This is a genomic window from Staphylococcus sp. ZWU0021 (assembly GCF_000798895.1).
Taxonomy (GTDB): Bacteria; Bacillota; Bacilli; order Staphylococcales; family Staphylococcaceae; genus Staphylococcus; species Staphylococcus saprophyticus.
On the sequence record NZ_JTLN01000030.1, the window covers coordinates 291,569 to 349,239 of the forward strand.

At 33.3% G+C, this 57,671-nt stretch carries 49 protein-coding genes and 5 pseudogenes (1 of these 54 cut by a window edge); 19 read left to right on the forward strand and 35 right to left on the reverse strand.

Going from position 1 to position 57,671, the window contains the following annotated elements; translation table 11 throughout:
• Nucleotides 1-420 precede the first annotated feature (420 nt).
• From L987_RS10515 to L987_RS10540, 7 genes are all read right to left on the reverse strand, one after another.
• Complete coding sequence (locus L987_RS10515) at nt 421-1,779, reverse strand: gluconate:H+ symporter (RefSeq protein ID WP_047504548.1); 1,359 nt, start codon at nt 1,777-1,779, stop codon at nt 421-423.
• A gap of 189 nt (nt 1,780-1,968) precedes the next feature.
• Nucleotides 1,969-3,516 carry a gluconokinase gene (gene gntK, locus L987_RS10520; protein ID WP_011302383.1) on the reverse strand — a complete coding sequence of 516 codons (1,548 nt, stop codon included), beginning with the start codon at nt 3,514-3,516 and terminating at the stop codon, nt 1,969-1,971.
• A 36-nt stretch (nt 3,517-3,552) separates the two neighbouring features.
• Nucleotides 3,553-4,233, reverse strand: a complete 681-nt coding sequence (locus tag L987_RS10525; protein ID WP_047504551.1) for a GntR family transcriptional regulator — start codon at nt 4,231-4,233, stop codon at nt 3,553-3,555.
• Nucleotides 4,234-4,413: 180 nt separating this feature from the next.
• The gene (locus tag L987_RS10530) at nt 4,414-4,887 is read right to left on the reverse strand and encodes a hypothetical protein (RefSeq protein ID WP_225791772.1); all 474 of its coding nucleotides are present in this window, start codon (nt 4,885-4,887) and stop codon (nt 4,414-4,416) included.
• 108 nt (nt 4,888-4,995) lie between these two features.
• Nucleotides 4,996-5,130 carry a MerR family DNA-binding transcriptional regulator gene (locus L987_RS14200; protein WP_011302380.1) on the reverse strand — a complete coding sequence of 45 codons (135 nt, stop codon included), beginning with the start codon at nt 5,128-5,130 and terminating at the stop codon, nt 4,996-4,998.
• A 79-nt stretch (nt 5,131-5,209) separates the two neighbouring features.
• Nucleotides 5,210-5,905, reverse strand: coding sequence for a GTP pyrophosphokinase (locus L987_RS10535; RefSeq protein ID WP_047504553.1), 696 nt, complete (start codon nt 5,903-5,905; stop codon nt 5,210-5,212).
• A 205-nt stretch (nt 5,906-6,110) separates the two neighbouring features.
• Nucleotides 6,111-6,524 carry a DUF2188 domain-containing protein gene (locus L987_RS10540; RefSeq protein WP_047504556.1) on the reverse strand — a complete coding sequence of 138 codons (414 nt, stop codon included), beginning with the start codon at nt 6,522-6,524 and terminating at the stop codon, nt 6,111-6,113.
• Nucleotides 6,525-6,705: 181 nt separating this feature from the next.
• On the opposite strand from L987_RS10540, the gene L987_RS10545 reads away from it, so the two are divergent.
• Complete coding sequence (locus L987_RS10545; protein ID WP_047504559.1) at nt 6,706-7,869, forward strand: hypothetical protein; 1,164 nt, start codon at nt 6,706-6,708, stop codon at nt 7,867-7,869.
• Entirely contained in the window at nt 7,869-9,080 is a 1,212-nt protein-coding gene (locus L987_RS10550) for a cell envelope integrity protein TolA (RefSeq protein ID WP_047504561.1), read from the forward strand. The genes L987_RS10545 and L987_RS10550 overlap by 1 nt, the downstream gene beginning before the upstream one ends.
• A 127-nt stretch (nt 9,081-9,207) precedes the next feature.
• Here L987_RS10550 and L987_RS10555 read toward each other — a convergent pair whose 3' ends face one another.
• The 3 genes from L987_RS10555 to L987_RS10565 all read right to left on the reverse strand — a co-directional run bounded on the left by L987_RS10555 (nt 9,208) and on the right by L987_RS10565 (nt 13,268).
• Nucleotides 9,208-11,133, reverse strand: a complete 1,926-nt coding sequence (locus tag L987_RS10555; protein ID WP_047504564.1) for an FUSC family protein — start codon at nt 11,131-11,133, stop codon at nt 9,208-9,210.
• A gap of 511 nt (nt 11,134-11,644) precedes the next feature.
• A complete protein-coding gene (locus L987_RS10560; protein ID WP_011302374.1) occupies nt 11,645-11,929 on the reverse strand; it encodes a putative quinol monooxygenase in 285 nt (94 codons plus the stop codon).
• A gap of 61 nt (nt 11,930-11,990) precedes the next feature.
• Nucleotides 11,991-13,268: an MFS transporter gene (locus L987_RS10565; protein ID WP_011302373.1), complete on the reverse strand. Its 1,278-nt coding sequence runs from the start codon at nt 13,266-13,268 to the stop codon at nt 11,991-11,993.
• 267 nt (nt 13,269-13,535) lie between these two features.
• Here L987_RS10565 and L987_RS10570 point away from each other — a divergent pair, with 267 nt between their 5' ends.
• Entirely contained in the window at nt 13,536-14,144 is a 609-nt protein-coding gene (locus tag L987_RS10570) for a DedA family protein (protein ID WP_002482360.1), read from the forward strand.
• Nucleotides 14,145-14,343: 199 nt separating this feature from the next.
• Here L987_RS10570 and putP read toward each other — a convergent pair whose 3' ends face one another.
• The gene (putP, locus tag L987_RS10575) at nt 14,344-15,888 is read right to left on the reverse strand and encodes a sodium/proline symporter PutP (protein WP_047504567.1); all 1,545 of its coding nucleotides are present in this window, start codon (nt 15,886-15,888) and stop codon (nt 14,344-14,346) included.
• Between the two features lie 501 nt (nt 15,889-16,389).
• Between putP and L987_RS10580 the strand changes: the two genes are divergently transcribed.
• On the forward strand, nt 16,390-18,342 hold the full coding sequence (locus L987_RS10580) for a fructose-1,6-bisphosphatase (protein ID WP_011302371.1): 1,953 nt from the start codon (nt 16,390-16,392) through the stop codon (nt 18,340-18,342).
• 60 nt (nt 18,343-18,402) lie between these two features.
• On the opposite strand, the gene L987_RS10585 is transcribed toward L987_RS10580, so the two are convergent.
• The gene (locus L987_RS10585; RefSeq protein WP_047504572.1) at nt 18,403-20,202 is read right to left on the reverse strand and encodes a cation:proton antiporter; all 1,800 of its coding nucleotides are present in this window, start codon (nt 20,200-20,202) and stop codon (nt 18,403-18,405) included.
• Between the two features lie 323 nt (nt 20,203-20,525).
• Here L987_RS10585 and L987_RS10590 point away from each other — a divergent pair, with 323 nt between their 5' ends.
• Both L987_RS10590 and L987_RS10595 read left to right on the forward strand, forming a co-directional pair.
• Nucleotides 20,526-21,575: a YkvI family membrane protein gene (locus tag L987_RS10590; RefSeq protein ID WP_011302370.1), complete on the forward strand. Its 1,050-nt coding sequence runs from the start codon at nt 20,526-20,528 to the stop codon at nt 21,573-21,575.
• A gap of 319 nt (nt 21,576-21,894) precedes the next feature.
• Nucleotides 21,895-23,310 carry an anion permease gene (locus L987_RS10595; protein WP_047504574.1) on the forward strand — a complete coding sequence of 472 codons (1,416 nt, stop codon included), beginning with the start codon at nt 21,895-21,897 and terminating at the stop codon, nt 23,308-23,310.
• A gap of 90 nt (nt 23,311-23,400) precedes the next feature.
• On the opposite strand, the gene L987_RS10600 is transcribed toward L987_RS10595, so the two are convergent.
• The 5 genes from L987_RS10600 to L987_RS10620 form a co-directional block, all read right to left on the reverse strand.
• Nucleotides 23,401-23,955: a cysteine hydrolase family protein gene (locus L987_RS10600; protein ID WP_011302368.1), complete on the reverse strand. Its 555-nt coding sequence runs from the start codon at nt 23,953-23,955 to the stop codon at nt 23,401-23,403.
• 128 nt (nt 23,956-24,083) lie between these two features.
• Complete coding sequence (gene mhqD / locus L987_RS10605) at nt 24,084-24,686, reverse strand: methylhydroquinone degradation carboxylesterase MhqD (RefSeq protein WP_011302367.1); 603 nt, start codon at nt 24,684-24,686, stop codon at nt 24,084-24,086.
• Between the two features lie 30 nt (nt 24,687-24,716).
• Entirely contained in the window at nt 24,717-25,622 is a 906-nt protein-coding gene (locus L987_RS10610; protein ID WP_011302366.1) for a VOC family protein, read from the reverse strand.
• Between the two features lie 81 nt (nt 25,623-25,703).
• On the reverse strand, nt 25,704-26,660 hold the full coding sequence (mhqE, locus tag L987_RS10615) for a ring-cleaving dioxygenase MhqE (protein WP_047504577.1): 957 nt from the start codon (nt 26,658-26,660) through the stop codon (nt 25,704-25,706).
• Nucleotides 26,661-26,729: 69 nt separating this feature from the next.
• Nucleotides 26,730-27,161 (reverse strand): MarR family winged helix-turn-helix transcriptional regulator, encoded by a 432-nt coding sequence (locus L987_RS10620; protein WP_011302364.1) that lies wholly within the window; start codon nt 27,159-27,161, stop codon nt 26,730-26,732.
• Between the two features lie 240 nt (nt 27,162-27,401).
• On the opposite strand from L987_RS10620, the pseudogene aldA reads away from it, so the two are divergent.
• Nucleotides 27,402-28,826 (forward strand): annotated as a pseudogene (aldA, locus tag L987_RS10625) (aldehyde dehydrogenase).
• A gap of 152 nt (nt 28,827-28,978) precedes the next feature.
• On the opposite strand, the gene L987_RS10630 reads toward aldA, so the two are convergent.
• A complete protein-coding gene (locus L987_RS10630) occupies nt 28,979-29,974 on the reverse strand; it encodes a metal ABC transporter solute-binding protein, Zn/Mn family (protein WP_011302362.1) in 996 nt (331 codons plus the stop codon).
• A gap of 174 nt (nt 29,975-30,148) precedes the next feature.
• Between L987_RS10630 and L987_RS10635 the strand changes: the two genes are divergently transcribed.
• The gene (locus L987_RS10635; protein ID WP_172439371.1) at nt 30,149-30,430 is read left to right on the forward strand and encodes a GNAT family N-acetyltransferase; all 282 of its coding nucleotides are present in this window, start codon (nt 30,149-30,151) and stop codon (nt 30,428-30,430) included.
• Nucleotides 30,431-30,527: 97 nt separating this feature from the next.
• Here L987_RS10635 and L987_RS10640 read toward each other — a convergent pair whose 3' ends face one another.
• From L987_RS10640 to L987_RS10650, 3 genes are all read right to left on the reverse strand, one after another.
• A complete protein-coding gene (locus tag L987_RS10640) occupies nt 30,528-32,291 on the reverse strand; it encodes an ABC transporter ATP-binding protein (protein ID WP_041079312.1) in 1,764 nt (587 codons plus the stop codon).
• Entirely contained in the window at nt 32,284-34,065 is a 1,782-nt protein-coding gene (locus L987_RS10645) for an ABC transporter ATP-binding protein (protein ID WP_047504580.1), read from the reverse strand. The genes L987_RS10640 and L987_RS10645 overlap by 8 nt, the downstream gene beginning before the upstream one ends.
• A gap of 234 nt (nt 34,066-34,299) precedes the next feature.
• Nucleotides 34,300-34,839 carry a tubby C-terminal domain-like protein gene (locus L987_RS10650; RefSeq protein WP_047504582.1) on the reverse strand — a complete coding sequence of 180 codons (540 nt, stop codon included), beginning with the start codon at nt 34,837-34,839 and terminating at the stop codon, nt 34,300-34,302.
• Nucleotides 34,840-35,026: 187 nt separating this feature from the next.
• On the opposite strand from L987_RS10650, the gene L987_RS10655 reads away from it, so the two are divergent.
• From L987_RS10655 to L987_RS10670, 5 genes and pseudogenes are all read left to right on the forward strand, one after another.
• On the forward strand, nt 35,027-35,836 hold the full coding sequence (locus L987_RS10655) for a VOC family protein (protein WP_047504584.1): 810 nt from the start codon (nt 35,027-35,029) through the stop codon (nt 35,834-35,836).
• Nucleotides 35,837-36,026: 190 nt separating this feature from the next.
• The gene (locus tag L987_RS10660; RefSeq protein ID WP_011302357.1) at nt 36,027-36,290 is read left to right on the forward strand and encodes a CAT RNA binding domain-containing protein; all 264 of its coding nucleotides are present in this window, start codon (nt 36,027-36,029) and stop codon (nt 36,288-36,290) included.
• 41 nt (nt 36,291-36,331) lie between these two features.
• Nucleotides 36,332-36,448 (forward strand): annotated as a pseudogene (locus tag L987_RS14415) (PRD domain-containing protein); the annotation flags it as partial.
• Between the two features lie 42 nt (nt 36,449-36,490).
• Nucleotides 36,491-36,829 (forward strand): PRD domain-containing protein, encoded by a 339-nt coding sequence (locus L987_RS13945; RefSeq protein WP_011302356.1) that lies wholly within the window; start codon nt 36,491-36,493, stop codon nt 36,827-36,829.
• Nucleotides 36,753-37,172: pseudogene (locus L987_RS10670) on the forward strand (family 1 glycosylhydrolase); the annotation flags it as partial. The gene L987_RS13945 and the pseudogene L987_RS10670, both read left to right, overlap by 77 nt.
• A gap of 40 nt (nt 37,173-37,212) precedes the next feature.
• On the opposite strand, the gene L987_RS10675 reads toward L987_RS10670, so the two are convergent.
• From L987_RS10675 to L987_RS10695, 6 genes and pseudogenes are all read right to left on the reverse strand, one after another.
• Entirely contained in the window at nt 37,213-37,872 is a 660-nt protein-coding gene (locus tag L987_RS10675) for an NAD(P)H-dependent oxidoreductase (protein WP_037537761.1), read from the reverse strand.
• 92 nt (nt 37,873-37,964) lie between these two features.
• Nucleotides 37,965-38,771, reverse strand: a complete 807-nt coding sequence (locus L987_RS10680; protein WP_002482337.1) for a Cof-type HAD-IIB family hydrolase — start codon at nt 38,769-38,771, stop codon at nt 37,965-37,967.
• Between the two features lie 257 nt (nt 38,772-39,028).
• Nucleotides 39,029-39,559 carry an NAD(P)H-dependent oxidoreductase gene (locus L987_RS10685; protein ID WP_011302353.1) on the reverse strand — a complete coding sequence of 177 codons (531 nt, stop codon included), beginning with the start codon at nt 39,557-39,559 and terminating at the stop codon, nt 39,029-39,031.
• Between the two features lie 118 nt (nt 39,560-39,677).
• Nucleotides 39,678-39,806 (reverse strand): annotated as a pseudogene (locus L987_RS13540) (helix-turn-helix transcriptional regulator); the annotation flags it as partial.
• A 119-nt stretch (nt 39,807-39,925) separates the two neighbouring features.
• Nucleotides 39,926-41,455: pseudogene (locus tag L987_RS10690) on the reverse strand (sodium:solute symporter).
• 25 nt (nt 41,456-41,480) lie between these two features.
• Nucleotides 41,481-42,362 carry an N-acetylneuraminate lyase gene (locus L987_RS10695; protein WP_047504589.1) on the reverse strand — a complete coding sequence of 294 codons (882 nt, stop codon included), beginning with the start codon at nt 42,360-42,362 and terminating at the stop codon, nt 41,481-41,483.
• Nucleotides 42,363-42,622: 260 nt separating this feature from the next.
• On the opposite strand from L987_RS10695, the gene L987_RS10700 reads away from it, so the two are divergent.
• Nucleotides 42,623-43,495 carry an ROK family protein gene (locus L987_RS10700; RefSeq protein WP_047504592.1) on the forward strand — a complete coding sequence of 291 codons (873 nt, stop codon included), beginning with the start codon at nt 42,623-42,625 and terminating at the stop codon, nt 43,493-43,495.
• A gap of 84 nt (nt 43,496-43,579) precedes the next feature.
• On the opposite strand, the gene L987_RS10705 is transcribed toward L987_RS10700, so the two are convergent.
• A complete protein-coding gene (locus tag L987_RS10705; RefSeq protein WP_047504595.1) occupies nt 43,580-44,377 on the reverse strand; it encodes a MurR/RpiR family transcriptional regulator in 798 nt (265 codons plus the stop codon).
• Nucleotides 44,378-44,542: 165 nt separating this feature from the next.
• Here L987_RS10705 and L987_RS10710 point away from each other — a divergent pair, with 165 nt between their 5' ends.
• Nucleotides 44,543-45,211 (forward strand): N-acetylmannosamine-6-phosphate 2-epimerase, encoded by a 669-nt coding sequence (locus L987_RS10710; RefSeq protein WP_047504598.1) that lies wholly within the window; start codon nt 44,543-44,545, stop codon nt 45,209-45,211.
• A gap of 76 nt (nt 45,212-45,287) precedes the next feature.
• Here the strand turns inward: L987_RS10710 and srtA are convergent, their stop codons facing one another.
• Nucleotides 45,288-45,887: a class A sortase SrtA gene (gene srtA, locus L987_RS10715; RefSeq protein ID WP_011302347.1), complete on the reverse strand. Its 600-nt coding sequence runs from the start codon at nt 45,885-45,887 to the stop codon at nt 45,288-45,290.
• A 222-nt stretch (nt 45,888-46,109) separates the two neighbouring features.
• On the opposite strand from srtA, the gene L987_RS10720 reads away from it, so the two are divergent.
• Complete coding sequence (locus L987_RS10720) at nt 46,110-46,601, forward strand: GNAT family N-acetyltransferase (RefSeq protein WP_011302346.1); 492 nt, start codon at nt 46,110-46,112, stop codon at nt 46,599-46,601.
• Nucleotides 46,602-46,701: 100 nt separating this feature from the next.
• Complete coding sequence (locus tag L987_RS10725; protein ID WP_047504601.1) at nt 46,702-47,871, forward strand: ArgE/DapE family deacylase; 1,170 nt, start codon at nt 46,702-46,704, stop codon at nt 47,869-47,871.
• Nucleotides 47,872-48,060: 189 nt separating this feature from the next.
• Here the strand turns inward: L987_RS10725 and L987_RS10730 are convergent, their stop codons facing one another.
• From L987_RS10730 to L987_RS10755, 5 genes are all read right to left on the reverse strand, one after another.
• Nucleotides 48,061-48,735 (reverse strand): haloacid dehalogenase type II, encoded by a 675-nt coding sequence (locus L987_RS10730; protein ID WP_011302343.1) that lies wholly within the window; start codon nt 48,733-48,735, stop codon nt 48,061-48,063.
• An 874-nt stretch (nt 48,736-49,609) separates the two neighbouring features.
• The gene (locus L987_RS10740; RefSeq protein WP_011302342.1) at nt 49,610-50,680 is read right to left on the reverse strand and encodes an NAD(P)-dependent alcohol dehydrogenase; all 1,071 of its coding nucleotides are present in this window, start codon (nt 50,678-50,680) and stop codon (nt 49,610-49,612) included.
• 18 nt (nt 50,681-50,698) lie between these two features.
• Nucleotides 50,699-52,192, reverse strand: a complete 1,494-nt coding sequence (xylB, locus tag L987_RS10745) for a xylulokinase (protein ID WP_156676063.1) — start codon at nt 52,190-52,192, stop codon at nt 50,699-50,701.
• Nucleotides 52,193-52,199: 7 nt separating this feature from the next.
• Nucleotides 52,200-53,492 carry an MFS transporter gene (locus L987_RS10750; protein ID WP_047504604.1) on the reverse strand — a complete coding sequence of 431 codons (1,293 nt, stop codon included), beginning with the start codon at nt 53,490-53,492 and terminating at the stop codon, nt 52,200-52,202.
• Between the two features lie 84 nt (nt 53,493-53,576).
• Complete coding sequence (locus L987_RS10755; RefSeq protein WP_047504607.1) at nt 53,577-54,593, reverse strand: substrate-binding domain-containing protein; 1,017 nt, start codon at nt 54,591-54,593, stop codon at nt 53,577-53,579.
• A 337-nt stretch (nt 54,594-54,930) separates the two neighbouring features.
• On the opposite strand from L987_RS10755, the gene L987_RS10760 reads away from it, so the two are divergent.
• Nucleotides 54,931-56,298: a helix-turn-helix domain-containing protein gene (locus tag L987_RS10760; protein WP_231558590.1), complete on the forward strand. Its 1,368-nt coding sequence runs from the start codon at nt 54,931-54,933 to the stop codon at nt 56,296-56,298.
• A gap of 93 nt (nt 56,299-56,391) precedes the next feature.
• Entirely contained in the window at nt 56,392-57,003 is a 612-nt protein-coding gene (locus tag L987_RS14205; RefSeq protein ID WP_231558591.1) for a hypothetical protein, read from the forward strand.
• A gap of 122 nt (nt 57,004-57,125) precedes the next feature.
• Here L987_RS14205 and L987_RS10765 read toward each other — a convergent pair whose 3' ends face one another.
• Nucleotides 57,126-57,671: the 3' portion of an ABC transporter ATP-binding protein gene (locus L987_RS10765; RefSeq protein ID WP_047504610.1), read on the reverse strand. The gene runs 909 nt beyond the window's last position; the window shows 546 of its 1,455 coding nt (coding positions 910-1,455); the start codon falls outside the window, past its right edge; its stop codon occupies nt 57,126-57,128.

Here is a 57,671-nt window from a genome sequence, read left to right on the forward strand (position 1 = left end):
ACCCTCATGCTGTTTCACATATGCTTTCATTTCATCCCAGGCATTGGTTGAAGAACTAACTACAGTTACATTTGCCCATACATTGTTAAAGCAATGGTATAATATTTGCCTAATCCGCGTGCACCGCCTGTTACTATCGCATTTTTACCTTTTAAAGAAAAACTTTCTAAACTAAATTTTGTCATTTTCAAACTCCTTCACTGACCCTTTTACGTTATAACATTGTCCAAGTATTCATTTAGTAAGCCTTTGTACCATGCTATAAAATAAACCAAACTCAATAATTAACTTAATTTAAAATAAGCTTAATCTAAGCCTTTAAAAATTGAAGTTATGTTAGTGAGTCTGGTCAAAAAACATCTACAATGTAAACCGTGATCCTATTCAATCTTCTATCGTTTTCACTGCTATGATTTCGTTTTATACAAATATACTTAAAATCAAGATAAAGACAAGACCTGAAACTGAGATAACTGTTTCTAGTAATGACCATGTTAGGAAGGTTTCTTTAACTGTTAAACCGAAATATTCTTTGAACATCCAGAACCCAGCATCATTAACATGAGATAAAATAACACTCCCTGCACCAATTGCTAATACCACTAATGCAACGTTAACGTCTGATGCTTGTAATAACGGTAAAACGATACCTGTGGATGAAATAGCAGCTACGGTTGATGACCCAAGTGCAATACGAAGCACTGCAGCTACAATCCACGCAAGTAATATCGGAGACATTTCTGTACCTTCAAATAATTTAGCGATTGTATCACCGACACCGCCATCAATTAATACTTGTTTGAAAGTACCGCCACCACCAATAATTAAAATCATCATTCCGATTGGATAAATCGCATTTGAAACTGAATCCATAATATCGGCATTTTTACGTCCTTGTTTGATACCCATTGTAAAAATCGCAAATAAGACAGCGATCAACATTGCAGTTGCTGCAGTACCAATAAAGTAAATAAATGATTCAAAACCATTCGTCGCTGATTCATGTCCTGTTACTAACTGTACAATTGTTGATAATAACATTAAGATAACTGGAGACACAGCTGTCAAAAAGCTGATGCCAAATCCTGGCATTTCTTCTTCAGTAAATTCTTTTTGTGCACCTAAAGCTGATATGTCCCCTTCACGACCATAAGCTGATGGTGTGATTTTTTGTGCAATTTTATTGAATAATGGTCCAGCAATTAATGTCACTGGTATTGCAATAATAATACCGTATAGTAATACATGTCCTAAGTTTGCTTGTAATTCTTTTGCAATTACAACTGGGCCAGGGTGTGGTGGTAAAAATCCGTGTGTTACAGATAGCGCCACTACCATTGGTAAGCCTAATTTTAATTGTGAAACATTAGCTCGTTTGGCAATCGTAAATACCAATGGAATTAATAAGACAAGACCTACTTCAAAGAATAACGCAATACCTACAATAAATGCGGCAACTAACATTGCCCATTGTACGTGCTTATGACCGAATTTCTTTATAAGCGTATCAGCTATTCGCGTAGCACCGCCACCGTCCGCAAGTAATTTACCGAGAATGGCACCTAGACCAAATATTAAAGCAATGTGACCTAGTGTACTGCCCATGCCATTTTCGATTGTTTCTATGATTTTATCTAAAGGCATTCCTAGTAATATAGCAGTTACAACTGATGTAATAATAAGTGAAATAAACGTGTTTAATTTCAAGAATATGATGAGCGACAATAATACAATGATACCGATTACCACAGTGATCAGTGGCCAAATTGTTTCAAACATTTCCGTTCTCCCCTTTCAATATCAAGATTGAATTTCAGCTAATTGAAATCGCCATTCAATCTTGGTAACGCTTTCTTAATTACGTAAAATTTTTATCCCTAATAATATGACACAGGTAAGGTAACGTCATGATTAAAAATACATTGTTTGTTTAACCATGACATCCATTATACCTGCTCTAATATTTCATCATTCGTCTTCTGTCATATGTTCGCGTTGGAATGCTGCTATTTCTGTATAACGTGCTTCCAATGAACGACTTAAATTAATAAATATAGATATTAACTGTTGATACGTTCTTACATTATCCTCATTAGGATGATGTTTGTTTGTTGTTCCAACCATATCTTCTATAATTGAAAAATCATCAATTTCACCTAATGCCTTCATACCTAATACGCAAGCGCCTAAGCAAGAACTTTCGTAACTTTCTGGCACAATTAAATCTGTATCAAATATATCTGCCATCATTTGACGCCAGACTTCACTTTTAGCAAAACCACCAGTCGCCTTGATTGTTTTAGGCGTTTCATTCATCACTTCAATAAGCGCAAGATACACAGTGTATAGATTATAAAGTACACCTTCTAAAGCGGCTCTTATCATATGTTCTTTCTTATGTGATAGTGTTAAACCAAAGAATGAACCTCTTGCATCAGCATTCCATAAAGGCGCACGCTCTCCCGCTAAATAAGGGTGGAAGATTAGTCCATCTGCACCGGGTTTGACATTATTAGCAATCTTGGTTAAGACATCATAAGAATCAACGCCTAAACGTTTAGCTGTCTCTACTTCACTAGCTAGTAATTCATCGCGTAACCATCTCAGTACAACACCACCATTATTAACTGGACCACCAATAACATAATGATCTTCTGTCAGAACATAGCAAAATATTCTACCTTTATAGTCTGTACGTGGTTTGTCAATCACGGTTCTGATGGCACCAGAAGTTCCAATGGTCACTGCAACTTCACCTTTTTTAAATGCGTTCACACCTAAATTTGAAAGTACGCCATCGCTTGCACCCACTACAACTGGCGTATTTTCATCGATACCCATTAATGCTGCATATCTACGTTTCATACCTTTTAAGATGTGTGTCGTTGGTACAATCTCAGGCAATTGAGATTCAGTTATACCTAAAAGCGACAAGGCTTCTTTATCCCATTCCAACGATTCCAAATTAAGCATCCCTGTCGAAGAAGCCATTGATTGATCAATCACAAACGTTTCAAAAAGTTGATAAAAGATATAGGTCTTAATATCCGCAAACGTTGCAGTTTGATTGAATATTTCTTGTTGTTCATGTTTCATCCAGAATATCTTAGACAATGGCGACATTGGATGGATAGGTGTCCCTGTTCTTTGATAAATCGCATCGCCATTATGCTTGGTTTTAATTGCTTCTGCATATCGACTCGCACGATTATCAGCCCAAGTTAAATTCTCTGTTAAACGTTGATGACTTGCGTCCATTGCAATTAAACTGTGCATTTGTGCACTAAATGAAATTAATTTGAGGTCTTCTTTAGCTATGTCTGCCTCTCTCATAATATATTTTATGGTCATTAACACGGCATCAAATAATTCATCTGGATTCTCTTCTGAAACTTCAACATTTGGCGTGTGCAATGGATAACCAATATTATGTTTCATTATAAACTGACCTTTTTCGTCATAAAGTACTGACTTTGTACTTGTTGTACCAATATCAACACCAATCATGTATTTCATGATTTCGCCTCCTACAATCTTTACTGCATTAAATTGCTAAGTTAACCAAAAACTATCGATGTCTTCACCAACATCATCAAAGTTTAAATGGAATGCTTTATTTAATTTCTTAGCATCTTGTTGTTCTATCGCTTCTATAAATATCTCATGGTTATGATGAATACGTTCAAAATCTTCCGGATTCTCATTCATTCTTTTACGCATAGATAATAATATGAGTGATTCCATCACTGGTCTCAAATTATTCCAGAATGTTTTTAAATATTGGTGCTTTGAAGCCATAATCGTTACTTCATGAAATTTCATATCATGTTCAGTGAAGGCTTCTGCATCTTCAAATTGCACTGCAACTTTCATCATTTCAAGCTGCTTTCTCATTTCTTTTATAATTTGCTCATGATTTAAGTTTTTAATTCTACTAAAAGCAAAGGACTCTAGCATAACTCTCAAATCATAGAGTTCCTTTTTCTCTTTATCTTCAAACGGTAAAACTTCTGCTCCCATTCGTTCAAGATGAATGAGTTGATCTTGCTTTAATAATTTAAATGCATCTCTCACTGGTGATCGACTTACATTATATTCTTTAGCAATTTGGTTCTCCGTTAATAATGTATCTGGTGCTATTTTTCCATCTACAATTCTCAGTCGAATTTCTGCCGCAATCATTTCGCCCTTTGAAACACCTTCTAACCATTGTTCTGGGTAATCGTATTTCACTAAAACATCACCTCGATAACTTTACTATATACTTGTATACAAGTATATTAAAACACAAGTACCTAATTTGCAAGCGCTTGCAATTATAAATATCGTTTTCTTAAAGTAAAAAAAACGATATGTCAGGTTTCATCCCTCACACATCAGTTTCAAAAATTTTTTTATTCATATGAAATTTGATTAAGATTGGACAATTGCTACACAGTGATGATCTTGGTCACAATGTGGACATTGTAATTTTCTCGTTTTAGGTGTATGTGCCGAAAACATCCATTGCTTTAAATTGGGTTTAAATGTTGCTTGGCAATTTGGACAAACATAGCTTAGTGCCGTATAAGTAAATATTGTAAAATTTACAGCATAGGTAAACAATATAGGTGAGGTAGATAACAATGGCCACCATTTTTTAGTGACCATACTTGCTATTAAAGCAGTATATTGAAATATACCTATAGGTATGATGCGATACAATACAGATTGTTTAAATTGTTTCATTTTTGGTTTTTGATTTACGTATGTTTTTGTTACTAATAGTTTTTCTAAAGGCACTTCAGAACGTCGACCAATATATTGTTTAAATTGTCGTATCTCTGCAAGCAAAGTCTTATGGCTCTGCATTTCCTTTTCTATCTCTAATTCCTTTTGTTCTAACATAACACGAACCGTTTTCAACTTATTTTTTTCATTCAAGATTGTTTTAATATCTTTCAAGGAGAAATTAAAAGCTTTTAAAATTAGAATGATTTCTAAATCTTGTTTGCTTTATTCATCAAATATACGCCGCCCATTTTTTGCTGTTTGTACCGTTTTTAATAAACCTTTTCTATCATAATATTGAATGGTCCGAACAGAAACATTTTTTAGTTTCGCTAATTCACCTGTTTGATATTGACTCATGTAATCACCTCCTGAGTCTAATCATAGTTGATGACGCGACGTCATGAGCAAGCAAATTGTTATATTGCATTGTTATTATTTAATTATCAAATACTTCAGAATGTATTTCCTGCATTTTACTTTCTACTGATGTAATGTCTGTTGCACATTGTTTCAATATCGCTTTATATTTTTCCGTATTTTCTGTGTTTTTATAACGTATTTTATGCTCTAAGCTCGCCCACATATCCATTCCAATCGTTCTTATTTGTATTTCTACGGGAACTATTTCAGCAGAATGCGCTAAATAAACTGGAATGGTTACAACAATATGTAAACTTCTATAACCATTTTCTTTCGGATGTTCGATATAATCTTTACGTTTAATCAATTTCACGTCTTCTTGTTTTAATAATAATTTTTCAATAACATATATATCATCAAAGTAATTACAAACTACTCTAATACCGGCAATATCTAATATGTTTTCTTTTGCTGACTCAGTACTAATAGGGTAACGCTTTCTGTCTAATTTTTTAATTAAGCTTCTCATCTCTTTCACACGACGTTCCATGTGATGAATGGGATTATGTTTATACATCTGTTGAAATTGATCATCTAAAATATCTAACTTTGTACTAATTTCTTTAAGAGCCGACGTATAAAGTTGTTCTAAAGCAACAAAGCCTACAACCATATCTAATGCTTCTTCTGACGCGTTTATATGATCAATACTTTCCTTAAATTCAGCTTTCAAATCGTCAATGTTTACCGAGGGTTTACGTTCTATATACATTTTGTCTTACCTCCAATAAAAAACTTCTTTAAAATTCATTATAGCTTATTATAATTGACTTATTAAATTTAAAAGCTATTCAAATTTTACGCTTCTAAAAGATTCAATTTGTGTTTTAAGTGGTTATTTTCAATACAGAAAAGCAACCCAATGCCTTCAATTTATGCATTGGATTGCCCTTTTAATTATTCTAGCATGCTTAATTTTATTCATCTTTTTTATGTTCGATAATTTCAGTTCTACGGTTATCAGCGATATTACGTGCACGTTTCATTGCATCTTCTTTTTTATCGAAACTATCAGATGCCTGTTTCGCACCATCTGATTTAATCTTCCATTCATCATCTTCATAATAAACATGTACATCTTTCTTGTTTAATGAAGGATCTGCTGAATCATCTTTTTCATGTTTAGTAATTTTTTTGTTTTTTAAGGATTCCAATTCTTTTTCGGATGCATCTTTATACCAAGATTCTGCTTGCTTTGTAGCAATAGGTATCACGTTACTCTCCTCATAACCATCTTTTAACAGGGCATTGCCAATATCAATGGCTTTTTTTCGTTCAAGTTTATCCATATTTTTCCAACTTTGAGGGTAATCTTCCATTGTCCAAGGCATTATGAGCACTTCCAATCTGTTTTCTTCTTGTTATCTATTTACCACTAAAATTGAATAATAAACGCGCGCTAACGCTTGATATTTTGTACTCTTATAATATGGTTCATGATTAATACTGGTCATAAAGGGAATTATAAAACAGTTGAAATTTAATCATATACATAGATTGGTGGTGTTGTTTATGGCTAATATCACCGTTGGTTTGATCCCTTCACCCGATATGCCACATAAAATTATAAATAAAATATATACTGATTTACCGAATGAAATCCGTCATCATACAGGGGGAAATGATGAATGGCATATTGAAAAACATATTGCTTCAATTGTAGGCACTGCTGAGCACATGGATAAAGCAATGGATATCACTACGAATATGAAAAAACAAAAAGCATGGGACTATGCTATTTGTATTACAGATTTACCTAATCTTTCTAACAATAAAACCGTCGTATGTGACATAGACTTAACAAATAATATTGCCTTGATTTCATTACCAGCATTAGGTGCAATAAATTTAAAACAAAAATTACGAAATTTTATTTCATTTGTCATTCAATATATGCATAGTAATGGTTCAGATAATAATCTCTTGAATAGTCAACACTTTAAATTAACGAAATTTACCACAGTTACTCCAAATGAAGAAGATAAAAATAAAAATCATTTACGTATCATTTCAACATCTACCTTCATAGGTTGGTTACACCTCATATCTGGTATGACTTTTGCTAATGAGCCATGGTCAACAATTTTTGATTTCAAAAAAATCATTTCTGTCTCCTTTGCGACAGGTACTTATATTTCAATTTTCTCTACTCCTTGGGATATAAGCTTAGATTATGATTATTGGCGCTTCATTTTACTTATGTTTATGTCCATTTTCGGCATGGTTGGTTGGCTTATTTATTCTTATAATTTATGGGAACGTAAAAACCCAAAAACACAAAAGTTATATAGATATATCTATAATTTTACAACGTTGACCACATTAACTGTAATTACGCTTTTTAATTTTATAACCCTATTTCTATTACTAACCATTAGCACATTATTATTTGTACCTCCGGAATTGTTTTCCAACTGGACTTCGCTTGGTAGTAAACAACCCACTTTAATCAATTATATTAATTTGATATGGTTTATCACTTCTTTAGGAATCTTAGCAGGTGCAATGGGATCAACCGTAGAAAATGCTGACAAGATTAAACGTGCTACTTATTCATTCAGACAATATTATAGAAACAAGCAATTAGAACAAGAAAATGATGCGGATTATAATAACGATGAAGAATCAAATGATTATGCAGGTCGAAAACAAACGCACAGAGAGGAGGAAGAATAATGTGCAATCACATTATCAAGATAGGTTTAGTAGCTGCACCTGGTGTGACTGAAACAATAGCCAACCATTTGCAACAAGAGCTACCTTCATTGTTATCATCTGCTATAAATTCAGAAGTTGAATGGCAAATTGATACAATGATTGACCCACTTACTGGTTCTGCTGAAACGGTGCAAAAGATATACACTAAAATTTCTGATTATCAAAATGATAATGAATGGCAATATACGATTGGTTTAACGGATTTACCAATTATTAAGAACAAGCATGTTGTCGCATTTGATATCAATAGTAAAAATGGCGCAAGCTTAATTTCATTACCTGCATATGGTTGGCGCCCCATAAAAAAAAGAATTAAGCATTCCATATCGGGCATTATTAAAGCAATTGACGAAAATATGAATCCAAACCAATCGTCTACTCAACATCATAGTGAAGAACAATTAAATTCACAGTTCCCCTTTTCAACTTTAGAAACACATACTGAGTACTTTGAAGATACAGACTCTCAACATACTTTATATTATGTATCTTCGAATACGAGAGGCATGATACGTTTAATTAGTGGGATGACTTTTGCTAACAACCCTTTTAATATGCTCAAAAGCCTCAGTAATGTAGTTACTATTGCCTTTACAACTGGTGCCTTTGGTATTGTCTTTACAACAATGTGGAATTTAAGTTTTGTTTATTCTGGATGGCGCATGTTATTAATTATGTTGGTCGCTATTTTAGGTATGATGTTGTGGGTTATTGTTGCACATGGTTTATGGGAATCTACTTCTGAAAGTAAAGATAGACAAATAACAATATTATACAATTTAACTACAACTTTAACGTTAACTGTATCCATTGCTTTTTATTATGTCATATTGTTTTGTCTTTTCTTGTTAGCCACACTCGTTGTATTACCACCAGGATATTTAGGGCAAGCACTACAGTTACAGGGCTCGGCTAACTTTATGACTTATATTAATCTCGCTTGGTTTGCAACATCCATTTCTACTGTTGCAGGTGCAATTGGTGCTGGATTAAATAATGAATCACAAATACTAGAAAGTACATACGGTTATCGCCAAAAACAACGTTATCAAAAAATGAATGAAGATAAACAAAATGAAGCAGAAAAAGAACAACATGCGCAAGCTGCCGTTGAAAAGAAAAAACAAGAAAGTGAAGCAAAGGCTAGACAAGAACGCAGCGATGATTGACACTTTCAAGTGGCGGCAGTCTGACCTAAGACAACCCGCACACTACCTATCTCAATATACTCAAATATTTTTAATAAAAAGGCCAAGACATTAATAAATGTCTTGGCCTTTTTTCAAATCACCATATTTAATTAAGAGATAATTTAACTTCTTTTCGAGCATTGACACAGTTGTTTTGTATACTCATTAAAGCTGTTTTTATATGTGTATATTGCGGTAATGCAGCCATTTCTTGAACTTGAATATTCGTGCCTCTTTCAAAATGTTTGGCTATATTTTCAAAGACAAGTAAATACTGTCCCATCGTTTCATCATCAATATGATATCGTTTTTCATTACTTAGTGCTCTTGTTAACATAAAGCTGATTTCTTCTAATGCGTAAATGCTTGGATAATAATACTGTATAACCATTTTATTACTGAATAGTTCACCGTTTGCACTGTTATACACTTGGGTCATATTATTCAATTTCACACTTAGTTTTAACATTTCTTTTTTATCTTGTTCTCTAGATGCATATTTGTTACTTGAGAATAAGTAATGAAATAATATGGATTCGTCTCTCGCTACGGCTGCTAATGTACTTGGCAACATAGAAGATGCTGTTTTTCTACCAATCACTAGCAAGCAAATCACTGCGATGATAATTCCTACAATTACATCAATAATTCTTGGTAATGCAATGAGTATGGTTAGATGATTTGACGCTAATCCATTTAACAAGATAACTTGTATCGTGATAAATATAACTGCAAATGAGTAATTTGCACCTACAAACATTTCTGTCACACCGGCAGCTAAAGCCAATAAAACAATGGCTACTGGTACAGGCGGTGTTGTTAATAAGATGAGTGATAACATCAACACCCCGAAGATCGTGCCAACGCCCCTTGACCCAGCTCTTTCAAAGCTATGCAGTGTTGTAGAGCCTAGTAAGACTGTATGTGTACTCAAAGGTATCCAGTAGGCTTTTTCAAAATCAAACATTAAAGCAATAAAAATAGAAATTGCCATAATGACTGTGTAGCGTATTGTATTTCTAAATATAAAAGAATCTAACGTCAAGTTTTTCAACATGCGATGTCCATAAATTGGTACACGAATATCTATTTCATGTTCGACTCTATCATTATTTGCATTCATAATTGCGTCAACTTTAATGATACTATCTACTAAACTTTGATACTCTTTATCGAAATCTACTTTTTTAGTCCACTGTTGGGTTGACTTACCAAGTGAATAAACACGTTTAATGACAAAATCCGTCATTTCTTTTATTTCCGTTGGTAACGGACGTGCATTACGTTCATTGAGTTCCAATAGTTCGGAATGAATACCTTGCGCCGTATTATGCAATAATAATAAGCGTTGAAATTCAGGTGAGGTTTTCGATTTTGGTGTACTTGACGTAATCAATTGATTATCCGAATTTCTGAAAGCTGTTACTGCAAATTGTGATGCTTTCGCAAACGCTTTGGGATCATCAAAGTTATAGACCAATTGTTTAATAATATTATAATCATTTTTAATGGCTTTGATTTCTGTAGATTCTTTAGATAGTAGGATTACAACGATTACAATCAGTGTTGCTAATAATCCACCTACAAACATTGCTAGACCTCTAGTTAATGCTTCTTCTGGCGCTACTGGTAAATTAATTGGCAAACTGAAGGCAACGATAAAGAAGGTTGAAGATGGCCCTGGGATATTTAACGAACTAAAGATGTAATATGGAATAACAGTTACTAATAGTAGTAACACACCAAATATAAGTGGTTGATTAACTGTGAGTGTCCCTAAAATCATCGCAATGGATAAACCTAACGATGAAAATAAGACAATGCGTAACTTAGATCTCTTAGGACCGCCAAATACATAAATATGCGCTAGCGTCCCTGTTGAAATGAGTAATCCCGTAGAAAAGTGACCTGTCAAATAGCCAACAAGTAACGGAATGAGCATGAGAATACATTGTCTTATACCTTTAGCAACATCGATTTTCATCGAATTGAAACGTATTAATGACTTTAAATATTTAATCAATGTTGTCATGCATCTCCTTTAATTTTTAATATTTCGTATTTTATTTCATTTATTGTCACCATATCAAATGACATTTAAAAATACGTTACTCATAAATAACGTATTTTTCAGAAAAACATATAGGTAAAGTAAACATCAACTTACTTTTCATTTTATAAAATCTATATCTTCATTCTAAAATATCCGCGCATAAATTCGTAACAACACCTTACTATTTTAACACTTTTTTTAAATTCTTCTAGTGGCGATGTCTTTAAAATAAATTCACCTCCATATCATTGTCTTTATATTCACATACATACGTGCTCATTTAATTCTTCTCAAATCGCTGTGTAAATCATGGCAAGTGCTATATAGACAGAGTTCATGACTAAATATTCAAATTTAGCTATTTATCCATCTAATACGTTATGTAATGACATTATATTTACACAATAACAAGCCCATTTTTTTCTCTCTTATCACACTATTCAAAAAAACCCTGAACTCACAGTTATTTGTAAGATCAGGGTTTAAAATATTAATTTGAACTTAGCACTTTAATTTCAGGTTCTTCAACTAAGTATTGTTTAACTTCGCTAAAGAATTGTTGAAAGTGTTCTGACTGATTATGCGCTTCCAAAGCTTGTTCATCTTTATATCGTTCAATAAAAGCAAACGTATTCGGTTCATCTGTATTTTCAAAATGTTCATAGTATAATGCACCTGCTTCTTGATTTGAAGCGCGCTTTAATGGTTCTATTAAAGCTAAGTAATTATTACGTTGAGCAGCATCCACTTTCATAATCGCATTGATAGTAATCATATCATTTCCTCCATTATAAGCATGATGTTTAATAATTACCTAAAAGTTAATAAATTAAACATTACAAGTCTTCTTTTTCTACGATAAGTGGTTGGTCTGGTTTTACAAAGAACCACATAATAATTGCGAAAACAACTGGGATAATAACAAGTTCTAACGTTACTGTCCAACCTACAATATCAACCATCATACCAGCTAATAGTGGACTTAATAACGCACCAATGTTCCCCCATAAATTCATCCAACCTGATACAGAACCTGAGAAGTTACGTCCTAAATCTGTTGCTGCTGCCCAGCTCATTCCAGTCGCAATACCAATACCACCTAAACAAAGCGATAACCAAATAACATTTGTTACTAAATTATCCGTTTGTATAGACATGAAGAGTGAAATACAGAATACAACAAATCCTGTGATAGCGATAGAAGCACGTGCTATGAAACGTGACATACCACTTTGTAATAATTTATCTGAAATAGCACCACCACATAAAATCAATAAGAACATTGCAATCCATGGTGCACCGGCTGCCCAAGCCATGTCTGGATCTGTTAATTTAACGTTATACTGTTCCGTTAAATAGGTTGGTAACCAAATCAAGAATAATGAAACGACGAATTGTACTACAAAATATTGAGCTGCTAATGCATAGAAACTAAAGCGTTTTAAAAATATATTCCATGGCGCATTAGATTTTTCAGTTTTAATAATGTCTCGATTTTCCATAATATAGCTTTTTTCTGCTTCATTAACCATTTTATGTTGTTCTGGCAAGTCTTTGGCAATAACCATCCATAATATAGCAATAATAAAACCAATAGCACCAAAAATATAGAAAACGGCTTGCCAACCAAACATATTTACGATTGCAATGGTTACTACTGGCGCGATGACTGGGCCAAAATAGGATCCAGCTAATAACGCACTAGATGCGCGTCCTTTCTCACCTTTCGCAAACCAGTTCGTATTAAAAACTGCGTTAGAAGGATACATTGGCGCTTCACCAATACCAAATAAGAAACGCACTGCATATAACATCCCGTGATTCTTCACAACACCTGTCAATATTGTAAAGGCACTCCACCATACAAGTGCAATAGTTAACATTTTTTTAGAACCAAATTTCTCAGCTAAAAATCCAGAAGGCACTTGCATCAGTGCATACCCCAGTGAGAAGAATGACGCTAATAACCCAAATTGTGTCTTATTCAAATGTAAATCTTCCATCATCGGACCGGCTATAATCGATATGTTCGAGCGGTCCATATATGCAATAACCCCTATAATGAAAAACGCTATGGCAAAATACCATCTAATATTTGTTCTTTTTTGATCCATGTTTTCTCCAACTTTCTCCCAATCTTTTATAGTCATCATATGACCTATTGTTTATAGATAGTACCACAATATGAAATCGCTTACAACGACTTTTTTCAAAATTTACTTATTTAAAATGTAATATACTTCCTATAATTTGATTTCCACAAAAATCATCCTGTAGACCTATAACATAACAATGCATATTTATTGTTTTTGGACTATAATAAAAAGACATGTTTTAATTAACTACTAAGTTACATTTTAAAAGGAGCACATTGCAGAATTATGGAACAGATACTCACTGATTTTATTAGTACATGGGGCTACGCCGCAATCACTATATTAATATTACTTGAAAATATATTACCTTTTATCCCTTCAGAAATTATATTAACCTTTGCCGGACTGATGTCCGTCAAATCTGACTTATCCATTCCTGTACTCTTTACAATTTCAACCATTGCCTCATTAATTGGTTTACTTGTGCTTTACTATATTAGTAGGCTTGTTTCTGAAGAACGTTTGTATCGTTTTGTAGATAAATATGGCAAATGGATTAAACTTAAAGGTAAAGATGTTGCACGGGCAAACGATTGGTTTAAAAAATATGGCGCAATTGCTGTTTTTATTTGTCGCTTTATACCTGTCTTACGTGTACTGATTACGATTCCAGCGGGTATTAATCGCATGAACGTGATGCTATTCGCGATCTTGTCTTTAATCGGGACTACGATATGGAATTTTGCACTGATCTACCTGGGTAAAATGTTGAGCGGCAGTTGGGATATGCTAATGAATGGTCTCCATACATATTCATATATTATGTATGTCATCATCATTCTTGCAGTAATTTTCATTGTATATAGATTATTCAAAAAGAATCGCGCTCAATAAATAGATTCAATTCCAAACAAACAGGGTCTGACATCAATAAGTGTCAGACCCTGTTTTATCATAATATAAAAAGACTAACTCCCCCTTGAAGTTAGCCTTTTCTCTATTTAAAAATTTCTCCCTTTTGATAACAGACATAGCCAATTATCATTTTCTACATTAAATCATAATTTAAACCCCTTTTAAATTATGATTCTTTTTAATCTTCACCAGTTTTAACCAGACGGCGAACATCTGTTAAATCTGCTTCAACATCAATTTGTGGTTTCTTCGTGAATTTACTTACTACAACCGTAACGATTAAACTAGTTAAAAATCCAGGTATAATTTCATATAAATTAAAGAAATCATTCACATCACCTAATGGCTTAACAAATGCAATCCATATGATGACTACAATGGCACCTGATAACATACCACTTACAGCACCTGTTCTACTTAACCCCTTCCAATATAAGGATAAGAGTACAAGTGGTCCGAATGCGGCACCGAAACCAGCCCATGCATTACCTACTAGACCCAAAATGGTATCGTTAGGTGACCAAGCAATCCAAATCGAAACAATCGCTACGATGATGACTGATAATCGACCTACTAAAACAAATTCTTTTTCATGTTCCTTTGCAGCTTCCTCACCACGAATTAATTTATAAAAGTCTTCTGTTAATGAACTTGACGTTACTAACAATTGTGAAGAAATTGTACTCATAATCGCAGCTAAAATAGCAGCAAGCAAGAATCCACCAACTAACGGATGGAATAAAATTTGTCCCATTAAAATGAATAGTGTTTCAGGATTTTCTATATCTGTACCACTTTGATTAATAAACGCAATACCTGTCAATCCGACACCCACTGCGCCTAATAAGCTGATTGCCATCCAACCGATACCAAAACGTCTTGCCGTTGGTAATTGTTTGACAGATTTAATTGACATAAAACGTACAATAATATGTGGTTGACCAAAGTAACCTAATCCCCACGCAAAGAATGAAATAATACCTATAACTGTCGTTCCTTTAAACAAGTCTAAGTTTGTCGGTTTTAATTCTGCTGTTTGCGTAAAAGTATCAAGTCCGCTTAATTGCAACATAGCAACTATTGGTACCATAACCATAGCAATAATCATCACTACACCTTGGAAAAAGTCTGTTAATGATACTGCTAAATAACCTCCGAAAAATGTATAAGCAATGACAATCACAGCGACAAGTAACATACCAATGTGATAGTTAACGCCAAACGCACTTTCGAATAATACACCGCCTGATACCATTCCAGAATGCGTATAAAGTGTGAAAAATACAACGATAATGGCACCTGAAATAATTTTAATCGAATTAGATTTATCATCTAATCTATTTTTAAAGAAATCAGGTAGTGTAATTGCATCTCCGGCTTTTTCTGTATATACACGAAGTCGAGGTGCAACAACAATATAGTTTATGTATGCGCCAAGTGTTAATCCAATCGCTAACCAGGCTGCTGATAAACCGGTAGTATATACTTCACCAGGTAATCCCATAATCATCCAACCACTCATGTCAGATGCGCCTGCAGATAATGCAGTTACATATGGACCAATGTTTCTACCGCCCAGCATATATTCACTGACGTTACCGGTAGATTGTTTAAAGCCATAGTACCCAATCACTAGCAATACCACAAAATAAACGACAAGCATGATATATGTTTGCCAGTTTGGATCGACTTGACTCGATAATGATGTCCCCAATGTAAACATGAAACAAAACGCCCCCTTATAATTTTGTTACATGCATATATTATACAAAAATAAATTATAAATTAAACAGTAAATCAATAATTTTTTTCAAATAAAACCAATAAAATACAGCTTTATAGCGATTAATCATTGATTTAACAGTATTTTCAAGCTCCAAAATTATAATGGTAAAATTACTAAACAATGTTAATTATACAATAAATAACATTCATGAAAATGTATGTTTCCCACAACTTTTATATAAATCTCCACTTTATTATATTTGAGTAACATCATTTCCTTTTTCTACTTTTCTAACATATGCGCTTACTAATAAACCTTAAATTTTTCAGTTAGTAATATACACTCAATCCATTTTTTAGAATTTAATTTAACTTCATAATATAATAAGAAATAGACAAAGGCGTGCCAATTAATGCTACAATAAGAAACATAAATTGGAAGCGTTTTATAAAATGCATTTCATAATTACGATATTTTTACAACTGGAGTGACATAACCATGCAGAAATCAGCAGATAAGAGCCTAAAAGATAGATATTTAGATTTACTTTCACAACAATTTAATACTAAAGAAGAACTTGCAACAGAAATTATTAATTTAGAGTCTATTTTGGAACTCCCTAAAGGTACTGAACATTTTGTAAGTGATTTACACGGTGAATTTCATGCCTTTCAACACGTATTGCGTAATGGTTCAGGCAACGTTCGTTCAAAAATTAATGATATCTTCCAAGATACTTTGACACGCAAAGAAATTAATGAATTTTCTGCGCTTGTATACTATCCTGAAGAAAAACTTAAAATAATTAAAAACAGCTTTAGCTCAAAATCCGAGCTCAATGAGTGGTACATTACAACGATTAATCGTCTGATAAAACTAATCACCTATGCTTCATCCAAATACACGCGCACAAAGTTACGCAAATCTTTACCAAAAAATTACGTCTTTATTATAGAAGAACTGTTATATAAAAGTAATAAATATAATAATAAACATTCTTATTATGAAACATTAATTAATCAAATCATAGAGCTAGAACAATCAGATGATTTGATCATTGGCTTATCTTTCACAGTTCAGCACCTTGTAGTGGATCACCTTCATGTTGTTGGCGATATCTACGACAGAGGACCAGAACCTGATAAAATTATGGAAACACTGATTGATTATCCTTCAGTAGATATTCAATGGGGAAATCATGATGTCCTTTGGATTGGTGCCTATGCAGGTTCCAAAGTTTGCCTTGCAAACCTACTTCGCATTTGTGCACGTTATGATAACTTAGACATTATCGAGGATGCTTATGGTATCAATTTAAGACCCTTATTAACCCTTGCAGAAAAACATTATGATGGAAAAAACAAAGCATTCAGACCTAAAAATGCTGAAGGCTTAACTGAATTAGAACTTGAACAAATCACAAAAATTCATCAAGCCATCGCCATCATACAATTTAAATTAGAGGCACCAATCATTAAACGTCGCCCTACTTTTGAAATGGAAGAACGATTGGTATTAGAAAGTATTAATTATGAAAAAAATGAAGCAACACTCTATGGAAAAACATATCCATTAGAAAATACTTGTTTCCAAACGATTGACCCAAATGGTCCAAACAAACTCACAGACGAAGAGTCAGAAGTGATGGATAAACTATTATTATCTGTCCAACAATCAGAAAAATTGAAACGACATATGACCTTCCTTATGCAAAAAGGCACGCTTTACCTACCTTATAACGGTAATTTATTGATTCACGGCTGTATTCCAGTAGATGAAAATGGTGAAATGGAATCAATGGTTATCAACGATGTGAAATGCTATGGCAGAGATTTATTAGACCATTTTGAAGATTACGTCAGAGAAGCTTTTGATCACAAAGATATTCAAGACGATTTAGCCACAGATTTAGTATGGTATCTTTGGACTGGTAAATACTCTTCACTATTTGGCAAACGCGCTATGACGACTTTCGAGCGTTACTTTATTAAAGACAAAACAGCGCATAAAGAAACTAAAAACCCTTACTACCATTTGCGTGAGGATGTTAATATGTGTAAAAAAATGCTCAAAGATTTTGGCTTAGACCCTGAACAAGGGCACATTATCAATGGGCATACACCTGTCAAAGAAATAGATGGTGAAGATCCAATTAAAGCTGAAGGAAAAATGATTGTGATTGATGGAGGCTTTTCGAAAGCTTATCAGTCAACAACAGGTATCGCAGGTTATACATTACTTTATAATTCATTTGGTATGCAACTAGTCGCACACCAACATTTTAATTCCAAAAAACATGTTTTACTGAATGGCGCTGATGAACTTTCTATACGTCGTGTCGTCGATAAGGAATTACAACGACAAAAAATAAGACATACAAACACCGGACAAGATATTCAAGAAAAAATCGATATTTTAAAAGAACTTATGCATGATCGTTATGTTAACTAATCAGTATTCATAAAAAACCCCGTTCACACATGATTTTCAATCTGTATGGACGGGGATTTTTTATATATTCGAATGTAAATAAGCATCTTTTAAATAGCCAATCACACCTTCTTCTGAATTTGTAATATTTTGATTATCACGTTTAAATGTGACTTCGTTATTATCATCAATATGATAGAGGACCATGTCATAAGCCGTTAAATTATCCTTACTCGAAACTGGCATTTCTAAAATATTATGTTCGACGATATAGCGATTAAACCAATGCGACGTAAAATCAGAATCAAATAGTATGTGATTTCTAATTGGTCCATCTAAGTTACTTCGCGCATGTTCATCACTAAAAGAAACTGGCATCATGTTGACATTTTTCAAACCAAACTCAGGCACTAATTCATTAAACGCCAAACTATTGAACACAAAAGATTGAGTCATTAATAAGCATTTATTGTAACGTGTCATATCTGCATATATACGATCATTACTAGATAATAAATTGCCTTCAAATACTTCAAAATCTAATTCCTGTGCTCGTTTTGATGTGTTATTAAATAAATTAAAAGTCATAACTGGAATGTGATGTTCCCTCAATTTCGCACCTAAATGAAATGAAAATTCACTTTCTCCAACAATAATGACGCCCGGTGGTTCCGTACTTGAAAGGTGCATCATTTTGCTTAACGGTAGAAAACTAAAGCCATAAATGACCACAGTTATAAATACTAATCCAAATGTAACAGGCGTGATGTATTCTGCCATGGGTGTTCCTTTTTCTACAAATAAGCCTCCAAAGAACTGTGCAACAGTAAGTACGACAATACCTCGTGGTGCCATCATTGAAACCATAGCTCTTTCCCGTTTAGAAATCTCAGTATTCATCGTAGATAACAATATAGAAATAGGTCTGACTAATATAATCATGACTGCACAGAATATAAATAGTTTCCACGATATAATACTTTCTAACACATTTAAAGTTAACGAAGACGTAATTAATATAAAGACGGTAGAAACCATAATAGAAGATGCATTTTCAATAAAATGATCTGATTCTTTAAAGATCAAATCATGACGCTTCATACGTGCCATCATTAACCCAAATATGGTTACCGCAAGTAGCCCTGATTCATGCAATATTTCATCACATATTGCAAAAATAAGTAAAATAAAAACCAATTGGATGGGTGGCATTAAATTTTGTGGAATGAGATCTCTTTTAATGAGCATCATAAATAAATAAGAAGCACCAAAACCTATAACAATGGCAATAACAAAACGTAAAGCAAAACTTAAAATAATTTGAATCTCAAAACCTTGCTCTACGATTTGAAAAACATAAAATGCACCTAACGCTAACATTGGTCCAATAGGATCAAGAATAATACTTTCCCACCTTAAGATGGAATCTACACTTTTCCTAACTTTTGCTTGTTTTAATAATGGCTGAATCACGGTAGGACCCGTAATTAAAAATAAACCACCTAATACAAGTGATATCGTTACTGAGAAACCTAATACAAAATGTAAAGCCATGGATCCTAAAATCCAAGCAATCACTGCCCCCACAGTAATGATTCTTATAACTGCTTTAGAGATACCTTTTAACTCACGAAAATCTAAGTTACTGCTACCTTCAAACAAGATGATTGCAACTGCCAACGAAACGAGTGGGCTAAACACCTCTTGACCCAGACTTTCTTGAGGGTTAATCAATCCAAAAATAGGGCCCACAAGCAACCCTACAATAGCCATAACAACGATGGATGGCCATTTTATTTTATCGGCGAACCATTGGCTAAAAATACCCAACGCTAAAAAGATAACAATGAGTAATGTTAGTGGTAAGTTTAATAAAGTCACTTTGTTCCCTCTCTCTTATACAGATTAAATTTCGTTATCTTCCAAATCACTTTAAACATTTATCACATAATAAATAAACATACTATCAAATTTTTAAATTTAACGCATCCAAAGAACCTTCATCATTTACCCACTTTGATAAACCATTAATCTAAATACGTTTATGTGCGCACTTTTAAGTTCTCTCTAAAAATACAATTGTTCTTATCAAAAATACTTTTTCTTTTCAATTTATTTTATTTTAAGCTAAAATAATAAATTGTGAGTATATATATATGAATGACATTTATATTATCTACACCATTGAAAGGATTTATATGACTATGACAAGTTTAAAAGAAATTATTATTGTGGCATTTGCTTTTGTTGGTGTGGTTGTAGGCGCTGGATTTGCTACAGGTCAAGAAATATTCCAATTCTTTACCAGTAATGGCAATTACAGTATCTGGGGCGTGATTATAACGGGTTGTATTGTCACTCTAGGTGGCATTTTTGTACTCCAAACTGGCTATAAATTAAATGCACATAATCACACTGGACCTATAAAGTATTATTTACCCAAGCGTATTGCCACTTTATTTGATATCATCTTAACTTTATTTCTACTTGCACTCGCTATGATTATGACGGCAGGTGGGGTTTCAACGATTCATGAAAGTTTTAATATACCATATGCATTGAGTTCTGTACTTTTAATTTCAATTATTTTAATAACATTATTCTTAAAATTTGAACGCCTCATCGCAATTCTAGGTATGGTCACACCTTTTTTAGTTATTATCGTTACTATTATTGCTATGTATTATTTAATGACCGGTTCACTCAGCTTTAGTGATCCCAATCAATACGCGAATACCGGGACTCGTTCTGATCAATGGTGGTGGTTCGATGCAATTAACTATGGGAGCTTACAAATTGCAGCAGCGTTCAGCTTTTTATCTGTAATGGGAGGTCGTTTAAAATTTAAATCTTCCTCTGTTTACGGAGGCATGATAGGTGGCTTAATCATTACTTTCCTATTGCTTATGTTAAACTTAGGCATGGTATCGCAATTCTCTCACATAAAAGATGTCGCACTGCCATCACTATTATTAGCAAAAGAAATTTCTCCTATGATTGGTTTATTTATGTCTATCGTTATGATATTAGTTATTTATAATACTGTCGTGGGTCTTATGTATGCATTTGCTTCTAGATTTACAAGACCTTATAGCAAACATTATTATATTATGATTATTTGTATGGCAGTCCTTACCTTTGCTACGACCTTCATTGGGTTTATTGATTTAATAGGAAAAGTATTTCCTGTTATGGGGATCTTTGGTTTTATATTATTATTTCCAATTTTGATAAAAGGTATTTCACGTAAATAACGCCCATTTAAAAATGCTAAACTATTGCTTATTACAATAAAATATCTCTGTAAATGGCAACATCATTAACTTATACGCTATAAGTTAATGATGTTGCCATTATTTTTCTAAAAGCTAGCTTTACATAAGGTTTTGACAGAACTATAATTATTATGAAAAATCTTATAATAAATTAATAGGATATGATGTTAAATTTAGTGTGGTAAGCGCTCTAGTTGCCTATTCTACGCTAGTTTGCTTAAATACGATTTTAATATCATATACTTGTACTATATTTAGTTTTTTATCAAATAAAAGGACAAGAAAGGTGCATCATAATATGAATAGTGACATCCACTACAGAAAATTTATCTTTCCCATATTGATTGGTATCATTATCTGGCTACTTACCCCAATTAGACCAGAAGGCTTAGATGTTGGCGCATGGCATATGTTTGCAATTTTTGTAGCAACAATTATTGGTTGTATTACACAACCTCTTCCAATAGGCGCCGTTGCAATGATTGGTTTTACACTCGCGGTATTAACGCAAACCGTTAAGATAGACACTGCAGTTTCTGGATTTGGAAATAGTAGTATTTGGCTTATAGCAATGGCATTTTTTATTTCAAGAGGATTTGTAAAAACAGGTCTAGGCCGACGCATCGCCTTACAATTTGTTAAATTATTCGGTAAGAAAACTTTAGGCTTGGGCTATTCATTGATTGGTGTAGATTTAATCTTAGCACCTGCCACACCAAGTAATACAGCACGTGCTGGTGGTATTATGTTTCCAATCATTAATGCACTTTCCCGTTCATTTGGATCAAAACCTGAAGATGGTACCCAACGTAAAATGGGTGGATTCCTTATCTTTACAGAATTCCACGGCAACCTTATTACAGCTGCCATGTTTCTTACTGCCATGGCAGGCAACCCTTTGGCTCAATCTTTAGCGAAACATCAAGGCGTAGATATTACCTGGATGCAATGGTTTATTGCAGCACTCATCCCTGGCATCATATCGTTAATCCTTGTGCCATTAATAATTTATAAAATGTATCCTCCAGAAATTAAAGAAACTGCTAATGCGAAATCTTGGGCTCAAAACGAGCTTAAAGATATGGGTAAAATGGCGACCAGTGAAAAATTTATGGTTAGCATCTTTCTCGTTGCACTTGCACTTTGGGTATTAGGTAGTACGTTAAATATCAATGCGACATTAACCGCTTTTATCGCACTATCCTTATTACTCATTACCGGTGTCCTTACTTGGAGTGACGTACTCAAAGAAACTGGTGCTTGGAATACATTAGTATGGTTCTCAATATTAGTAATGATGGCTAACCAACTTAATGAACTGGGCTTTATTCCTTGGCTAAGTAAGTCTATCTCAGGTAGTTTAGGAGGTCTTAGTTGGCCAATCGTGTTAGTACTATTAATCTTATTCTACTTCTATTCTCATTATTTATTTGCTAGTTCAACCGCGCATGTAAGTGCTATGTACTCAGCATTATTAGGCGTCGCTATCGCTACTGGTGCACCACCACTTTTCAGTGCGTTAATGTTAGGTTTCTTCGGTAATTTAATGGCATCTACTACACATTATAGTAGTGGTCCTGCACCTATTTTATATTCAGCAGGCTATGTTTCTCAAAATCGATGGTGGACGATGAATGCCGTACTTGCGATATTTTACTTTATTGTATGGTTAGGTATCGGCTCTTTATGGATGAAACTCATCGGCCTTATGTAACTATAAAGCCCTATGTTATGATTTCAACGACATGATTAATGCTATAGTCATGTAAATGTTTGAAATATACATAGGGCCTTTATTTTTATTTTAACTGTTACACCATGCTTCTACTGTTGTCACATCTGCATAACGCGTTAATATTTTATTGATTAAAAATTGATGTTTTTCTACATCTTGATCGGCCATTGCATCTGATAATAGCGTTAGCTTATAATCTTTGTCTGCCGCTTCAACTGCTGTAGATAATACGACACCGCTCGTACTCACACCTGTAAGTACAAGATGATCAACTTGCAAACCGCGTAATAACACCTCTAAATTACTACCAGTAAACGCACTTAATCGATGCTTCGTTACAAGGGGTTCCTTTGCTTGGCGATTCAATGCTTCAACAATTTGAGTTGATTCATCTTGTTTATTCATAGGCACGCCTTTTGCTTTCATTTGCGAAAACATTTTATTATTTGGTGAAACTTCCATATATTCACCTGTAAACGCAACACGTACAAAAATGACTGCCACACTATTACGACGCGCGTGTTCAATTGCTTTTTGATTATTAGCTATTACATTTTCTTTTTGCTGCAAACCATTTACAATACCATTTTGCATATCCATCACTATCAACGCTTGATGATTCATTATGATCGCCACCTTTTCTATTATCCATATATTATAGTCTAGATTGACTTCATTTTCTAAAATTGAAATCGCCACAAGCCATCTACACTTTGTATCATGTATAACAAATGGTGACTTATATTGGGAAATTATTTAAAAATATTGTTTAATAAGTCTCGACCCGCTACCACACCTGCTTGAGTCAGTTCGTGACTATTCACCCAAACTTGCGTGACATTTGCACCACGGTTTTCGAATAAATCAATGACATTTTGACTATCTTTGCTTGTAACAATTGGGTCATGTTCACCCATTGAAAGTAATACATGCATACCACTTAAATCTTTATCATTCGCATCATTCACCGGATAAAGTGGTGCATATAACAGTGCTGTTTGAAATGAAATGTCCTGATGTAAAATCATGCTGATTGCAATATTAGAACCGTTTGAAAAACCTACAGGAATTGCTAGCGATAAATCAAAACCATAGCGTTCAGCAGCTTCTTTTAAAAATGCAATGAGTCTATCTGTTCGAAAGTTTAAATCCTCTATATCGTATTGTCCTTCACCGTGACGTTTGAAGAAACGGTTCATTCCATTCTCAGATACTTCACCTCTTATACTTAACACATTATACTTAGGGTTAAGTAGCTGACTTAATGGTAATAAATCACTTTCATCTCCACCTGTCCCGTGTAGTAAAATCAATGTAGGTGCATTTGCTTCACCTTCTCTAAAAATATGTTCCATATCAAGTGTGCCTCCTCTTATACCTATTTTCTATATACGAATAGGTGGTAGCAATTGAAGTATCGTTTCTCTTCTGTCTTCAAATTGAGGTGGTAATACTAAATGCGTACCTAATGTTTCAAATCGTTCATCCACTGTAAAACCAGGGCCTTCTGTCGCAAATTCAAAGATAATGCCACCCTGCTCTTTCATATAAATAGCTTTGAAATAGTTGCGATCTTTAACGTCAGTCACATGATAACCTTTACCAGTCATTTTAACTAACCATTCTCGTTGTACTTTATCAGTTGGAACTGACCAAGCAATGTGATGAACAACACCAACACCCCAACGAACATTCATTTGAGCGCTTTCTTTTTTGATAATCACATGATGTTGCCAATGGCCTTTTGTTTCAACATGTACCACATTGTCATCTTCGTTCACTTTATGAAGACCCATATCGTTTACTAGTGTATTCAACGTTGCCTTAGGATGACTAGATAATAAAGTCACCCCATGAAATCCAATGATACTCTGTGCGTCAGTTTGGTCGTTATCGTCATCTGCTTCAACTAATGCTAAAGGTAAGTCATGTGTATCGTTAAATTCTAATGTTTCACGATCAAACAATCTAGTTTCTACTACTTCAATTTGATGTGCTTGTAAATGTGCTTTCCAAATATCCCTTGAGTTTTTAGGTATTCTAAAAGCAATGCGTTCGACTTGCCCATTTCCTTTACGACCTTTATGTGCATTTGGCCAATTGAAAAACGTTAAAATCGTACCATTTTCAATATTTCCATTTGAGAAGTAAAGATGATAAGTGGATGGATCATCATAATTAACCGTTTTTTTAATTAACTTTAGATTTAATACATCTCTGTAAAATCGAATATTTTCTTCTGGATTACCTACAATTGCTGAAATATGATGAATATGTTGAATTGCTTCCATAAAATTACCTCCTTAAATATTTGAATTTAAATTTCCCTTTATATCTTATGCTATGGTGGTTTACTCTAACCAAAAGTCCTTTTATCTGCTTGTATCAAACGGACGTATTTCTGATTCAATATAGGCTCTTTGTGGTTCTAGAAATGGTGGTAAAGCTAGACTTTCACCCAATGTTTCATAAGGCTCATCACCCATAAATCCAGGTCCATCTGTAGAAACTTCAATTAATATATGTCCTATTCGTGCATATAACGCTTCAAAATAAAATCGATCTACTAAACCAGAATTACCGATACCTAATGTTTGATATTTTTCTAACCATTGTACGATTGCTGCATGATCTTTTAGTCTAAATGATACATGATGCACCTCACCATAACCTTGTCTTGCTTCAGGTCCATCTGTATCTTTCCTTAAGATAACTTGCCCCCCATTACCCCCTTCACCGACTTCTAAAATGGCTACTCCGTCTTCTTTAGTTAAGACTGTCATGCCAAATACATCTTCAAGTATTTTCATAAAATCCTCAAAATAACTCACGGTAATTTCGATAGGACCTAGACCATAGATTGCTTTATCCATTGGTACTGGACCATTTTTCCATGGTTTACCTGGTGCCACACCTTTATTATGCTCATCAGACACCAGTTGGTAACTTTGACCATCTACCTCTTCAAACGGTAATACCTTTGTACCAAGGAGTGATTGTATACCCTCATGTTTAATATTAAATTCGTCAAATCGTTGCTCATAATATTCCAACGCTTCATCGTTAGGCACTCTAAATGAAGGACGTGTAATTGAATTTGTACCTGCTGACCCTTTAGGAATATTAGGAAAATCAAAGAATGTCATATCCGTTCCAGGTGAGCCTTCGTCATCCGCAAAAAATGTATGATACGTATAAATATCATCTTGATTTACTGTTTTCTTAACGAGTCTCATACCTAATACTTCTGTGAAAAATTGATAGTTTCTTTCCGCATCATCTGTCATTGCTGTGACATGATGAATACCTAATAATTGGTTATTTGTCATAATAAACGCCTATCCCTTATAATTATCTCGATTTCGAAGTAATTTTTGATAAAAATTTTAAGTGCCCTTTTATTCAATCGGTTGAGCACTTAATTTTTTTAAAGTTGTTTGTAATACCGTTATTTCTTCATCTGTTAGTACTGAAAAAGTAGATTCTAATGTTGATGCATGATCTGGGAATATTTCATCCATCATACTACGTCCCTTATCGGTTAAAGATGCATTCGTCACACGCTTATCTTTCTCATTGCGTTGTCTAACTACACAGCCTTTTTCTTCTAATTTATCTACGACATACGTAATGCTACTACTTGCTATTAATACACGATTACCGATGCGTTGAATGGGTTGGTCACCTTTATTGTAAAGCAACTCCATTACAGCAAATTCTGTTACATTTAATCCATAACGTTGCACATCTGTTTTAACGATTTTCATTAGATGATCTAAGGTTCTATTTAAACCAACAAATGTATTTAAAGATATTTGTGTACGATCCACTTTTTTCACCTACTCCCTAAATTTATTTCGAATTCGAGATGAATTATAATGCGCTATTCACTTTCTGTCAACATATAAGTATAAAAAATATATCACCCACTATAAATTTAGCATTAGTCCGTTTTAAGCACTTTCAGTAAGACATATAAAATAATATATTGAATGTACGTTTCAATGAAAATCAAGCGTTCGGTTTTTCATCATTACTTAAGTGGTATGTATATATTGTGAGGTGCACAATTGAATCAATTATTTATAAACAATGAATTTATAGCAAGTAAATCTACTGACACAATGGATGTTATCAACCCTGCAACAGGAGAAAAAATAGATACGATTACATTTGCAACGGAAGCCGAAGTCAATGATGCTGTAGAAAAATCCAAACAAGCTCAATTATAATGGGAAAAAACACCAGAGCCTACACGCGCTGATCATGTTAAATTGCTCATTCCATTATTAGAACAAAACAAAGATACATTAGCTGAACTTTATGTTAAAGAGCAAGGTAAAACCTTAGCTTCAGCAAAAGGTGAAATTGATAAAGCTATTCAATTCATTGACTATATGACTGGATTGAGTATGAATAATAAAGGAGAAGTTTTACAAAATAGTCGTGAAAATGAAACCATTTTACTAACGAAAAAACCGATTGGTGTAACTGCAGGCATTGTACCTTGGAATGCGCCAATTATGGTCTTGATGAGAAAAGTGATTCCTGCTGTTATTACTGGTTGCTCTGTTGTCATTAAACCAAGTGAAGCAACTTCTTTAATTACATTAAAAATCGCAGAATTACTACGTGCCTCAACGATACCTGCTGGCCTAGTACAAATATTACCAGGTACAGGCGAAACTGTAGGAACGCAACTAGCACAACATCCTGATATCCAACTCATTTCATTAACCGGTAGTATGCGCGCTGGTAAGTCTGTCTATGCTGAAAGTGCCTCTACAGTCAAAAAAGTGAACTTAGAGCTTGGAGGTAACGCGCCAGTTATCGTTACATCAAATGCTGACTTAGATAAAGCCGTTAATTATATTGTTACAGCAAGAATAAATAATGCTGGTCAAGTTTGCACTTGTCCTGAGCGTATTTTTGTCCACCAAGATATTCACGATACATTTATCGACAAATTGAAAGCTCAAATGGAACAATTAACAGTCGGCGATCCATTTGATGAATCTACAGATTATGGTGCCATTATTAATCAACAACAACTTGACAGTATAGATGACAAAGTACAAAATGCTGTAAAAAATGGTGCTCAATTAATCACTGGTGGTCATAAAATTAAGCGTTCTGGTTTCTTTTATGCTCCTACTATTTTAGATCATATCAATCTCGAAGACAGTGCGTTCAAAGAAGAAATATTCGGTCCTGTTTTACCAATTGTGACATATTCTGAATTTGAACATGCGCTTAACCAATCCAATGATACGAATGCAGGCTTATCATCATATATCTTTTCTGAAAACTTAAAAGAAATTATGTTAGCTACTGAAAAACTTAAATTTGGTGAAGTTTATGCCAATTGTGAAGCCGAAGAAGTCGTTAATTATTTTCATGCTGGTTGGAGAGAATCTGGCTTAGGTGGCGCTGATGGTATTCATGGCTTAGAAGAGTATTATAATACAACTGTTTCTTATATTAGATATGATTAACTAACTTAGACCATGTCTTTTGTTAATACCGACTATTATTTTTATAATATAAGTTCATTAGATTGATACTGACGGAAAAGTGCTCAAAATAAAAAAGGTGCACATAGCTTATTTATGACAGTTCATAAATGGTTATGCGCACCTTTTTCTAATTAATGATTTAATGCTTTATCCAATGATTTAATATTTTCTTTCATAAGTGATTGATAGGTTATATCTTTATCATTCATTTCTTTTTTAGATAGTGTAGCCATATTGTGAAAGCTAAGCGGTGTTGTGTTAGATTCTTTCTGAATAACATCTGTTACTTTAGAAGAGATGTTTTGTTCATAAAGCACATACGGTTGTTTTGTATCATCAATGCGCTTAACAATAGCCATTAAATCCCTTTGACTAGGTTCTTCATTATTCATACCACTGACACCTTCTTGCTTAAATCCATAACGATTGGCTAAATAACCAATAGAATCATGCGAAATCACTACTGTATCTCGTTTAGGATTTGAAGTAATATCTTTCATTTCATGATTAATATCATCCAAATCAGCAATAAGTTGTTTATAACGTTTTTCATAATATGCTTTATGGCGTGAATCTTTTTTCACTAAGTCATCCTTAATCGCTTTCACCATCTTTTTGTTTAGAACTGGGTCTAGCCAAATATGTGGATCTTTGCTACCCTCTTCGTGATCATGCCCTTCATGTTCATCGTGTTCTTCATGCGCTTCGTGTCCTTCGTGCTCATGGTCATGTTCATGTTCATGATTTGATAATAAATCAGCTTGCTTTAAATTCGCTGCTACAGGTAATTTTAGATGCTCATTATTGATTGAGCCCGCAATTTTTTTAGCGACAGGATCCATATCTTGATTAGAATAAATAAATAAATCGCTCTTAGCAATATTCACCATTTCTTTTTGTGTTGGCTCAAAAGAATGCATATCTGCGCCAGGCGGATAAATTGATTCAACATCTACATATTTGCCACCAATTTGCTCCGTAAAACTTTGAAAAGCAAAAGCTATTGTATATATTTTAAGTTTATTATTTGTACTGACGTCTTTTTTCTCACTTTTATTGATGTTACCACACGCACTTAATGTAATCATCATTACACATGTCAGCATGATTATTATACTTTTCTTCAAAAAACGCCCCTCCAAATCGAAATTATTTCGTTAAAACTATAAACTTATTTTTGCAATATTTCAATGCTTTTAACTCAATCTATTACATTTCTTCTCATTTCATTCAATCACAAATTGTTTAATAGTCGCTAAAATGTGATATTTAATAACTATAGACAAAAATTAAGGAGCGATATTATGGCTGAAATTAAACAAGGTACAAACAAATTTTACATTGGTGATGACGAAAATAATCCACAAGCTCAAATTACTTTTAACCAACAAAATGATAATCAAATCGATATTGACCACACTGGTGTACCAGAAGAAATGGGTGGCCAAGGTATTGGTTCTCAGTTAGTTAAAGCTGTTGTTGATTACGCACGTGACAATAATTTAAAAGTATCTGCTACATGTCCATTTGCTAAAAGCGTTATTGAAAAACATGATGAATATCAAGATGTGTATGTCGGTTAATCAAACATTGGACCTATTAATATAGGCATAGGACATCGAGTTTCACACTCGTCATCCTATGCCTATACTTATATTTAAATTAATTATGATAACAGTTTTATCCATTCTGTAATAAATACATATTATGATAAATACCTTTTTGTGCTATCAATTGTGCATGCGTACCACGTTCAACAATTTCCCCTTTATTTAATACAAATATTTGATCAGCATCTTGAATTGTAGATAATCGGTGGGCAATCGCTAATGTCGTACGGCCTTTTCTCATTTTATTCAAAGATTGTTGGATTTGTTCCTCTGTTTCTGAATCTATATTCGCTGTGGCTTCATCTAAAATTAGGATTTTAGGATTTGTTGCAATCGTTCTTGCAAAAGCAATCAACTGTCTTTCACCACTTGAAAATGCGCTACCTTTCTCAATCACTTTATGTTGATATTGATTTGGCAGTTTTTCAATAAAATGATTTGCATGAACAAACTCTGCTGCTGCTTTCACTTGTTCAAATGTCATTGACGGATGATAAAGTTTAATATTTGAAGCTATCGTGCCATAGAACATAAAGGCATCTTGTAAAACCAAGCCAATTTTTTCTTTCAATTCTGTTTTTGGTATCTTTTTAATTGAATTGCCGTCTATTTTAATATCACCGCGATTGAATTCATAGAAACGCATGAAGAGATTGATGATAGAACTTTTACCAGAACCTGTATGACCGACAAGCGCAATCATTTCTCCTGGTTTCGCGGTCAAACTAATGTTTTTTAACACGTCTGTTTCTCCGTCATAACTAAAGCTCACATTGTCGAACTCGATTTCACCGGTCTCAATAGCATTGTCATTGTTTGCTTCTTGTTGTGGTTCATACGTATCATCATCGATGAGTGCAAACACTCTACTTGCTGAAACCAGCGCTTGTTGCAGTATATTTAAATTTTGACTTACTTGATTGATAGGTTCAAAAAAACGTTCCATATATTGTACAAAAGCAAACACCACACCTGCAGTGATGCCAGTAGTAAAGCTGATTACTCCAAAGTATCCAAGAATCATTACAACCGCAAAAATTGAAATAGAACTGATTGCAGGGCGAAGTAAAAGACTATCTAATTTAACAGTTTTTAACATATATTGATAATGTTCATCATTAATCTTATTAAATTCTTTATTTAATCGGCGTTCTTGATTAAAGGCTTGGATAATTTTCATGCCTTCTATAGATTCCGCTAACTTCGAATTTAAATCAGATAACCGTTGTCTTGACTTTGAAAATAAAAAAGCAGAATACTTTCTATAACTTGCTAATATTATCATTATGATAGGTAAAAAAATGAGCGCAATTAAAGCTAATTTGACATCTAACACAAACATCATGATGTAACTTGAAATCATCATAAAGAATGCCATTATAAAGGTGGAAAAAACACCTACAATCATATCAACAATCGTTTCTGTATCATTTGTAAGTCGAGAAACAATGCTACCACCAGGTACTTTATCAAAGTATCTCATACCTAATTTACCCAGCTTATTAAATGCATCAATCCTTAATTGTTGAATTACTTTAAATGCTAAATATTGAAATAAATATTGGCTAAAGTAAAGGGTGATAGCGCCAATCAACTGTATGCTAATAAAAATAACAATCAACCATACCATTGTCTCTTTAGGAAAATGGCGTGGTGTCAAATAATCATCGATGAAAATTTTCACCATATAAGGTGTCATCATACTAGCAATCGTTGATAATATGAGCGTAATAAATGCCAAAACAATAATCCATTTATAGGGTAAGGTGTATTTAAATAACCTAATGAGTGCGCTACCTTGATCTTTTGCTGTTAGATTAGCATTTTCAGTCATTTTCACCATCCCCTTTCGTTAGACTATCCAAGTTGCGAGACAGTTGCTCTTGTAATGCTTGAGCCTGGTAAGTATCGTAATACCAACCTTTTTTACTCATCAGTGTTGCGTGATTACCACGCTCGATGATACGGCCTTCATTCATTACTATAATTAAATCGGCGTGTTTTACAGCACTCATTCTATGTGCCGTTATAATATTGGTCTTACCGCTTCTCAGACGTTCCAAATTTTCTAATATGGCTTCTTCTGTTTGTGCATCTACTGCTGATAATGAATCATCTAAAATGAGTATTTCTGGATTAACGAGTAGCGCACGTGCAATAGAAACACGTTGCTTTTGACCACCTGATAACGATACACCACGTTCTCCTACTACGGTTTGGTAATCTTTAGAAAATTGCATGATATCATCGTGAATGTGACTAAGCTTGCTAGCTTCAAATATTTTCTCATCGTCAATCGTTTCATTACTAAATGCAATATTATTACGTATGGTTGTTGAAAATAAAAAATGTTCTTGTGGCACATAACCAAATTGAGCTCTTAATGACTCAACATTGTAATCACGAATGGGATGTCCACCAAATTCAATATCTTGAGCGTGTTGTGTATCAAATTCTCGTAATAATAACCTAATTAATGCACTCTTACCTGAACCTGTACGACCAACAATACCAACTGTAGAACCTTCTTTAATTGTAAAATGAATATCATAAATACCTTGATCCTCATTACCCGGGAAATAAAACTGATTTATATTAAACCTTATATCCCCTTGAGGACGTTCATCAATGACATATGAAGTATCGATATCATTAGGTAGTTCGCCAATTTCCTCAATACGTTCATATGATGCTTTAGCTCTTTGGACAATATTAAAAAACAGGCCTAGCGCTAGTAAAGGCCATACCAGCATGCCAAGATATGTATTAAATGTGATTAACTGCCCCAAGCTGATATCATTATGAAAAACCATCTGCGCACCGAATGCGATCGATAAGAAATAACTCATACCTATGACTAAAGTAATCGTTGGATCAAAAAGTGCATCTATTTTTGATACTTTCAAATTTTTCGCAACAACATCATCACTTAAATGCTTAAAATCCGCCTGATCACTTGGTTCATAGCCAAACGTTTTGGTTACTTTGATACCTGCCACACTCTCTTGCGTCTTATCATTTAGTTTACTAAACGCAGCTTGTGCTTTTTTAAATCCTTTACTTAGTAGCGAACCATAAATGCTGGTAAGCAATACCATAAATGGAAGTGGAATCATGGCAATCAACGTTAATTTCCAACTGACTGTTGTTGCCATCGTGATGATGACTGTGCCACCAGTTATCAATGAATCTGCAATCATTAAAATACCTGCACCTGCAGCATTTTGAACAGCTCTGATATCATTCGTAGCATGTGCCATCAGATCACCTGTTCTTCTATTTTGGAAAAAGATAGCACTCATTTCTGTATATTTTTTATATAGATAGGTCCTTAATATCTTACCTAATTTTTGACTTGTTCCAAATATAGATAATCTCCATACATATCTAAGAACGTAAGTTAATATTGCAGTAATAACAAGTATGAATAAATAAATGGCTAATAATCGAGGCGTTAATCTATTAGAAGTCATCTCATCAATTGTACGACCAATGATTTGAGGCGGTACAATTTCAATTAATGCGATTAACAATAAGGTGCCTAAGCCTATGAGATAACTCATTTTTTGTTGTTTAAAAAACCAACCTAATTTCAAGAATACTTTCATCACGCCACCTCCATAAAATCATGATTTAATACCAAATCTATCAATTATTATGGACATCCATGCTTTATATCAGTCCATACAATACGTGTCTCATATTTTACCACAACTTAACATCTGTAAATAGAATGGATATATTACACACTAACTATCCACAGATTTCCATTGAATTTAAAAAATGAACTTGAGACATTTGCCATATCTCAAGTTCTAGCCTGGTATTGTGCTATTGTTAACCTAGTTTGCATTTTTACGTTGTTTTTCCTGAAATTCATAAAACACTTGGAACAATAGTATTAACATAGTCGGATGATATGTTTCCGTTTCTATATACACATCGTGCCTGGAAGCAAATCGCTCTGATTTTGTTTGCATAATTTCTTGATTACTCTCTGTCACCTTTACACTTCTCGAAAAAAATCCTGACTGAAATTTTATTATATCTCCTTGAGTCCCTTCAAAATACATAGTTGGTTTGAGCCCCACTTTCGAACGAAATAGGCCTATGGGTTGATTATTCTTTTCAACTGTCCAAACTGTCTTAAAAGGTTTTTTAATAGCACCACTTATCGCGCCCTCTTGCAACACACCATAGGTGTCTTGGCCATCTGTAATCTCAAAGTTCTGCTTGTTATTACCTAAATATGCCATTGTTTGTTGTACAGCCGACGTATAAAACAGTTCGATGGTAAACACTACATCTTCTTTATCATTATAAATTTCTATCGCTGAGCTAGAAGCATTGAAAAAGTTTTCTTTAAAATAATAGTGTGTCATCTATAACATCCTATTCTTTTGGATTTAATACATTGCGTTATACCCATTTTACAAAAATGAATCTTTTAATGCCACCAAATATATTTCTTATACTTTCCAAGCTTTGTGTATTGACTTAGTATATTTTTTATACTAGAATTCAACTTGTAATAATTATAAATACATGTAATGAATAAGGAGCTAAATTATGACTTTCCACGATAAAAATGCAACGCAAGTAACAAATATCACATTAAACGTCTCAGATTTGAAAAATATGATTAAATTCTACACACAAATTTTAGGGTTAACTATTAAACACGAAACAAATCATGCCGTTACCTTTAATGTCGGCGCACATGGACATACGCTAACACTAAATGAAATAGAAAACGGACGTCGTCCCTCTATGAGAGAATCAGGACTATTTCACATGGCGCTCTTATTACCGACGCGTCAAGATCTCGGTAATTTCTTATATCATGCTGCAAGTACAGGTGTTCAAGTTGGCGGTGGCGATCACCTTGTCAGTGAGGCGCTCTATTTTGCAGACCCTGAAGGTAATGGGATTGAAATTTATTATGATAGACCTAAAGCAGGTTGGATTTGGAATGACAATAAAGTGAAGATGGATACGCTCGAAGTCGATGCGAATAACTTAGTTGAACAAAGAAGTGAAAATGGATGGCAAGGTATGCCAGATGATGCAAAAATTGGTCACCTACACTTAAAAGCTGCTGATATAGGTCAATCCCGTCATTATTATCTCGACGAACTCGGCTTAGACCACGTTTCTGATTTACCACAGGCTGTATTTATGTCAACTAATCATTACCACCACCACATTGCTTTTAATACTTGGCAATCTAATATGTTACGCCAAAACAATAGCCAAAGTTTAGGCTTAACACATATAGAAATATATAAACCAAATGCACAAGAAACACAATTTATTGGACCAGAAGGTTTCGAAATTTTAGTTCATAGCAATACACATCTCGTTGCTGATAAAGACTAATTGATGCTAGGAAGATGTTATGACATTGATTGCAAAAGCAGTGTTCATTCAAGTTAAATGCGCACTGCTTTTTATTGTTTTCAGAAACGATATCGGCGTTTCTTTTTGACTTATGATAAACATCTACCCTATATTAAATATATAATCATTTTTATTACTAAGTTAATAAATAAGGGATGTTATATTTATTATGAAAATTACTAAAATATTGAATAACAATGTGGTTATTTCAAAGATTAACAATGAAGAACGTATCGTCATGGGAAAAGGGATTGCCTTTGGCAAACAAAATGGTCAAGAGCTAGAAAAAGACAAAATTGATAAAGTTTTTAGACTCACAAGCGAAGAACAAGAACGTATGCTCACGTTACTTAATGAAATCGATCAAAATGTCTTATTAACGACTCAAGATATTATTATCAAAGCCAATCAGCTTTATGAAAAACCTATGTAGAATCTATTTACCTATCACTAACGGACCACATAGATTACGCTATTAAAAGAACCAGAGAAGGTCACATTATTAAAAATCCATTATTATACGAAATCAACAGACTCTATCCTAAAGAATATGATTTATCAATAAACGCAGTTGAGACCATTAACCGCCGCTTTGATATTCAGTTACCTAAAGATGAGGCTGGATTTATTGCTATGCATATTGTCAACGCAAGTATGGATGAAAATATCGCAAATATATATGAAATCACAAAGATTACCAAAAGTATTTTAGATATTGTGCGCTATCACTTTAATTTACACATTAATGAAGATGCCCTAAGCTACTCCAGATTTATGACTCACCTCAAATTTTTCAGCCAAAGGTTAATTAACCATGAGTCACTAAACGAAGTGACTGATGAATCATTGCTACAAGTATTGCAACAAAAACATGTGAAATCCGATGCATGTGTAGATAAAAAATCCTTACTTAGAAGCATCCGATTGGGGCTGGCAAATCGATTCAATTGGACTCAGAGTCGTCTTAAATGAATTGTGGGACCGTTATAATAAACCGTTATTCATTGTTGAAAATGGGTTAGGTGCAAAAGACACTATTGAAGATGGCCAAATTCATGATAATTATCGCATTGATTATTTACAAAAACATATTGCTGAAGCAAAAAGAGCCGTTGAAGATGGCGTTGATTTAATGGGTTACCTTGCATGGGGGCCTATTGATTTAGTATCAATGTCAACGAGTGAAATAACTAAACGCTATGGCTTCATTTATGTAGATCAAGATGATTACGGTCAAGGTACTAAAAAACGTATTAAAAAAGATTCTTTTGACTGGTATAAAGCTTTAATTCAATCGAATGCACGTGATTTATAATATAAAAAGCTTGGTGCAACTGCACCAAGCTTGTCTTCATTTATTCTAACCATTCTACGATATCATCTTGTGTTTGGCGTACTTTATCTTTCGGTTCCGTTTCTCTATAACCAAAAGCCACCATAACAGATGGCGCAAAATGCGCTTCGTCTATAATGCCTTCATCAGTTAAAAATTGTGTGACCGCATCTAAATCAAAGCCTTCTATTGGACATGAATCGATATTTAATAATGCTGCACTTGTCATCATGTTACCCAGTGCAATATAAGTCTGTTTTCTCGCCCAATCTAATAAAGATTGGTCATTGTCATTAATGTGAAAGTTAGTTTGAAAATCATCAAATTTCTTTTCTGTAGCTGGAATGCTCGCTTCACTATATTTTTTTACATTTCTTATCATATGTTGTACGTAATCTGATTGTGAAGTTACATTTTTGCGTGCTAAAATTAATACAAAATGACTTGCTGTATCAAGTTGCCCTTGTGCACCCCAACTGATTGCTTTAAGTTTATCTCTAATTTCACGATTTTGAATAACTACAAATCTCCAAGGCTCTAAGCCTAATGAACTGGGTGAAAGTCTCCCCGTTTCTAAAATTGTATTAAAATCACTCTCTGAAATTTTTTTGTTTGCATCAAAGCGTTTTGTTGCATGTCTAAAATTAAAAGCATCTAAAATCGTTTGTTGCATTTGAGTCATCACTTTTTGAAACCTACCTTTCAAATTAATCATTTATATATGTAGTATAGCTATTTTGAAATTCGTATTAAAACAATATGTTTATAACACAATCAAATCGGTTTGTTTAATACTTCGGATTCAATCACGCTTAACACACCTTGCTTATCATTTGAGGGTGCCACATGTTTTGCTGCTTCAAACAACGAATGATCTTCACTATTCTCCATCACATAACTATGCTCGGCTAATAGCAACATATCTAAATCATTATTTGCATCACCAAATGCCATTAATTCTGACGCGTCGAGTTGCCATGTGTTCAATAAACGTTTTAATGCGTTCCCTTTTGTTACACCAGGGATAATGATATCAATACTATCATGTCCACTAGATACAAATTCTAACTTACCATTAAAACGCGCTTTAAGATCCTCATCAAGTGTAGGATGCGTCTCACGATTTATGTTAAATGCTATCTTCACATACTCATCTTCGGGTAAGTGTTGTAAAGAATGAATTTCTTCTAATTGACGATAATAAAAATGTGCATCTTTTTTAAACGACTCAGGATTTTCCTTTAAAATATAGGCACTACTTAATCCGCATACAATTAAGTTATTGATACCTCTTTCAATATTTAAATAATCTACCACTTGCTGATAAAAGTCTCTATCGAATGTTTGATAATCATATAATTTATCCCCTTCATAAATAACCGCACCATTTTCTGCCACAAAGTACATCGCTCGTTCTCCGAAAATTGATTTCAATTTCGCATATTGGTTACCACTAGCAGCTATAAACTTAATCTGCTGCGTTTTTAATTGCTGAAATATACGTTCAAATCGTTCTTCATCGTATGTTTTTTGCGTATTTAAAAATGTACCATCCATATCAACTGCAATTGCTTTTATCATAGTGTCCCCTCAAATCTTTAAATTTATATGTTTATCTATTATTATATCGACATTGTAGTTTGATTCAAAGTAAATCCCTTACATAATAGCTGAATTCATAAAAAAACAGAGTCAAACAGCAATCCCTTTTAATAAGATTTCGCTTGTTCCACCCTGTAGGTATGAACCCATATTATAAATACCTATACTTTACCGCTTCAATTTAATCATGTTAAATATAACCATAAACGAAAAAATTTGTCTTAGATTATCTTTAATTACTTGTTTAATGATTGAATAAAGTTCAAATAATCTTGCGTATTCTCTTCTAATTGACTAGGCGCAATAGTAAATGCACTGTATAGCTTATGCGCACCAACATAGTTTGCAGATACAAATCGTGTCGTTGCAATCATCGGACTCACTAATTCATCAATTGTAAATTTCACATTACCTTCTGGTGTATAGGCTTCTGCTATTGACCCAATAGAAATCGCCAATCCTATATTCTTTCCTTTTAAGGCGTCTCCTTTAGAACCATATGCCCAACCATGTGTAAAGACTTCATCTAAGTACTGTTTCATTAATGGTGGAGAACTATACCAATATAATGGATATTGAAAAATAATATGATCATGCGCTTCTATCAGTTTTTGTTCTTTTTCGATATCAATTTTGCCATGTGGATATTCTGGATAGATTTCATGTACTGTGACAGACTCACCTATCTTAGAAAGTGCATCTCTCCAATGCTTATTCACAGTTGAATTGCTAATATCTGGATGTGCAATAATGACTAATGTAGACATTTGGTCAGTACCTCACTTTTTTAAATTTAATAAGTATATATTAATCGCATATGACTCAAATTGAAAATTTTTTGCCTAATTTAACTAAATCTTTTTAAAATTATTTAATTTTTCATATTTATTTCAAAAAAAGTTCATCTACTGTCACATCAAATAACTTCGCGAGTTTAAATGCTAATGACAATGAAGGGTCATATTTAGCATTTTCTATAGCATTGATTGTTTGCCTAAAAACATTTAATTGCTTAAAATCCCTTAAGAAACACCAACTTCCATTCTGTCTAAGCTGTTAACAAAAATACATTAATATTTTTGAAATTAATAAAAAGCTTACCAGTGTGTACTACACTGATAAGCTTTACTTATCTATTTCTTCACATGTATTTTAGAAACGTAATTTGATTTTTCTTTAATATCAAAAATAGTTAAGCCAACAATATCTTTTTTCTTACCAGGTATTACAATACTGATTAGATAAGAGAAGATAAATGCAACTAGGAATGAAATAATGGATACAAAGAATGGCGAATTGCCACCGCCAATACCATTGAAGATATAAGCGAAGATAATACCTAACGCCAAACCGCATATAACGCCTAGGGTATTTGTTCGTTTCGTAAAGATACCTACAGCAAATACACCCGCCAATGGCACACCTACAAGGCCCGTAATTAATAGGAATAAATCCCATAAGTCATTAGAATCTGAAGCAATTAAGTAGATAGACATACCAAATCCAAATAAACCAGAAAGTATAATCATCCATCTAGCAAAAGTAACTTCGTCTTTCTCTTTACCTTTACCGAAAAATCTATGTTAGATATCGACAGATAAACAAGCTGAAATTGAATTTAAGCTTGATGAAATTGTAGATTGTGCAGCTGCAAATATTGTTGCAATAAGTAATCCGGCAATAAATGGTGGCATTTCTGTCAGTATGAAATAAGGTACAATCGATGATGTATTAAAACCTTCTGGCAAAGCACTTTCATGTGTGTAGAAGGAATAAAGCATTGTCCCCATACCATAAAATAATGGGGCTGAAATCAATGCCAAAACACCATTCATCCATAATGATTTTTTCGTTTCAGACATGGATTCAGATGCTTGATAACGTTGTATAACATCTTGACTTGCAGTATATTGATGCAAATTATTAAATATATTCCCTAAGAAAATAATAGGAATTGCTGCCGCGGCAGTATTAAACTTCCAATTATCTGCACTGATTAATTTTTTATGATCTAGCGCGTCCGTCACTACAGTTCCCATACCACCTTTGATATGTACAATACCCAAGATAATGATTGCTGCAGCACCACCTAATAGGATGACCCCTTGAATGAAGTCACTCCATACCACACCTTCAAAACCATCAAGGAATGTATAAAGAATACACAATATCCCTACTAGACTCGCTACGACATAAGGATTTAAATCAGAAACCGCAGTAATCGCTAGCGTCGGTAAATAAATCACAATAGCTACCCTTCCTAAATGGAACAATACAAATAGCAACGACCCAATCACACGGACACTCGGCCCAAATCGTGCTTCTAAATATTCATAAGCTGATGTCACCTTTAATTTTTTAAAGAATGGTACATAAAAATAAATTAACAATGGAATAATAGCTACAATAGCGATATTGCCAGCTATGTAAGACCAATCTGTTAAAAATGCTTTTTCTGGTGTCGACATAAATGTAATCGCACTTAATGTCGTTGCATAGATAGAGAACCCAACTGCCCACGAAGGCAAACGGCCACTAGCTGTAAAGAAACTATCTGTGTTTTGACTTGCTCGTTTTGTAAAATACGCACCCACCAATAACATTAATACGAGATAAACTATTACAGCTACCCAGTTCCACGTCCCAAAACCTACTTGTTGCATTTACTTCATCCCCTTACGCGATGTCTTATAAATTATAGTCTTTAATCAGTTTGTCTAATTTACTTCTGTTTGCTTCGTTAAATGGTTTAAATGGACGTTTAGGTACGCCACCGTCAATACCACGTGATGCTAAAATCTCTTTTAACGTAGAATAAATCCCCATAGATAATACATTTTCGATAATATTATTGGTTTCGTGTTGAATTTCATAAGCTTCCGCAATATTGCCATTTTGCGCTTTTTCAAATATTTGTCTTGCACGCACACCATTGACATTATAGGTTGAACCAATTGCACCATCTACGCCTGATACTGCTGCTTGAACTAACATTTCATCAAATCCTGATAAGATTAATTTATCTGGAAAAGCTTTACGAATTCTTTCTAATAAGAAGAAGTTTGGCGCTGTATACTTCACACCAATGATTCTTTCATGGTTGAAAAGTTCACCAAATTGTTCAATCGAAATATTTACACCCGTTAAATCTGGAATTGCATAAATAGTTAAGTTATTTTGTGTAGCTTCAATAAGTTCAAAATAATAGTCTTTAATTTCTTCAAATGAAAATGGATAATAGAATGGTGTGACTGCAGATATCGCATCATACCCAAGTTCTGTAGCATACTTACCAAGTTCAATCGCTTCATTTAAGTCTAATGAGTCAACTTGCGCAATCATTTTCACATCGTCATTGACCGCTTCTTTTGCGACTTTGAAGACTTGTTTCTTTTGTTCTTTACTGAGCAAGAAATTCTCACCTAAACTACCATTAACATATAAGCCATCTAATTTTTCTGTCTCAATCGCATTTTTGGCAATTTGTGCTAACCCTTCTTCTTTCACTTGTCCATTTTCATCAAATGGTACTAATAATGCTGCATATAATCCTTTAAATTTATCTTCCATGAAATAAACCTCCGTTTGCTTTTATGAGTATTTTTCTGTTAAAAACCCTGTGTTCCTTTATCCAAGTTGAAAAGTGTTTGTTTAATACTATTTACAGTTCAAACTGTAAACGCTACCATAAAGTGTATCAATAGCATTTCGAAAAAATTCATCATTTATACTAAATTTCAATGAAAATATTTTTCAAAGTTATTATAGCTACACTTTTAAATTTAAAAATGATACATATATATTTGAATACATTACAGGAGGCAATATAAATGACGGATTATAAAGTCGCAATTGATATCGGAGGCACTGATATCAAAGCTGCTGTTTTAGATAACGGCTTAAATTTTGTAGATTATCAAAAAATACCCACACCGAATAATACCAATGAATACATCGTTGACAAAGTTTATGACATTGTTAAACATTTTCAAATGACCTATAAACTTTCACCACTGCATGTAGGCATTTCCAGCGCAGGTGTAATAGATGAAACCAATGGCGTGGTTGATTATACTGGCCCTACCATTCCTAATTTTAGGGGCACAAATTTCCCCAAACTGTTAGCATCACTCAATGCGGATGTCAAAATTTACAATGATGTTAATGCGGCTTTATTAGGAGAACTTTATTTTCATCAATATGATGTAGATAACATTTTTTGTCTTACTTTGGGAACTGGTATTGGTGGTGCTTTTTATAATCAAACTTTAGGTTTATACAATGGCACACGTCATCGTGCCAATGAGATTGGCTACCTACTATATCGCTCTGAAGATCAATTAACATTTGAACAACGCGCTTCTACTACAGCACTTAAATTTTTAATGAAATCCAAATCATTCCCTTATAGCGATGATGTGCCAATGCTATTTAAATTGGCGGATCAAGACAATGAACTCGCCTTAGATATTCTAAATGAATGGAGCTTTAATGTTGCAGAAGGCCTAGCACAAATACAAATCATGTATGATCCTGGTTTAATTCTGATTGGTGGAGGGATTTCTGCTCAAGATCAAACTTTACTTAAATATATCGTTCCTAAAATTCAGAATTTCCTTCCACCTGAATATGGTCATGCCGAAATTAAAACGACACACACTAAGAATCATGCTTCACTATTTGGTGCAGTTTCACAATTTTAATAATTAAAAAAAACGCACTTTATCAAAACCAAATATGGTTTGATAAAGTGCGCTTTTAAGTAACAACATCCTACATATAAAATGCTATTCATTCAGCACAGTCTTTTTCGTATGTTGATAGACATTATGCATATAATCGTCATCTAACAGTAAATAACTTACAATATCTATTAAAAAAAGTGTCGCTATTTGTGTATTGATAAATCTTGAATCATTGATTCTTGATTGAGCCGTAGTAATTAATACCAAGTCTGCACATTCCGTCAATGTACTACCTTCGTAATTTGTTATAGCAACCACATAGGCCCCACGCGCGTGTGCCACTTCAGCTGCTGCAATTAACTCAGCAGTTTCCCCACTATTTGAAATGGCAACAAATGTATCAGAAGTTGTTAATAATGATCCAAATATTTTCATTTGATGCGCATCTGTCGATACACTACCTTTTAATCCCATGCGCATCATTCTGTAATAAAACTCTGTCGCAGATAAACCAGAACTACCTAAACCCGCATAAATAATTTGTCTACTTCTCATGATTTGATTTACAAAACTTTGAATTTTTTCATCAGATATAAATTCACCAGTTTGTTGGATAATATCTTGATGATATTTATGAATACGCTGAATCAACGGACTATTTTCTATCACTTTATCCGTCATTTCTTGCTGTAAATTAAATTTTAAATCTTGGAAATTATCATAGTCTAATTTATTACTAAAGCGCGTAATCGTTGCTGGCGATGTTCCAATCGCATGCGCCAATGAATTGATTGTTGAAAATGAATCATCAAAATGATTACTTTGAATATATTCAACAATTTGTTTGTCTGTTTTTGTAAATAAATGATGATAGCGTTGAATGCGATTCTCAAATTTCATATAATCCCCTGCTTCCAAATTTTGATTTCATTATATTATAAATGAAAATGTTTTTCATAACAACGAAATGTATTGATTAATATTTTCTTGTGTTATATTGAAAATACAAATCTAATACAATATAAATATTCAATTAAATCTACTAAAGTTATGGAGAGTGCAATTATGTTACCACAGGGATTAATCGTATCGTGCCAAGCATTACCAGATGAACCATTACATTCATCTTTTATTATGTCTAAAATGGCCTTAGCAGCATATGAAGGTGGAGCCGTTGGTATCAGAGCGAATTCTAAAGCAGACATTATTGAAATCAAAAAAGAAGTCGACTTACCAGTAATTGGAATAGTAAAACGTGATTATGCGCATTCTGACGTTTTCATCACGGCTACAAGTAAAGAGATCGATGAATTAATTGAAAGTAACTGCGAAGTCATCGCATTAGATGCAACCAAACAAACTCGTCCTAAAGAATCATTATCAGAGCTTGTATCCTATATAAGAAATAAAGCACCAAACGTTGAAATTATGGCGGATATTTCTACACTTGAAGAAGCTAAAAATGCAGATGAACTTGGTTTCGACTATGTCGGCACTACGTTACGTGGGTATACGTCATATACAAAAGGTCATATTTTATATGAAAACAACTATCATTTTTTAAAAGATGTCTTGGCTCATGTAAATGCTAAAGTCATTGCTGAGGGTAATGTAATTACACCTGAAATGTTTAAAGATGTAACAGATTTAGGTGTTCATTGTACTGTTGTAGGTGGCGCGATAACAAGACCGAAAGAAATCACAAAACGTTTTATCAATGCTTTTGATAAATAATACAATAAAAAAGACCTTATCTTAAGAATGATCTGTATCGTGTCATCATTTCTATGATAAGGTCTTTTATTTAAACTTATACCGCTTCAGCTATAAATATTTTACGATCTTCCCAAGTATTTGTTTGTTCATTATAGTTGTCACAAGTAATTAACGTTAATTGTTTTTTACTAGACTTGTGTTCATCTAAAACTTGCACATCTTCAGGTTTGACATCAAATATTTTTGTGATTTTATAGACATTGTTCTTATTGCCTACTTTAAAGCGCACTTCACTGCCTTTTTTCGCTTCTTTTAAATTAGAAAATTGATAATCAGACGATCCGATATTAGTATGACCAGCAATGGCAATATTCTGATCATCTAGCGACTCATCCGCTTCTGCAAAGCTAACACCTCTATCTAACAGCTCAGGCGTTGCCGGTCCTGGATAAACAGGAGTCTTTATTTCTGCATCTGGGACTGTTAAGTATCCCACCATCTCAGATTTATCTTTTGGAATTTCCTGTTTGTTTTCTTTTTTATTTGCAGCATCTTTATCATACGTTTCTATTTTTTCTTCGCTTTCTTTTTCATGTAAATACTGGTCAATATGCGGTTTAGCGAATAAATAAATCGCTGCTAATATGAATAGCACACCAATTAAGGTAATGAGTCGATTCCCCCATTTTTTCATACACGTGTAACTCCTTTTCCAAATCATCTTTTCTTCAAATATTATAAATAAGTATAGCACAACTTATAATGTATGATGTACCTTAATCTAACTATACCAAAAGAAGTATAATGCTACTAAATGTTAACTTTTATAACATACATTTGCTAAATTTTGCACTGAGGTATTTAATGATTTTATTATTTAATTTGAAACATAGTAAAAACAAAGGATGGTCATATAATGATAAGACATGCTACTAAAAGTGATTTGCCAAATATTTTAGATATATATAATGATGCAATTTTAAATACAACTGCAGTATACTCGTATAAGCCACAGACCTTAGCATCACGTGAAATTTGGTTTGAAAATAAATCTCAAAATAATGAACCTATTTTTGTTTTCGAAGAACAAGGTGAAGCTGTTGCATTTGCTACTTATGGGTCTTTCCGTGATTGGCCTGCATACCAATACTCAATTGAACATTCTATATACGTAAATGAACATCATAGAGGTAAAGGCATCGCTTCACAACTACTCAAACAACTTATAAATCATGCTCAGGTTGAAGGTTATAAGACACTCGTTGCAGGTATTGATGCTACAAACGACAATAGTATTTATTTGCATAAAAAATTCGATTTCCAACACTCAGGTACGATACAAAATGTTGGTTATAAGTTCGATAAATGGTTAGATCTTGCATTTTATCAACTTGACTTAAGCAAATAAAACACGTCATTACGACATCAACTCACTTCTCCTATGCGTTTTAAAAATGCATGTTAGTGGTATATATTACTGTATATATATCAATTGAAAGAGTGTTTACATGTCAGTATTATCTAATGAAGAACGCGTGAAAATATTATCAGATATCATTGAAATTCAATCCGTAAATGAAAAAGAGTTAGATGTTGCACATTATTTACAAAAACTATTTAAACAATATGATATTAATTCCGAAATATTAGAATTAGAAGATGAATCTTCACGTGCAAACTTGGTGGCTGAAATTGGAAGTGGCAAACCTGTGGTTGGAGTTTCAGGACATATGGATGTCGTTACAACAGGTGATACAGAGCAATGGAACTATGATCCATTTAAATTAACAGAAGATGATCAGGGTAGATTACACGGCCGTGGTTCTGCTGATATGAAATCAGGGTTGGCAGCACTCGCTATTAGTTTAATAGAAATTAAAAAAGCAGGTACATTAAATCAAGGTACCATTCGCTTTATGGCCACTGCTGGTGAAGAAGTAACGAGTAATGGAGCTGCTTTATTGCATGAAAAAGGTTATATGGATGACGTTGAAGCATTATTAATTGCTGAGCCTTCACAAGATGGTATTGTTTATACTCACAAAGGTACGATGGATATCCAAGTGATTTCAAAAGGTAAATCCGCACATAGTTCAATGCCAGAACTTGGATTTAATGCTATTAATCCACTCGTTGATTTTATTCACTATTTAAATGTTGAATATAATAAAGTAGATGTTCGTAGTAAACTTTTAGGTACACCTACAATGAATTCAACGATTATCAATGGTGGCGATCAAGTGAATTCCATTCCTGAATACGCAGAATCATTATTTAATATGCGTACCATTCCTGCATATGATAATAAAAAATTCGAAAGCTTATTCAACAGTATAAAAGAAAAAGTAGAAAAAGAAGATAACGCCGATATTACTGTTAATCCTTATGTTAATCGTGATCCAGTATATACGACTGGTGACAATGAATTCTTAAAATCAGCAAAATCTTTAGGCGATGAATATTTCAACAGAGATTTAGATGTTACGTCTTCTACAGCAACTACTGATGCGTCTTATTTAATGAAAGATAAAGGTGAAGATTTCTCATTTGTTATGTATGGTCCAGGTGAAACAGGACAAGCGCATCAAGTTGACGAATATGTATATAAAGATACGTACTTAACATTCATTGATCTTTACACACAAATGCTTCCACAATATTTGAATGACTTTAAATAATCTAATATATTGTTTTTAATACAAGATGTACTAAAAGAGCTTGGGACACAAATAAGTGGCTCAAGCTCTTTTTCTATTTGGCAATGGGTATAGAGTTTATTTCTTCTTCAGTCAATATTAAATTCACTTATAACAACTATCAACATAAAGTAATCCAAAATTTTCACTAAACTTCACAATGTTATTTTATTATTTATTCATTTCTAACCATTTAACTAACTCATTAAGATTGCTCACAGTCATCGTAGGAGATTGGCCATTATAATCGAATTGTACTTTGTCACGATTTATCCAAACGGTATCAAAACCAAAGTTTGCAGCACCTGTAATATCCCATGAATTTGAGGAAACAAATAAAATCTCTTCTCTAGTCAAATGATAATAATTTAATATTAAAGCATAGCTCGCAGGACTTGGTTTATACTGTTTAATTTCGTCCACACTCATGACAGTGTCAATATATTCACTGATTTTCGAATTATCAACTAAAGGCATTAACATGCTATCATTACCATTCGATAGCACACCTATATCTATATTTTTAGCTTTTAAATCCGAAAATACTCTTGGTATTTCTTTAAAATAGTCTAGATCTAAAAAAGCATCAAACAATTGATTAATATCTTCTCTATTATATTGTACTTTGTGTTCATCTAACGTATATCGCAAAGCATCTTTAGTTAAATCATCAAAAGTGATATAACGTTGCATAATTTGTTTTAAAAACATATGTTGTAATTGTGTTTTTCTCCATAATTGTGAGATAGAAGATGCTTGCGCTTCATCAAATTGGTCCATATGCTTTTCAAGTGAAGATATATCAAAAATAGTGCCATACACATCAAAAATAATCGCTTTATACATCATTAACCTCCCCTTCATCCAAAAATCAAACTTACTTACTATTTATCACCAATTTAATCAATCAAAACCGTTTTTACTCAAATTCTATATATAGCTTACTAAACCTAATTAATTAAATTTTTTAATGTCTTCAATCATTCGATTCATATAAACACTTTAATTATAGTTAACATGCTAAATATTAAGAATTTTTAAAATTGCACCTATGCAGATTATATAATCTTAAAACGGTTATAGCATAGTAAAAAGGAGGCTGGTTGATATGAAAAAACTTTTTCTGGTAGATTTATTAAACTTGTTCTTCATAGCACTGGGTTATTTAATAATCATTGCAATCCTACTATTTTCATTCGACTTACTTGAAATTTAAACAACCGGTTCTGTTTTTCTAATGGCCCTGAGTCAGATTACTTTTGTTAATATTTTTAGTAATTCAGTATTCAATGGATTATTCACTTTATTTTTAATCATTTCTTCTCTAATCTTCATATATAAATCAATCGCTTTATATATATAAAGCAAATAAACGTGCACTTAATGATAATGCGACGTCATCATGAATACTTTATAGCAGTAATTAGTATTTATCGCAATTAAAATCGTTTTATCTTTAAAATTTTTTTGATTTAATATTGTAAAGATACATTATAAGTTATATAATATTCATATAGAATGTGTGTGTTTATATCGAGGCTTGTGATGTGCCGTTAATTATCATAGTTATATTCCATTCCCAGAATTAAACTTTATGCACCCATTTTAATCTATGATATAAAACTACATTCTTAAAATGTGCGCTTAATTGTGTGTGCATTAAAAAGAGAACTAAAGTCACATTCAGGCTGTGACTTTAGTTCTTCTATTTATAATCAATTTATTCAGGTTTACCATTAGGATAAACCATTACTTTTAATGATCCACTCTTATTCGTTCTCGCCTGTTCCATCGCTTCTTTTGCCTCATTTAAATCATAAGCATCCGTGAACATCGTGTTTAAATCTGCTGATGTGGACGCCAACATTTCTAGACCCATATCATACGTATTTGCGTATCTAAAAATACCTACAATATTGATTTCATGATTTGCTATAAAAGGAATGTTTAACTCAATATTTTCTTGTTGAGGTAAACCAACAATAGCTAATGTACCACCATTGTTTAAAGCAGCTAAAGCATTTTGTAGAGCAATTGGGTTACCCGCTGTCTCAAATGCATAATTAACACCTTTACCTTTTGTAATTTCATTAATTCGTGTAGCCACACCTTCTTCTTTAATATTAATTGCATGTGTTGCACCTAATTTTAATGCTTCGTCTAGACGTATTTTTTCAAGATCAGATACAATAATTTTTGTAGCACCAAATGCCTTGGCTGCCACAACTGCCATGAGCCCTACTGGTCCCATTCCCATAATAACCACTGTTGAGCCTGGTTGAACATTGGCTCTTTTACAAGCTTGCACACCTACAGAAAATGGTTCATTAAGGGTTGCCTCTTCGTATGATAATGCTTCTGGTATATGGAATAAAAAGCCCTCAGGATGGCTGATATATTGACTAAATGCACCGTCAACTGGCGGTGTTGCAAGAAATTCTACATCCGGACATAGATTGTATTTTCCTGATTTACAATACTCGCATTCACCACAAGGCACACCAGGTTCAATCGCTACTCTATCCCCGACTTTAAATCTTGTTACATTACTACCTACATCGGTCACTACACCTGAACACTCATGTCCTAGAATGAGAGGTTTTTCAACTACAAATTCACCTACACGTCCGTGCTCATAATAATGTACGTCTGAGCCACATACCCCTACAGCCATCACTTTTACCAAGACATCTGTTGCGCCTATCTTCGGCACTTTAACTTCTTTCATTTCCATATCAAATGGCTTATTTAATAATGAGATATTCATTGTTTCTGGTATATTTTTTTCCATAATTGTACTCCTCCTATATTATTTAATAGTTAATAATTGTTGCGTTAATGTCTGTGTTTGTTCATAAATTTGTCTATAAACGTTATAATACTGTTCATATTTTTTATGGTTTTCCAGGTTTGGATAATACGTTTTATCATATTCAATAAAAGCATCTACACAGTCTTCCATAGATTTAAACCAACCCAATCCATAAGCTGCCAGCATTGCTGCACCCATACCTGGTCCCTCCTCATATTTCAAAGGTGTGACCTCTGCGTTAAAGACGTCAGCTTGAAGCTGTAACCAAAAATTACTTTTAGATCCTCCACCAATCGAAATAACACGATTACTGTTACTGTTCGCTTGCATCATGTATCGATACGATTCATAAAGCGAGTATGTGATCCCTTCAATTGTTGCTCGTGCAAAATCAGCCTTAACTGTATTACTACTTAAACCAATAAAGCTGCCTCTTATATATGCATCACCATGAGGTGTACGTTCACCTTGTAAATATGGGGCAAATAGTAAACCATTGGCACCAATTTGAGATTCGGCAGCCTGTTGCACAATATCATCAAAGGATTCATCATCAAACATTGTACGTTTTAACCAATTCAAGCTATCTCCTGCACTCAAAGTCACCCCCATTGTATATGTCATTTGAGGCAATGCATGATTAAAATAATGTATATTGTTTCCTAATGATTTTTCATTTTCTTGTGAGCAAGTTAATACAACACCAGACGTTCCTATACTGCATAAAGCCTGTGCTTCATTTATAACCCCTGCTCCTAAGGCGCCACAAGCGTTATCAGCTCCGCCAGCAAATACAGCGACATCATTATCAAGCCCTAATGCTGCTTTTACATCTTCTGTTAAATTACCAACAAAATCATGCGAATTAATTAACTTAGGATATATATCACCTATTGCTAATTGTTCACCTACTCGTGTATCCCATTGCTTTGTATCTGTATTCAATAATAACGTACCTGCAGCATCACTATATTCCATTGAAATATCACCAGTCATTTTGTATCTAACATAATCTTTAGGTAGTAAAAACACATCTAATGCTTGCCAATGTGTTGGTTCATTCTCTTGTAGCCACAATAATTTAGGTAAAGTAAATCCTTCTAGTATTGGATTTTTCAGCAATGTTTCTCCAAACTGATTTTTGATTGATTGGCATTGTTGTGTCGTTCTTGTGTCATTCCATAAGATTGCATTTCTAATTGGTTCGCCTTGGTGATTCAGTGCTACTAATCCATGCATCTGTCCGGAGAACGATGCGCCAGATATTTTTTTATTTTTCAACTCATCTAACTTAAGCAGTTCTTTAATGCTTTTCATAACCGCTTCAACCCACGAATCTGGATCTTGTTCATTATAACCAGGTTCAGTTTGAATTAATGTCAATGGTTCACTCATTTGACCAACTACTTGCCCATCTCTATTAACTGCGATTGTTTTAACTGCACTTGTACCTAAATCGATACCTAGAACGACCTCTTCCACTAAAATCATTCCTTTACTAATTAGTTTGTGTTTGTTTATTCATTTCAGTTACTTTACGATCATCTATACCCGGTTGATGTACTTTTATAAAGTAAGTAATCACTGCACCCACGAAATAACAAATTGCAAATGCCCATACGACACCAACTTCATTAAATATTGGTAAGAACAGTGTTGCAATGGCTGGTGCAGCAAAATTACTCAAACCTGCAGCTAAATTATGTGATGATAACGTTGCACCAATATGTTCAGGTTCTAATGCAGTAAAAATTGCAAAAATTGGAACAAATGCTGACTGCGTAATACCAAATAACACTGCACATAAAATAGCAATAGCAAATATATCTCCACTCAATATTGGTAAATAATAGAAAAGTAACGTTGTAATGCCACATCCTATACAACCAAATAACATGACTTGGCGTTTCCATCCAATCTTATCCGCTACAATACCCCATACGACATCTCCTACAATACAAGTAATATGCATCGTTCCCCATGTCCATAGCCATTGTTGCATTGTAAAACCAATCGTATCTGTAAATAAAACAGGGAAAATAACGACTAATCCAAATAGAGAAAGCTGATTAATAATCCTAACTACAAACACTTTAATAATATCTGGATTTTTATAGACAATCCCCACTTCTTTAAGTACTTTTACATATCTTTCTTTAATAGGCTTATCCACATTAGGTTTAATATTTCTCTTGCCAACGACATAGAATGCAATTAATCCACCTACCCCGATCCAGATGACAGACATCCAAAGTGTGCCCATAAATCCTATATGAGGGATAGTAAAGCTTGGTAAATATGTACCAATCACACCCATACCTACTGAGAACATTGCCCAGAACCAACCTATAGCAGTTGCCAACCGCGCTTTATTCGTAATATATGTTACCCACACTAAAAATCCATATAAAAATAAAGGATAACCTAATCCTCTAATACCGTACATGAGCAACATCATACTGTAATTTTCTAAACCAAGCCCAAAAACTAAAAATAATATGTGAAATACTAACCAAATAACTGTTCCTAGAACCATCACTTTTCTCGGACCATAGACATCTGATAAAACTGCCGCTAACCATGAACCGACGACTACCATGACACCATATACTGTGAATACAAGTGATGCTTGTCCGCTTGAAAAACCTAAATCAACAATGTTTTTTGATAAAAATGCTTGTTCGATGCCATCACCTGTCATGAAAATGAATATTGCAATGAGCGCTGCAAATATGATTCTCGGTACTCCCATCCAAGTCTTTTCTCTCACGCTATTACTTGAAGTATCCAAATTAATTTCCCCCTTTATGATTAACCATCTTTTACTTAAACGTTTAAGTTAAATTCAATAAAAACCCATATAGTCATGGATTTTTTAAGTTTTATTAAATGAACACGATTCACGGATAATCAATTTTGTCGATAGTTTGATTGACGTTACATCCTTACCTTTAATCAATTTATAAATCATTTTTGCTGCAACCTGACCCATTTCTTTAACTGGTTGAGATATTACTGTAAGTTTAGGTGTATAAATTTCATTCCAATAACTATCATCAAAACCCACGATAATAACATCTTTTTTAATTTCTTTTTCACTTTCTTTTATGGCTTGTAACGCGCCTAACAGTAATAAATGATTCGTAGCAACAATTCCTTTAATCCCTTTACTTAGCAAAGTCTTCGTAGCTTCGTAACCACTATAGATTTGAGCATTTGTCCCTAATTGTTGATCACTATAATGAATTAATGACGGATTAACATTTAAATCAAACTCGGAAATAGCCTTATTATAGCCATTTTTCCTGCCGATTGTAGTGCTAATATTAGGATTCGCAAGTAGTAATCCCACTTCTTTACATGTACTTTCTAAAACACGTTTTGTTGCAATATAAGCCGCTTCTTCATTATCAACGGTTATAGACGGTAGGCTTGTAGATTCAAGCTCTCTGTCCAACGTCATTATCGGTATTTTCAACCACTCACGCTTCATTTGAAATTTTGATTTCACTGGCACAAGTATAATAGCGCTTACATTTTGTGATACAAATGTTTCTATTAAATCTTGTTGTTTGTCTTCATTTTCTTCTGAAGATGCAACGGCAACATGTAGATGATGTTTTTGACACTCGTGGCTTATCTCAGTTAACACTTCTGTAAAAAAAGGATTTTGGTCTGGGATAATAAATGCAATAATATTGGAACGTCCTGTCTTTAATCCCCTAGCAAATTGATTAGGTTCATAGTTCAATGTTTCTATGGCATTTAGCACCTTATCTTTGGTTTTATCACTTAATTCAGAACTTTTATTGTTCAACACGTTTGATACTGTGGCAATGGATACACCGGCCACACGAGCTACGTCATGCAAAGTAGGTTTATTATTTTTCATCTCTCTCACCTTAAACGTTTAAGTTATACTGTAGACTTTTACAAGTCAATATATACATTATAAGAACTAATCTTTGTTTTTGCAAGCGCTACCAAACAAATTTTGAATTTCCTCGCTTCAAGTTTTCTTAGACATCTTTTTATTAATCCAACACCCCAACTTTTTAATACCATCTGTACAAAATCTAAAATATAAATAAATTCACCCCTCATTAATTATTTCAAATAGTCTTTATATTAATAAATTTAGATATTCAACATTTTCAAACAATGAAGTTGTACAATAATAATATTATTATCTAAATCAATCGTTATTTATCTAGGCAAAGGTGATATTTGTGATTAGTTCCTTATCAATTAGAAATCATTACACAACTGAATTAAAAAGATGTATAAACAAAGTTATTATACTACTCCCCTTAAATAAACCTTGTAAAATCAATTTAAATGGATCAACGATTACCATTGAAGACGGGATCATCATTAACAACGCTGATCTATTTCAAATGTTCGATGTACAAGATTTAGTAGAACTAAGTTTGCCTTTACAATTATTTTTTGAAAAAGATACCTGTCTTTCAACCTCTTACTTTGATTTCAATCACATCAAACTTGTAGAACAGTTTAGAAATTTAATACTAGAGAATTTGCACTTACCCTTACAAGATGAAAACACTGCAAGTCTTTATATTTCAAATATCATTGACTTTTTAATTAAAGAAGCTAAAGTAACCTTAAATACAGTTTATATTCCACCACTTAATACCAAACATCCGCTATTGCAGCAAATAACTGAATATATACATAACAATATCTATCATAAAATAAGTACGAAGAATGTATCTAAAGCATTTTATATTTCACAATCATATATCTCAATATTATTTTCCAGTATTCTAAATATGAACTTTAAGCATTACACTACTTCATTAAGAATTGCTTTATCATTATTTGATTTAATACAAAATGATCAAAGTATTTATGATGTGGCTATCAAATATCAATTTACAAATGTAAGTACGTATTCAAAACATTTCAAATATTACATTCAGATGCCACCCAAAAAATATATTTATAATTTTAGGCAAGAATACTATAACGAGCCCAAACAAATTGATATAGATCAAGCTAAAACGATTCACTATTTTGCACAAATCCAAAAGTCAGCTAAACGTGTAGACCACATTGCAAAGACACTCAACTTATCAACATTATCTTTTAGCGATACTTTTAATGAACCTCATACATTCATACAATTAGAAAGACTTGATGACTTAGTACACTTTGATGCTATGATTTCAGAACAAAATGATATCCTTGTATTTCCAAAAATAAATATATCTATATTAGATACGCAAATCATTCATTTAAATGCCTTTAAATTACAACAAGTATTAACATCTATACACCAACTCATTGATAGAAATTATCACATTACGCTTAAAATTACGTCTAAATTTTTAACAAATCAATCTAGTACTTTTTTGCGTAAATTATTGCTTGAATTAAAAAATAACTTAAATCATATTACATTACAGTTAGATTTAACTTTTAATGAAGCTAAGTCGATGACTGAATCGATTAACAATATCAAACAGTCTTACCCACAAATAAAAATTGGTGTGATAATTGATAAGATTATTGAAAACAGTGCTAATATACTACAAATTCGTCGCTTTATGTCATTGTTAGAAACTGATTTATAATTTATTAACTTAGATTTAATATCTTTAGCAGAGTTAATCACACAAAAAATTTCACCTATACAACAGGACCTTGATTTAAAAGCACGTATCGTATTGTTTATTCACAGTTTAGGTTCTAAGCATGCTAAAAAATTGATATTCAATCACCTTACCCATAGTGCAATAAAAAGTTGCTATCACTACTCTAAACAAGAAACACATGTCGCAATAACTCAATTTCTTATTGAATTTAATCAACTTATTGGAGGATTTGGCTATCCTTACTATTCTGATGATTATGATCGCATCATGTTGTTCAATCAATATCAAAGTGCTATGCCAGTGGTTCATATTTACGGTTTGTTATCACCTTATTATAAGCAACCAATTACAACACTGCCTTATGCTATCGTCACAAAAACCAAAACACACTATCATATATTACTTTTTAATAATCTTAGCGAATCAACGATTTCAGTTAATATCAATCATCATTTCATTAAGTCATTTCCAATATTTTCTAGTTTAATCAATAGTGAATATGGTCTGATTAACAATTTAATACCTCAAAATATAAACCAAACCTATATAGATAAATCACTATTAAAACAAATAAACAGAACGAATTATCCACGTTTAAAATTAACAATGCATTATTTTAAAGATCCTTTGATTTTCAAGCTAACAAAATCTGCTTTACTTAACATTATGATTTCTATCAATTAAATCAAAAAAGAACCTGAGACATCCATTTATGCCTCAGGTTCTTTTGCATGCGCGCTAGCCCTAATATTCTCTTTATATCCTAGTCGTTCATATGCGCTACTTTATCCATGCACTCAATAACTTTATATTTCAAAAAATGATTGTAATTTCCCTAAAATTGCATCATTCATTGTATATTGATCTTTAACGTGCCCATTTTCTAAATGTAAGATTTCATCGGCACACGATAGTAATAGTTCATAGTCATGAGTGATCACTATAATGGTATGCCCATTAGTTGCTAAATCGTCGATGATTCCACTAATTTCTCGCATACGCTGACCATCTAAACCACTTGATGGTTCATCAAAAATAAGTATATCACGGCTTGTTTCTACTGCACTTGCAATAGCCAAACGTTGTTTCTCTCCTCCTGATAATGATAAAGGATGCCGTTCAATGTGCTGAGAAATACCATAATATTGTAACTGTTTTTGAATTGTTTCGTCATCTAAATCAGCATGACTTAAACGTAATTCTTCACCAACACTTTCTGCAAAAAGTTGATTATTTACATCTTGAAACACCAAATAGACATTGTTTAATCTATGTCCCCGCTTCAAAGTAACTTCATCATTATCAACTTTCCCTTTGAATTTACGTTCCACACCTGTTAAGCATCGTGCAAA

Bases quoted from the DNA above. Each gene is read 5' to 3' on its own strand.
- L987_RS10555 (WP_047504564.1), bottom strand. From the start codon at position 11,133: ATGACAACATTGATTAAATATTTAAAGTCATTAATACGTTTCAATTCG.
- L987_RS10720 (WP_011302346.1), top strand. From the start codon at position 46,110: ATGATAAGACATGCTACTAAAAGTGATTTGCCAAATATTTTAGATATA.
- L987_RS10545 (WP_047504559.1), top strand. From the start codon at position 6,706: ATGGCTAATATCACCGTTGGTTTGATCCCTTCACCCGATATGCCACAT.
- srtA (WP_011302347.1), bottom strand. From the start codon at position 45,887: ATGAAAAAATGGGGGAATCGACTCATTACCTTAATTGGTGTGCTATTC.
- L987_RS10740 (WP_011302342.1), bottom strand. From the start codon at position 50,680: ATGGAAAAAAATATACCAGAAACAATGAATATCTCATTATTAAATAAG.
- L987_RS10610 (WP_011302366.1), bottom strand. From the start codon at position 25,622: ATGGAAGCAATTCAACATATTCATCATATTTCAGCAATTGTAGGTAAT.
- L987_RS10705 (WP_047504595.1), bottom strand. From the start codon at position 44,377: ATGAAATTTGAGAATCGCATTCAACGCTATCATCATTTATTTACAAAA.
- L987_RS10640 (WP_041079312.1), bottom strand. From the start codon at position 32,291: ATGACTGAAAATGCTAATCTAACAGCAAAAGATCAAGGTAGCGCACTC.
- L987_RS13945 (WP_011302356.1), top strand. From the start codon at position 36,491: ATGCATATTGTCAACGCAAGTATGGATGAAAATATCGCAAATATATAT.
- L987_RS10515 (WP_047504548.1), bottom strand. From the start codon at position 1,779: ATGTTTGAAACAATTTGGCCACTGATCACTGTGGTAATCGGTATCATT.
- L987_RS10535 (WP_047504553.1), bottom strand. From the start codon at position 5,905: ATGTATATAGAACGTAAACCCTCGGTAAACATTGACGATTTGAAAGCT.
- L987_RS10600 (WP_011302368.1), bottom strand. From the start codon at position 23,955: ATGAATCATCAAGCGTTGATAGTGATGGATATGCAAAATGGTATTGTA.
- L987_RS10645 (WP_047504580.1), bottom strand. From the start codon at position 34,065: ATGAAAGTATTCTTGAAATTAGGTTGGTTTTTTAAACAACAAAAAATG.
- L987_RS10725 (WP_047504601.1), top strand. From the start codon at position 46,702: ATGTCAGTATTATCTAATGAAGAACGCGTGAAAATATTATCAGATATC.
- L987_RS10730 (WP_011302343.1), bottom strand. From the start codon at position 48,735: ATGTATAAAGCGATTATTTTTGATGTGTATGGCACTATTTTTGATATA.
- xylB (WP_156676063.1), bottom strand. From the start codon at position 52,192: ATGATTTTAGTGGAAGAGGTCGTTCTAGGTATCGATTTAGGTACAAGT.
- L987_RS10530 (WP_225791772.1), bottom strand. From the start codon at position 4,887: ATGTTAGAACAAAAGGAATTAGAGATAGAAAAGGAAATGCAGAGCCAT.
- L987_RS10540 (WP_047504556.1), bottom strand. From the start codon at position 6,524: ATGCCTTGGACAATGGAAGATTACCCTCAAAGTTGGAAAAATATGGAT.
- L987_RS10580 (WP_011302371.1), top strand. From the start codon at position 16,390: ATGCAGAAATCAGCAGATAAGAGCCTAAAAGATAGATATTTAGATTTA.
- L987_RS10570 (WP_002482360.1), top strand. From the start codon at position 13,536: ATGGAACAGATACTCACTGATTTTATTAGTACATGGGGCTACGCCGCA.
- L987_RS10710 (WP_047504598.1), top strand. From the start codon at position 44,543: ATGTTACCACAGGGATTAATCGTATCGTGCCAAGCATTACCAGATGAA.
- L987_RS10755 (WP_047504607.1), bottom strand. From the start codon at position 54,593: ATGAAAAATAATAAACCTACTTTGCATGACGTAGCTCGTGTGGCCGGT.
- L987_RS10660 (WP_011302357.1), top strand. From the start codon at position 36,027: ATGAAAATTACTAAAATATTGAATAACAATGTGGTTATTTCAAAGATT.
- L987_RS10675 (WP_037537761.1), bottom strand. From the start codon at position 37,872: ATGACTCAAATGCAACAAACGATTTTAGATGCTTTTAATTTTAGACAT.
- putP (WP_047504567.1), bottom strand. From the start codon at position 15,888: ATGTTTACATTGGGGACATCATTATCGAGTCAAGTCGATCCAAACTGG.
- L987_RS10700 (WP_047504592.1), top strand. From the start codon at position 42,623: ATGACGGATTATAAAGTCGCAATTGATATCGGAGGCACTGATATCAAA.
- L987_RS10680 (WP_002482337.1), bottom strand. From the start codon at position 38,771: ATGATAAAAGCAATTGCAGTTGATATGGATGGTACATTTTTAAATACG.
- L987_RS10685 (WP_011302353.1), bottom strand. From the start codon at position 39,559: ATGTCTACATTAGTCATTATTGCACATCCAGATATTAGCAATTCAACT.
- L987_RS10560 (WP_011302374.1), bottom strand. From the start codon at position 11,929: ATGATTACTATCAATGCGATTATGAAAGTGGATGCTGCTCAACGTAAT.
- L987_RS10650 (WP_047504582.1), bottom strand. From the start codon at position 34,839: ATGACACACTATTATTTTAAAGAAAACTTTTTCAATGCTTCTAGCTCA.
- L987_RS10655 (WP_047504584.1), top strand. From the start codon at position 35,027: ATGACTTTCCACGATAAAAATGCAACGCAAGTAACAAATATCACATTA.
- mhqD (WP_011302367.1), bottom strand. From the start codon at position 24,686: ATGGAACATATTTTTAGAGAAGGTGAAGCAAATGCACCTACATTGATT.
- gntK (WP_011302383.1), bottom strand. From the start codon at position 3,516: ATGAAATACATGATTGGTGTTGATATTGGTACAACAAGTACAAAGTCA.
- L987_RS10565 (WP_011302373.1), bottom strand. From the start codon at position 13,268: ATGGATCAAAAAAGAACAAATATTAGATGGTATTTTGCCATAGCGTTT.
- L987_RS10590 (WP_011302370.1), top strand. From the start codon at position 20,526: ATGACAAGTTTAAAAGAAATTATTATTGTGGCATTTGCTTTTGTTGGT.
- mhqE (WP_047504577.1), bottom strand. From the start codon at position 26,660: ATGACAAATAACCAATTATTAGGTATTCATCATGTCACAGCAATGACA.
- L987_RS14200 (WP_011302380.1), bottom strand. From the start codon at position 5,130: ATGAGTCAATATCAAACAGGTGAATTAGCGAAACTAAAAAATGTTTCT.
- L987_RS10695 (WP_047504589.1), bottom strand. From the start codon at position 42,362: ATGGAAGATAAATTTAAAGGATTATATGCAGCATTATTAGTACCATTT.
- L987_RS10595 (WP_047504574.1), top strand. From the start codon at position 21,895: ATGAATAGTGACATCCACTACAGAAAATTTATCTTTCCCATATTGATT.
- L987_RS10550 (WP_047504561.1), top strand. From the start codon at position 7,869: ATGTGCAATCACATTATCAAGATAGGTTTAGTAGCTGCACCTGGTGTG.